Annotated in this window: 59 protein-coding genes and 1 tRNA gene (2 of these 60 cut by a window edge); 33 read left to right on the top strand and 27 right to left on the bottom strand. The window is 63.8% G+C overall.

The annotated features are described in order from the left end of the window. On the top strand, window positions 1-802 hold the 3' portion of the coding sequence (locus tag AAC071_RS03860) for a glycosyltransferase family 9 protein (protein WP_339830205.1). 170 nt of this gene lie to the left of the window's left edge; only the last 802 of its 972 coding nucleotides appear in the window; its start codon lies off the left edge, out of view; the stop codon is at window positions 800-802. Here AAC071_RS03860 and AAC071_RS03855 read toward each other — a convergent pair. Next, complete coding sequence (locus AAC071_RS03855; RefSeq protein WP_339830203.1) at window positions 784-1,194, bottom strand: DUF6165 family protein; 411 nt, start codon at window positions 1,192-1,194, stop codon at window positions 784-786. The genes AAC071_RS03860 and AAC071_RS03855 overlap by 19 nt on opposite strands. A 149-nt stretch (window positions 1,195-1,343) precedes the next feature. On the opposite strand from AAC071_RS03855, the gene AAC071_RS03850 reads away from it, so the two are divergent. Beyond that, window positions 1,344-1,685 (top strand): PilZ domain-containing protein, encoded by a 342-nt coding sequence (locus AAC071_RS03850; RefSeq protein WP_339830201.1) that lies wholly within the window; start codon window positions 1,344-1,346, stop codon window positions 1,683-1,685. Between the two features lie 98 nt (window positions 1,686-1,783). Next, window positions 1,784-2,596: an enoyl-CoA hydratase/isomerase family protein gene (locus AAC071_RS03845; RefSeq protein WP_339830199.1), complete on the top strand. Its 813-nt coding sequence runs from the start codon at window positions 1,784-1,786 to the stop codon at window positions 2,594-2,596. A gap of 59 nt (window positions 2,597-2,655) precedes the next feature. Here AAC071_RS03845 and AAC071_RS03840 read toward each other — a convergent pair whose 3' ends face one another. Both AAC071_RS03840 and AAC071_RS03835 read right to left on the bottom strand, forming a co-directional pair. Beyond that, on the bottom strand, window positions 2,656-3,159 hold the full coding sequence (locus AAC071_RS03840) for an outer membrane beta-barrel protein (RefSeq protein WP_339830197.1): 504 nt from the start codon (window positions 3,157-3,159) through the stop codon (window positions 2,656-2,658). Between the two features lie 214 nt (window positions 3,160-3,373). Beyond that, window positions 3,374-3,799 (bottom strand): PaaI family thioesterase, encoded by a 426-nt coding sequence (locus AAC071_RS03835; protein WP_339830195.1) that lies wholly within the window; start codon window positions 3,797-3,799, stop codon window positions 3,374-3,376. Between the two features lie 341 nt (window positions 3,800-4,140). Here AAC071_RS03835 and AAC071_RS03830 point away from each other — a divergent pair, with 341 nt between their 5' ends. Next, on the top strand, window positions 4,141-4,599 hold the full coding sequence (locus AAC071_RS03830) for a hypothetical protein (protein WP_339830193.1): 459 nt from the start codon (window positions 4,141-4,143) through the stop codon (window positions 4,597-4,599). 22 nt (window positions 4,600-4,621) lie between these two features. On the opposite strand, the gene AAC071_RS03825 is transcribed toward AAC071_RS03830, so the two are convergent. Together AAC071_RS03825 and AAC071_RS03820 are read right to left on the bottom strand one after the other, a co-directional pair. Further along, window positions 4,622-5,155, bottom strand: a complete 534-nt coding sequence (locus AAC071_RS03825) for a PAS domain-containing protein (protein WP_339830191.1) — start codon at window positions 5,153-5,155, stop codon at window positions 4,622-4,624. Between the two features lie 80 nt (window positions 5,156-5,235). Next, window positions 5,236-5,766 carry a PAS domain-containing protein gene (locus AAC071_RS03820; RefSeq protein WP_339830189.1) on the bottom strand — a complete coding sequence of 177 codons (531 nt, stop codon included), beginning with the start codon at window positions 5,764-5,766 and terminating at the stop codon, window positions 5,236-5,238. A 187-nt stretch (window positions 5,767-5,953) separates the two neighbouring features. Between AAC071_RS03820 and AAC071_RS03815 the strand changes: the two genes are divergently transcribed. Further along, the gene (locus AAC071_RS03815) at window positions 5,954-6,433 is read left to right on the top strand and encodes a PAS domain-containing protein (protein WP_339830187.1); all 480 of its coding nucleotides are present in this window, start codon (window positions 5,954-5,956) and stop codon (window positions 6,431-6,433) included. Window positions 6,434-6,454: 21 nt separating this feature from the next. Here AAC071_RS03815 and AAC071_RS03810 read toward each other — a convergent pair whose 3' ends face one another. Beyond that, window positions 6,455-7,042, bottom strand: a complete 588-nt coding sequence (locus AAC071_RS03810) for a PAS domain-containing protein (RefSeq protein WP_339830184.1) — start codon at window positions 7,040-7,042, stop codon at window positions 6,455-6,457. A gap of 386 nt (window positions 7,043-7,428) precedes the next feature. Here AAC071_RS03810 and AAC071_RS03805 point away from each other — a divergent pair, with 386 nt between their 5' ends. The 6 genes from AAC071_RS03805 to AAC071_RS03780 all read left to right on the top strand — a co-directional run bounded on the left by AAC071_RS03805 (window position 7,429) and on the right by AAC071_RS03780 (window position 14,259). After that, entirely contained in the window at window positions 7,429-7,743 is a 315-nt protein-coding gene (locus AAC071_RS03805; protein ID WP_339830182.1) for a helix-turn-helix transcriptional regulator, read from the top strand. A gap of 264 nt (window positions 7,744-8,007) precedes the next feature. Then, window positions 8,008-9,042: a ParA family protein gene (locus tag AAC071_RS03800; RefSeq protein WP_339830180.1), complete on the top strand. Its 1,035-nt coding sequence runs from the start codon at window positions 8,008-8,010 to the stop codon at window positions 9,040-9,042. Between the two features lie 15 nt (window positions 9,043-9,057). Then, window positions 9,058-9,660, top strand: a complete 603-nt coding sequence (locus AAC071_RS03795; protein ID WP_339830178.1) for a HEPN domain-containing protein — start codon at window positions 9,058-9,060, stop codon at window positions 9,658-9,660. A 760-nt stretch (window positions 9,661-10,420) separates the two neighbouring features. Further along, entirely contained in the window at window positions 10,421-12,271 is a 1,851-nt protein-coding gene (locus AAC071_RS03790; protein ID WP_339830175.1) for an acyl-CoA dehydrogenase C-terminal domain-containing protein, read from the top strand. A 627-nt stretch (window positions 12,272-12,898) separates the two neighbouring features. After that, window positions 12,899-13,357 (top strand): GNAT family N-acetyltransferase, encoded by a 459-nt coding sequence (locus AAC071_RS03785; protein ID WP_339830173.1) that lies wholly within the window; start codon window positions 12,899-12,901, stop codon window positions 13,355-13,357. 134 nt (window positions 13,358-13,491) lie between these two features. Beyond that, window positions 13,492-14,259, top strand: a complete 768-nt coding sequence (locus AAC071_RS03780) for an SDR family oxidoreductase (protein ID WP_339830171.1) — start codon at window positions 13,492-13,494, stop codon at window positions 14,257-14,259. A gap of 513 nt (window positions 14,260-14,772) precedes the next feature. On the opposite strand, the gene AAC071_RS03775 is transcribed toward AAC071_RS03780, so the two are convergent. Further along, window positions 14,773-15,678 carry an alpha/beta hydrolase gene (locus AAC071_RS03775; RefSeq protein ID WP_339830169.1) on the bottom strand — a complete coding sequence of 302 codons (906 nt, stop codon included), beginning with the start codon at window positions 15,676-15,678 and terminating at the stop codon, window positions 14,773-14,775. A 4-nt stretch (window positions 15,679-15,682) separates the two neighbouring features. Beyond that, window positions 15,683-16,594 carry an alpha/beta hydrolase gene (locus tag AAC071_RS03770; protein WP_339830167.1) on the bottom strand — a complete coding sequence of 304 codons (912 nt, stop codon included), beginning with the start codon at window positions 16,592-16,594 and terminating at the stop codon, window positions 15,683-15,685. 137 nt (window positions 16,595-16,731) lie between these two features. Here AAC071_RS03770 and AAC071_RS03765 point away from each other — a divergent pair, with 137 nt between their 5' ends. From AAC071_RS03765 to AAC071_RS03750, 4 genes are all read left to right on the top strand, one after another. Beyond that, on the top strand, window positions 16,732-17,382 hold the full coding sequence (locus AAC071_RS03765; protein ID WP_339830165.1) for a DsbA family protein: 651 nt from the start codon (window positions 16,732-16,734) through the stop codon (window positions 17,380-17,382). A gap of 79 nt (window positions 17,383-17,461) precedes the next feature. After that, window positions 17,462-19,162 carry a glycerol-3-phosphate dehydrogenase/oxidase gene (locus AAC071_RS03760; RefSeq protein WP_339830163.1) on the top strand — a complete coding sequence of 567 codons (1,701 nt, stop codon included), beginning with the start codon at window positions 17,462-17,464 and terminating at the stop codon, window positions 19,160-19,162. Next, complete coding sequence (locus AAC071_RS03755; RefSeq protein WP_339830161.1) at window positions 19,159-20,109, top strand: diacylglycerol kinase family protein; 951 nt, start codon at window positions 19,159-19,161, stop codon at window positions 20,107-20,109. The genes AAC071_RS03760 and AAC071_RS03755 overlap by 4 nt, the downstream gene beginning before the upstream one ends. Before the next feature lie 25 nt (window positions 20,110-20,134). After that, window positions 20,135-21,805 (top strand): FAD-binding oxidoreductase, encoded by a 1,671-nt coding sequence (locus AAC071_RS03750; protein ID WP_339830159.1) that lies wholly within the window; start codon window positions 20,135-20,137, stop codon window positions 21,803-21,805. Here AAC071_RS03750 and AAC071_RS03745 read toward each other — a convergent pair. Next, a complete protein-coding gene (locus AAC071_RS03745; protein ID WP_339830157.1) occupies window positions 21,802-23,505 on the bottom strand; it encodes a SulP family inorganic anion transporter in 1,704 nt (567 codons plus the stop codon). The two genes, AAC071_RS03750 and AAC071_RS03745, sit on opposite strands and share 4 nt — an antisense overlap. A 50-nt stretch (window positions 23,506-23,555) precedes the next feature. Next, entirely contained in the window at window positions 23,556-25,151 is a 1,596-nt protein-coding gene (locus AAC071_RS03740; RefSeq protein ID WP_339830155.1) for an AMP-binding protein, read from the bottom strand. A 106-nt stretch (window positions 25,152-25,257) separates the two neighbouring features. Between AAC071_RS03740 and AAC071_RS03735 the strand changes: the two genes are divergently transcribed. Further along, complete coding sequence (locus tag AAC071_RS03735) at window positions 25,258-26,031, top strand: TIGR01458 family HAD-type hydrolase (RefSeq protein WP_339830153.1); 774 nt, start codon at window positions 25,258-25,260, stop codon at window positions 26,029-26,031. On the opposite strand, the gene AAC071_RS03730 is transcribed toward AAC071_RS03735, so the two are convergent. From AAC071_RS03730 to AAC071_RS03720, 3 genes are all read right to left on the bottom strand, one after another. Continuing rightward, complete coding sequence (locus tag AAC071_RS03730) at window positions 26,028-26,969, bottom strand: alpha/beta hydrolase (RefSeq protein WP_339830151.1); 942 nt, start codon at window positions 26,967-26,969, stop codon at window positions 26,028-26,030. The two genes, AAC071_RS03735 and AAC071_RS03730, sit on opposite strands and share 4 nt — an antisense overlap. A gap of 75 nt (window positions 26,970-27,044) precedes the next feature. Then, a complete protein-coding gene (locus AAC071_RS03725; RefSeq protein ID WP_339830149.1) occupies window positions 27,045-27,251 on the bottom strand; it encodes a hypothetical protein in 207 nt (68 codons plus the stop codon). Between the two features lie 167 nt (window positions 27,252-27,418). Then, window positions 27,419-28,150 carry an SDR family NAD(P)-dependent oxidoreductase gene (locus AAC071_RS03720; protein WP_339830147.1) on the bottom strand — a complete coding sequence of 244 codons (732 nt, stop codon included), beginning with the start codon at window positions 28,148-28,150 and terminating at the stop codon, window positions 27,419-27,421. A 285-nt stretch (window positions 28,151-28,435) separates the two neighbouring features. Here AAC071_RS03720 and AAC071_RS03715 point away from each other — a divergent pair, with 285 nt between their 5' ends. Continuing rightward, complete coding sequence (locus AAC071_RS03715; RefSeq protein WP_339830145.1) at window positions 28,436-28,933, top strand: GNAT family N-acetyltransferase; 498 nt, start codon at window positions 28,436-28,438, stop codon at window positions 28,931-28,933. A gap of 5 nt (window positions 28,934-28,938) precedes the next feature. On the opposite strand, the gene AAC071_RS03710 is transcribed toward AAC071_RS03715, so the two are convergent. The 3 genes from AAC071_RS03710 to AAC071_RS03700 all read right to left on the bottom strand — a co-directional run bounded on the left by AAC071_RS03710 (window position 28,939) and on the right by AAC071_RS03700 (window position 33,011). After that, a complete protein-coding gene (locus AAC071_RS03710) occupies window positions 28,939-29,487 on the bottom strand; it encodes a DUF924 family protein (protein ID WP_339830143.1) in 549 nt (182 codons plus the stop codon). A gap of 3 nt (window positions 29,488-29,490) precedes the next feature. Then, window positions 29,491-31,347, bottom strand: a complete 1,857-nt coding sequence (locus tag AAC071_RS03705; protein ID WP_339830141.1) for an AMP-binding protein — start codon at window positions 31,345-31,347, stop codon at window positions 29,491-29,493. 92 nt (window positions 31,348-31,439) lie between these two features. Then, window positions 31,440-33,011 (bottom strand): fatty acid--CoA ligase, encoded by a 1,572-nt coding sequence (locus AAC071_RS03700; protein ID WP_339830139.1) that lies wholly within the window; start codon window positions 33,009-33,011, stop codon window positions 31,440-31,442. 209 nt (window positions 33,012-33,220) lie between these two features. On the opposite strand from AAC071_RS03700, the gene AAC071_RS03695 reads away from it, so the two are divergent. The 7 genes from AAC071_RS03695 to AAC071_RS03665 all read left to right on the top strand — a co-directional run bounded on the left by AAC071_RS03695 (window position 33,221) and on the right by AAC071_RS03665 (window position 39,071). Then, window positions 33,221-33,772, top strand: a complete 552-nt coding sequence (locus tag AAC071_RS03695) for a carboxymuconolactone decarboxylase family protein (protein WP_339830137.1) — start codon at window positions 33,221-33,223, stop codon at window positions 33,770-33,772. A gap of 2 nt (window positions 33,773-33,774) precedes the next feature. Further along, window positions 33,775-34,341, top strand: coding sequence for a carboxymuconolactone decarboxylase family protein (locus tag AAC071_RS03690; protein ID WP_339830135.1), 567 nt, complete (start codon window positions 33,775-33,777; stop codon window positions 34,339-34,341). Further along, window positions 34,334-35,170, top strand: coding sequence for an SDR family oxidoreductase (locus AAC071_RS03685; protein WP_339830132.1), 837 nt, complete (start codon window positions 34,334-34,336; stop codon window positions 35,168-35,170). The genes AAC071_RS03690 and AAC071_RS03685 overlap by 8 nt, the downstream gene beginning before the upstream one ends. 11 nt (window positions 35,171-35,181) lie before the next feature. Beyond that, a complete protein-coding gene (locus tag AAC071_RS03680; protein ID WP_339830130.1) occupies window positions 35,182-36,162 on the top strand; it encodes an MBL fold metallo-hydrolase in 981 nt (326 codons plus the stop codon). 112 nt (window positions 36,163-36,274) lie between these two features. Beyond that, the gene (locus tag AAC071_RS03675; protein WP_339830128.1) at window positions 36,275-37,060 is read left to right on the top strand and encodes a glutathione S-transferase family protein; all 786 of its coding nucleotides are present in this window, start codon (window positions 36,275-36,277) and stop codon (window positions 37,058-37,060) included. Window positions 37,061-37,069: 9 nt separating this feature from the next. Further along, on the top strand, window positions 37,070-38,002 hold the full coding sequence (locus AAC071_RS03670) for a glutathione S-transferase family protein (protein ID WP_339830126.1): 933 nt from the start codon (window positions 37,070-37,072) through the stop codon (window positions 38,000-38,002). A 1-nt stretch (window position 38,003) separates the two neighbouring features. Beyond that, entirely contained in the window at window positions 38,004-39,071 is a 1,068-nt protein-coding gene (locus tag AAC071_RS03665) for a beta-N-acetylglucosaminidase domain-containing protein (RefSeq protein ID WP_339830124.1), read from the top strand. Window positions 39,072-39,078: 7 nt separating this feature from the next. Here the strand turns inward: AAC071_RS03665 and AAC071_RS03660 are convergent, their stop codons facing one another. Further along, a complete protein-coding gene (locus AAC071_RS03660; RefSeq protein WP_339830122.1) occupies window positions 39,079-39,888 on the bottom strand; it encodes a glucose 1-dehydrogenase in 810 nt (269 codons plus the stop codon). A gap of 178 nt (window positions 39,889-40,066) precedes the next feature. On the opposite strand from AAC071_RS03660, the gene AAC071_RS03655 reads away from it, so the two are divergent. Beyond that, complete coding sequence (locus AAC071_RS03655; RefSeq protein WP_339830120.1) at window positions 40,067-40,693, top strand: TetR/AcrR family transcriptional regulator; 627 nt, start codon at window positions 40,067-40,069, stop codon at window positions 40,691-40,693. Between the two features lie 42 nt (window positions 40,694-40,735). Beyond that, window positions 40,736-41,953, top strand: coding sequence for an LLM class flavin-dependent oxidoreductase (locus AAC071_RS03650; protein WP_339830118.1), 1,218 nt, complete (start codon window positions 40,736-40,738; stop codon window positions 41,951-41,953). Window positions 41,954-42,025: 72 nt separating this feature from the next. Here the strand turns inward: AAC071_RS03650 and AAC071_RS03645 are convergent, their stop codons facing one another. Continuing rightward, window positions 42,026-43,828, bottom strand: coding sequence for a long-chain-acyl-CoA synthetase (locus AAC071_RS03645; protein ID WP_339830116.1), 1,803 nt, complete (start codon window positions 43,826-43,828; stop codon window positions 42,026-42,028). A 208-nt stretch (window positions 43,829-44,036) separates the two neighbouring features. On the opposite strand from AAC071_RS03645, the gene AAC071_RS03640 reads away from it, so the two are divergent. Then, window positions 44,037-44,336, top strand: a complete 300-nt coding sequence (locus tag AAC071_RS03640; protein ID WP_339830114.1) for a sulfurtransferase TusA family protein — start codon at window positions 44,037-44,039, stop codon at window positions 44,334-44,336. Here AAC071_RS03640 and AAC071_RS03635 read toward each other — a convergent pair. The 3 genes from AAC071_RS03635 to AAC071_RS03625 form a co-directional block, all read right to left on the bottom strand. Continuing rightward, window positions 44,333-44,917, bottom strand: coding sequence for a GNAT family protein (locus AAC071_RS03635; protein ID WP_339830112.1), 585 nt, complete (start codon window positions 44,915-44,917; stop codon window positions 44,333-44,335). The genes AAC071_RS03640 and AAC071_RS03635 overlap by 4 nt on opposite strands. Next, window positions 44,914-45,282, bottom strand: a complete 369-nt coding sequence (locus AAC071_RS03630) for an arsenate reductase (RefSeq protein ID WP_339830110.1) — start codon at window positions 45,280-45,282, stop codon at window positions 44,914-44,916. The genes AAC071_RS03635 and AAC071_RS03630 overlap by 4 nt, the downstream gene beginning before the upstream one ends. Window positions 45,283-45,379: 97 nt before the next feature. Further along, complete coding sequence (locus AAC071_RS03625; protein WP_339830108.1) at window positions 45,380-46,174, bottom strand: Coq4 family protein; 795 nt, start codon at window positions 46,172-46,174, stop codon at window positions 45,380-45,382. Between the two features lie 105 nt (window positions 46,175-46,279). On the opposite strand from AAC071_RS03625, the gene AAC071_RS03620 reads away from it, so the two are divergent. Together AAC071_RS03620 and AAC071_RS03615 are read left to right on the top strand one after the other, a co-directional pair. After that, entirely contained in the window at window positions 46,280-46,939 is a 660-nt protein-coding gene (locus AAC071_RS03620) for a helix-turn-helix domain-containing protein (protein WP_339830106.1), read from the top strand. 14 nt (window positions 46,940-46,953) lie between these two features. Then, window positions 46,954-47,448, top strand: a complete 495-nt coding sequence (locus AAC071_RS03615) for an N-acetyltransferase family protein (RefSeq protein WP_339830339.1) — start codon at window positions 46,954-46,956, stop codon at window positions 47,446-47,448. Between the two features lie 51 nt (window positions 47,449-47,499). Here AAC071_RS03615 and AAC071_RS03610 read toward each other — a convergent pair. Next, window positions 47,500-47,585, bottom strand: a tRNA-Leu gene (locus AAC071_RS03610). Between the two features lie 133 nt (window positions 47,586-47,718). Here AAC071_RS03610 and AAC071_RS03605 point away from each other — a divergent pair. Beyond that, window positions 47,719-48,240, top strand: coding sequence for a disulfide bond formation protein B (locus AAC071_RS03605; protein ID WP_339830104.1), 522 nt, complete (start codon window positions 47,719-47,721; stop codon window positions 48,238-48,240). After that, entirely contained in the window at window positions 48,240-48,839 is a 600-nt protein-coding gene (locus AAC071_RS03600; RefSeq protein ID WP_339830102.1) for a demethoxyubiquinone hydroxylase family protein, read from the top strand. Before AAC071_RS03605 ends, AAC071_RS03600 begins: the two co-directional genes overlap by 1 nt. A 7-nt stretch (window positions 48,840-48,846) precedes the next feature. Here the strand turns inward: AAC071_RS03600 and AAC071_RS03595 are convergent, their stop codons facing one another. Both AAC071_RS03595 and AAC071_RS03590 read right to left on the bottom strand, forming a co-directional pair. Further along, the gene (locus tag AAC071_RS03595; protein WP_339830100.1) at window positions 48,847-49,407 is read right to left on the bottom strand and encodes an HNH endonuclease; all 561 of its coding nucleotides are present in this window, start codon (window positions 49,405-49,407) and stop codon (window positions 48,847-48,849) included. Window positions 49,408-49,513: 106 nt separating this feature from the next. Further along, window positions 49,514-50,191 carry a dienelactone hydrolase family protein gene (locus AAC071_RS03590; RefSeq protein WP_339830098.1) on the bottom strand — a complete coding sequence of 226 codons (678 nt, stop codon included), beginning with the start codon at window positions 50,189-50,191 and terminating at the stop codon, window positions 49,514-49,516. Window positions 50,192-50,269: 78 nt separating this feature from the next. Here AAC071_RS03590 and gluQRS point away from each other — a divergent pair, with 78 nt between their 5' ends. Next, entirely contained in the window at window positions 50,270-51,172 is a 903-nt protein-coding gene (gene gluQRS, locus AAC071_RS03585) for a tRNA glutamyl-Q(34) synthetase GluQRS (RefSeq protein WP_339830096.1), read from the top strand. A gap of 116 nt (window positions 51,173-51,288) precedes the next feature. After that, window positions 51,289-52,341: an acyltransferase family protein gene (locus AAC071_RS03580; RefSeq protein WP_339830094.1), complete on the top strand. Its 1,053-nt coding sequence runs from the start codon at window positions 51,289-51,291 to the stop codon at window positions 52,339-52,341. On the opposite strand, the gene AAC071_RS03575 is transcribed toward AAC071_RS03580, so the two are convergent. The 3 genes from AAC071_RS03575 to AAC071_RS03565 all read right to left on the bottom strand — a co-directional run. Beyond that, entirely contained in the window at window positions 52,338-53,291 is a 954-nt protein-coding gene (locus AAC071_RS03575) for an AEC family transporter (protein WP_339830092.1), read from the bottom strand. The genes AAC071_RS03580 and AAC071_RS03575 overlap by 4 nt on opposite strands. 70 nt (window positions 53,292-53,361) lie before the next feature. Continuing rightward, window positions 53,362-54,042 carry a hypothetical protein gene (locus AAC071_RS03570; RefSeq protein ID WP_339830090.1) on the bottom strand — a complete coding sequence of 227 codons (681 nt, stop codon included), beginning with the start codon at window positions 54,040-54,042 and terminating at the stop codon, window positions 53,362-53,364. Window positions 54,043-54,047: 5 nt separating this feature from the next. After that, window positions 54,048-54,942, bottom strand: partial view of a hypothetical protein gene (locus AAC071_RS03565; RefSeq protein ID WP_339830088.1) — the 3' portion only. The gene runs 197 nt beyond the window's last position; 895 of the gene's 1,092 nt are visible here — the last part of the coding sequence; its start codon lies beyond the right edge, outside the window; its stop codon occupies window positions 54,048-54,050.

Here is a 54,942-nt window from a genome sequence, read left to right as displayed (position 1 = left end):
CTCGCCCTTCATCGACGAGGTGATCGTCGATCCGCGCGCGCCGCGCTGGCGCCTCGATGCGATGTGGCGCCTGCGGCGGCAGTTGCGCGCCCGGAACTTCGACATGATCTACGACCTGCAGAATTCCGCGCGCACCGCCTTCTATTATCGCTGGATGCTGAACGACCGCCGCTGGTCGGGAACAGCGAAGGGATGCAGCCATCCGCACCGCGCGAAGGACCCGAAGAAGATCCGCACCCTCGACCGGCTGGCCGGCCAACTCGCCGATGCCGGCCTGACGATCGAACACACACCGACACCCGATGTCTCGTGGCTGGCCGACGACGTGACGGCACTGCTCGAAAAGGCCGGCGCACGCAAACCCTATATCGTGCTGGTGCCGGGTTGTTCGGCGCGTCATCCCGAAAAGCGCTGGCCCCATTACGACAGGCTGGCCGAGGCGCTGATCGCCGACGGCCATCAGGTGGTGCTGGCACCGGGCCCCGACGAAATGGAACTGGCGAAGACCATTCCCGGCATCAAGCTGACCGACACGCATGGGCTGCTGAGCTGGTACGAACTGGCCGGCGTCTTCCGGAACGCCGCCTTCGTCGTCGGCAACGATACCGGTCCGAGCCATCTTGCTTCGCATATCGGCGCGCCGGGACTTGCCCTGTTCGGTTCCTATTCGCCGGCCGAGCGCACCGGCATCGCGCGCGCGAATTTCGGCGTCATCGAGGTCGGGGAGCTTGCGGCACTGCCCGTCGAACGCGTGCTCGCCGAAGTGAAGCGGGGCCTAAGCGCTCACTCGAATTCGGTATAGGATTTTTCCTCGACGATCGACGAGCCGGTCAGAAGGTTGATTTCCTTCTTCAGCGCCGCGCGCTTGTCGTTCTGCTTGTAGACCGAACGCGCCAACTCGATGAATGTCGCGCCGAAATCGCGATCGGCCTCGCATTGGCGGATGTCGTCCTCGATCACCCAGAGCGCCTCATTGACGGCCTTGAGATCGGCTTCGAGCCGCCTGAGTTCAGCGCTGTCGGCGAGATTTTCGCCCCGCGCCTTCTCCAGAACGTCGAGCTCGTGACGCACATTGGCGAGCTTGGCCGGATCGCTCATGCGTTCGGACTTGATTCGCAGAATGGTGATCTTGTCGATCAGTTCGCCGGGACCGACTTCGATCAGGACGGGTCTGGCATCTTGAGGCTGCGGCATGAATCGCTCCGGCAACGGTCGAACAAGGGTTCCGCTCCCTATAGCCCAAAGCGCTTGCCGCTGTCATCCGTTCGTCGCACCGCCGGCAGTTGCCAATGCGCCGCCACGCGCCCACAATGACTCGACTTCCTGCCAGGCGGCGATTCTCCATGTCTCTGATCTCGCGATTGCTCGACTATCTGCGCGGCGGCCTTGACGGGCCGGAGATGCGGCTTTCCGCGCGCATGGACGCGCCGATGCTGATGATCGAGATCGGCGGCTACGCGCACCGCACGCGCGACTGGTCGGCCGGCGGCGCCTGTATCGTGGGCTTTTCCGGCGAGGCCGAGGTCGGCGGCATCGTCAGCGGCTATCTGCACTGGGTGGGCGACACGCGCCGCCTCCCCTTCGCCGCCGAGGTGATGCGCATCGAAGGCAACGGCCTGATGGCGCTGCGCTGGCTCGATCTGCCGCTGGAGATCCAGCAGGAAATGGAAGCGCTGGTCGGCTGACCCTCCGTTTCCCGCGCGCGGCCCTTGCGTCAGTTGCACGTGCGATCAGCCCGTATAGGCTTCCCCCAAACGAAACGCCCGCCAAGGAGGAGAGGCCGATGACCGCCTACAGGACATTGATCGTCGAGAAGCAGGGAAGCGTCGACTGGGTGACGATGAACCGCCCGGACGCGCTGAACGCGATGAACCCGGCGCTGGTCGACGAACTGCAGGATTATTTCGGGCGTCTCTACACGGATCATTCGGTGCGCGTGGTCGTGCTCAAGGGCGCCGGCCGCGCCTTCTGCGCCGGCCTCGACCTCAAGGAACGTTCCAATCGTCCGGAAGCGGATGCCGCCAGCGGCAGCCCGCAGGCCGGCCTCGTCTCGCAACGGCGGATCAGCGAGATCGTGATGCGGATGCGGCGCTGCCCGCAGCCGATCATCTCGCTGGTGCATGGACCGGCCTGTGGCGGCGGCTTCGCGCTGGCGCTGGCTTCCGACATCCGCATCGCCGGCGAGAGCGCGCGCATGAACGCGGCCTTCATCCGCATCGGCCTGTCGGCCTGCGATATCGGCGTCAGCTACTTCCTGCCGCGCCTGGTCGGCGTGTCGGTGGCATCCGAACTGATGATGACCGGCCGCTTCATCAACGCCGCGCGCGCCGAACGCGTCGGCCTTGTCTCGGAAGTGGTGCCGGATGCGAAACTCGCCGAAGCGGCCGCGCCCTATATCGAGGAGATGCTGACGACCTCGCCGCTCGGCCTGCGCCTGACCAAGGAATGTCTCAACATGTCGGTCGATGCCGGCAGCCTCGAAGCGGCCGTCGCGATGGAGGATCGCAACCAGATCCTCTGTGCCCAGACCAATGATTTCCGCGAAGGCATCGCGGCCTTTCTCGGCAAGCGCCGGCCTGACTACACCAACAGCTGACGACAAGAAAGGCCGCCCCGCCGGAACGGGACGGCCCTTCTCCTCCCTGAACCGCGTTGTCAGAATCCGTAAACGACCTGCACGGTGAAGTCGTCGCTGTCGATCGGATCGAGATCGTAATGCGTCCACTCGCCGCGCAGCGACCAGCCTTCGCCAAGTCCCAGCTCGGCGCCGCCGCCGGCAAGCCAGCCCGTGTTGCGGCTGTTGATGTGATAGCGATGCACGCCGCCCTTGCCGTAAAGCGAAAGATCGGGCGCGACCGGGAAGGAAAGCAGGAGCTCGGCACCATAGGTGTCGATGCTCCGCTCACCGACAATGCCGGGCGCGCGATGATCGCCGAGATCCGCATAGAAGACCTGACCGGCGACATATTCGCTGAAGCGCCAGCCGGCAAGGCCCTTCAGGCTCCAGTCGTCGCTGTCGTCGGACCAGCCCCAGCCGAGACCGCCGCCGATATAGGGGCCCGTCGCCGTGGCGGTCTGCGCTTGCGCGCCGCCCGCCGCGAGGCCGAACGCGACCGCGCAGACGCTTGCCGCGCAAAGGGTTTTGACGATCGATTTCATTGAAACCTCGCTTTGTTGCAATAGCTGCCCCAAAGCCCCGACGCATATTCCGCCGCGTCGCGGTGCGGCTCAAGACAAACCGCACGCCGCCGGCACCGGATTTCGCCGCATGTGACTCATGCGCAACAAGACCTGGCGGATACGGGAAAGTTACGCGGACTTACGGGAAATACGCATACGGAATATTTTCCTATCGTCTGGCAATGCTGGCGACTCAGGCGTCGATGCGCGGCAGCAGACGCACGGTGGAGGAACCCTTGGCGAGAATTTCGCCGGCGGCGTCGCGCAGATCGCCTTCGAGGAACATGGTGGAACGGCCGCGCCGTTCGATCCAGCCGGTCGCGGTCAGCAGTCCGGGCGCGGCCGGACGGAAGAAGCTGATCTTGATTTCGAGCGACATCGGCGAGAACTTGAAATCGGTGGCGGCCATGGCGGCGCGCGCCATCGCCGCGTCGATCCAGCCGGTGACGAAACCGCCCTGCACGACGCCGCCCGAATGGCACATGCGCATCTGCGCCTCGCATTCGATGGCGGCGCGCCCCTTGCCGGCATCCATGTACAGGGTACGGACGATCCCGAGCGAGGCGCCCAGTTCGTCCTTGAAATCGGGCGCGGTGCGGTCGATGGCGGTGTCGGTCATGGGCGATACTCCGGCGGAAAGGCGATGCGAATGGCGCGCATCATAGGCGCTGACGCGGCCCCGGCCAGTACCGATTGCCGTTCGCGGGCGGGCCGGACCCTGTTCGCCGGTGAACCGTGACAGCGGTTTGTGACAGCGCAGACCCCCCTTCTGTCACGCAACTGTCACAAATCTGTCATAAACCCCCGCCGGCCCAAGATATTCCCCGGGGATAAGCTGCCTTGTCCCCGGGGGATAACCTGTCTGGCCCCGTTTCGCGGCACTGCGGCAGACAAAACGCCCCTGCCCGGCCTGTGGCGGGGCGGCAACGGGCGGCGGCGCGACGGGACCGAGGAGGGGCGATGCGACGGAGCGGCGCGGCGGCATTATTGTTCCTTGTACTGATGGTTCCGGCGGCCGGCGCGGCGCCGGCCGGGATCGGCGCGGCCGATTACGCGGACGCGATGGCCGGACTTGCGGACACCCGCGCCGCGATGACCGGGGCGCGGGCCGACTTCGCGGCCGGGCGGCATGACGGCGCGGCGGCCCGCGCCGCCGATCTGGCCGCGCGGCTCGAAGCGACGCGGGCGCTGATGAGGCGGGCCGTGCGTGCCGACCGCACCGCGCTGCCCTTCGCGAAGCTGACCCCGGCGCGCCAGCGCGCGCGCTGCCTGGTGCTGGCGGCCGGCCTGATCGACGAACCCTTGCGCGATCTCTGGACCGTCTGGTCGATGACCGCGCGCGGCGCGGCCGGCGCGGCGGATGTGCCGCTGGCGGCGGAAGGCGTGGAAGGCATGGGAAGGCCGCCGGGCTGCGGCTGAAGGCAGGACGACAGGAGAGGCGCTAGCGCGCCCGCGCCATCTCCGCCGGCACGAAATCGGCGACGCCGAGAATGCGCTCGACGCGGCTGCCGCTGTCGCCCATCGGCAGCAGCAGGAAGCTGTAATGCAGATAGGCACGGTCCTCGTAGATCCATTCGGCCGATGCCGTGTGCATGTGGAGGCAGGCTTCGGCGCAGACCTGACGATAGGGCGCCACCGCGAATTCGGGATTGGCGGTGAAGACCTCGTCGACCGTGCGGCCGGCGAGATTGCCGCCACCGAGAAACTCGCTCAGCGTCGAGCCGACGACACGGTAGCGGAAGCGGCCGCCGGGCACAGGCTCGACCAGACAGACGAACGGCAGCGCCGCACGCAGCACCATCGGATTGAAATCGCTATGGCGCGGAAAGCGCCGCCCGCCGCACAGATGCTCCCAATAGGCCAGGGCCGCGCGCCCCCACTGGCCGGCAACATGCGGCCGCAGCCGCTCCGGCCCGCCCGCATGCTGGGCGATGACGGCGGAGACTTCCGGCGCGGCGGACCGCAGGTCGAGCATGACGCTTCCCTTTTTGATGCCCAAGACACGTTACGCGTCCATGCTGCGCGCCGAAGATTAAAGGGCGGTATAGCGATCGCTCAGCGGGCGGCCACGCTTTCGGCGACGAATTCGACCGCGGCGAGGATCTTGTCGACGCGGGCCTCGCTGTCGCCCAGCGGCAGCAGCAGCACCTGGTAGTGGACGTAGGAGCGATTCTTGTAGAGCCAGACGGCCGAGGCGGTGTGGGTGTAGAGACAGCCCTCGGCACAGACCCGGCGATAGGGCGCCAGCGCGACCTCGGCCGTGTCGCCGAAGAGCTCCTGCGGCGTGCGGCCGACCGGACTGCCGGCGCCGAAGAATTCGGAAATCATCTCGCCGACCACGCGGTAGCGGTAACTGCCATCGGCCAGCGCATCCATCAGATAGATGACCGGCAGATGCTTGCGCACCGCCATCGGATCGAAATCGGCGCGCGCGGGAAAGCGGCGGCCGCCGCAAAGGCTTTCCCAGTAGTCGAGCACCTCGTGCAGCGCCGCGCCGGAAAGATGCGGACGGATATCGGCCGCCATGCCGGCATGTTCGGCGATGACGGCGGACAAGGCCTGCGTTGCCGGCAATGTGCCATGCATGATGCGTTCCTCCGCAGGGCGCGCGGCGGCACGCCCCCTGTCCGGCCAGTCTGACGGCCGTGCCTTAAGGCCACGTATACGCGCGGCGCCGCGGAAAACGGCGGGTTTTCCCCCTGCCTGCGACAATGGCGGGGCTTTGCGGCCCGCGCCGCAGGGGCCATAGTCGGTCAACCAGCAGGGGGGTGCCTTGTTCGACACGCTGACCGATTTCACGCCGCTGACCGACATGACGGCGCTGAAACCGCCGCTGCGCCGGCTGCACGACTACTGGCAGGAAAAGCGCCCGCCCGGCCGCCTGCCGGCGCGGCGCGACATCGACCCGGTCGAGATTCCGCAACTGATGCCGCAGATCGCGCTGGTCGACATCCTGCGCGAGCCGCTGGACTATCGCTACCGCCTGTTCGGCACGCGGCTGGTGGAGGTGATGGGCGCCGAACGCACCGGCAAGCGCATGCGCGAGGTGATGAACCCGCCGGCCGTGGCCGCGACCGAACGGCTGATCGCCGGCCTGATCGAGACGCGCGGACCGATCGCCTTTTCAGGCCGGCTGTTCTGGCTCGGCAAGGATTTCATCGGCTTCGAGACGCTGGCCCTGCCGCTGGCAGCCGATGGCGAGACGGTCGACATGGCCGTGATGGGGCTCGAATTCGAGCTGCCGCGCCTCTGAGCGGCCGGACAGCCGAAGGGATCAGGCGCGCGCGGCATCCTCGGCGCTGACGAATTCGGCACAGCACAGCACCTTCTCGACCGCCGCATCGCTGTCGCCCAGCGGCAGCACGACGACTTCGTAATAGACATAGTCGCGGTCGCGGTAATGCCATTGGGCAGACGCCGTGTGCATGTAGGGCGCGCGCTCGGCACTGCAGATGCGCATCGGCTTGAGCGCGACCTCGGCATTGGCGCCGAACACCTGTTCCGGTGTCAGGCCGACCGGGTTGCCGGCGCCGAAGAATTCGGAAATCACCGAGCCGACGACACGGTAGCGGAAGACGCCGCCGGGCAGCACGTCGAGCATGAAGATATTGGGGAGATGCTTGCGCACCGCCATCGGATCGAACTGCGCGCGGGCCGGAAAGCGGCGCGGGCCGCGCAGACTGTCCCAGTAGTCGAGCAGCGCCAGCGGCGCCCCGGCGGTGAGATGCGGCCGGATCGTTTCGGGGCCGCCCCAGTATTCGGCCTGGACGGCGGAAGACGGCGGCACGCGCGCCGCGTCTGCGTCGTCCGCGGCATCGGGCGCTTCCGGCGTCCCGGGCATCACTGTGTCGATATCGGCCATGGACCCTTCCGGTTCTCTCCGAACACGGATTTTGCGGGGTGGAGGTTTAAGGGAGGGTTTATGGATGGGCGTTTCTGGGGGTGCGGTTCGGGCGGGCGTGGGGCGCGGCTGGAGGCGCGGCAAACGCGGAGAACGGCTCCGTAAAGTGGGGCGATGAAGCGCCGACCGGGCAAGCCGCCAGCGATGTGCCGGAGGCTGACGAATGGAGATTTGCACGCGGAGACGCGGCCTGTCCTCCGAAGCTGCAAAGCAGCGCAGGAGGAAGGCGCGGAGACGAACCGCTACGGCTTCCCTGCCCGCACCCTCTCCATCGTCATGGCCCGATTTATTCGGGCCATCCACGTCTTTGCGATATATCCTGAACCGAGAATGCGCATGGGAATGCAATGAAAGCCAAACCCGACATCTGGCAGACGATCGCGAAGGACAAGGCGGAGGCCGAGACGATGCGCCTGCGCGCCGACCTCGCCATCGCGCTGCGCGACCGCGTGGCGGTGTGGGACCTTACGCAAGCCGAAGCAGCGAAGCGCCTCGGCATCTCGCAACCGCGCCTCAGCGAATTGCTGAAAGGACGTATCGGAAGTTTCCGCCTTGATAGGCTGACGCGGCTTGCGAGCAAGGCGGGGTGCGCAATGATTTGTGAGAAGCCCTACACGGCAAGGGCTACACATGCACGAAAGTTCCGACATTGCCGACCTTAATTGAGCACACAATGGTCAGCACAAAGGCAGTCAGATTTAGATTTCAGCATGAAGAAAAAGGCAAATTCACAAGGTCTTTACAAGCGGCCATTCAACAAAGCGCTAGACGCCGCTTCCCACAGTGAGAAAGTTCATGCATCCTCGCCTCGGAGCGACAGACCATGGCCTCCCTAGGCTACAACGCCGAATCTTAAACAAATTTAAGACCTTAATTGTTTGTACATTTTTAAATTCACGGACACTCCACATCGCGGGACACATCAAATGACGGCATATGCTTTTTGGAACAACAAAGGTGGCGTTGGAAAGAGCTTCTTATGTTTTGTAGCCGCTTGCGAGTACGCGCATCGTCATCCGGATGCCGACGTATACGTCATAGATATGTGCCCCCAAGCAAACGTATCCGAAACATTGCTGGGCGGCTTCAACGTGGGCGGGAAGGCGATGAACAAGCTGCTGGAGAGAACTCCGAGGGCATCGGTTGCCGGCTATATCGAGGAACGGCTTAGTTCGCCATTTCACATGATTCCGGAAATTGATTCCTATGTTTCCGCACCCCACCACCCCAATCCCGCAATACCGAGAAATGTTTATCTCATCTGCGGCGACAATTTGCTGGAGATAGTTGCTGAAGCAATTCGTCAAACCTCGCAACTTGCAATTCCGGTAACAGCGTGGAAGCTCGTCCAAGGATGGCTTAAAGACTTGGTCTTCGCTTTGAGAAATAGAAGCGGCAGTCGCGACAGTGCTTTTTTTATCGACTGCAATCCAAGTTTTGCGATCTACACACAATTGGCAGTTGTCGCTGCCGACTATGTAGTCGTTCCCTTCACCGCAGATGACAGTTCACGAAGAGCTGTCGAGAACATTGCCGCTCTTCTTTACGGAGTTGGTGATTCTCACATTTCGCAATACTCGCGCATAAATTTTGCGCAGCGCGCGGGCGATGAAGGCGTGGCCACCCCGACCCTTCATACATTTGTCAGCAACCGAGTGACCTACTATGAGGACAAACCGTCAAAAGCGTTCGAAGTAAGCAGCAGGCGGATCAAAGATACAGTCAAGAAAATCCATGAAATGCGGCGAAGCATTTTTGCGTCGCCGGGAAAACCACTAAGGCAGTCGTTCGTGGAAATTCCCGATTATCACAGCGCCAGCATTGTTGCAGCGACGACCGGCACTCCACTCCATATGCTTAAGCCAGGCCCAAAGAGCATGGGTGCCGAAAGAGTTCAAATCAACGTAGGACCGCTAAATCGATACAAGGTCGCACTGTCAAAGTTTGTCGACATGCTCTAATTCGAGGAAAGAGCAGTGCCGTCACCAGCATTTCAGAGCGCGGACCAGGCATTCGAAAATGCAAAGAGTTTGAGATTGTCTGCCGTCTCGGCCCGGACCGATGACCGGAATGCCGCCGCCCGCCAAGTTTACTATCATGCATCGCTGGCACTCTCCGTTGCTGCGTGGGATGCATATTTGAACAATATCGTCAGAAATTTTTACTCAGTAGTTGTAATTGCAGGCGATCAGAAGTTTCTGGCGATGAAGGCATTGGCTGAGGATTTCTCAGGGTTCAAACTTAATAAGTTCAATACAGCCAACTTTGAGAATTCCAGAGAGCTGATTGTTAAGTGTACGGGCTATGATCCTTACGGTGACTGGGGTTGGAAAAGGCGCCGCTTGACCGTGCTACAAGTGTCGCAATTGCTGAATCAAATTCTGAAAGTTAGACACAGCTTCGCACATGGCTTTCCTGTGCCAACCTACCCATGGACGCAAAGTCCGTCGGGTAAGGTTCGCCTGACAAATTCCGGTGTAAAGGACTCTGAGGATCTTCTGCGGCATTTGGTATCTGCGACTGATAGTGGTATCGCCTCGCATATCCAACACACCTATTCAATCGTTGTTCAATGGTAGCGCTGCGTGGAGCAAGGCACGACCCTGAGCCGCCCGCTGCAACATGCAAGAAATTCGTGGATGGCCCGCCTTCGGGGCCCATGACGTTTTGTGGTGAGTGCGAGTGCTAACGTTCGGCATCGCCCGTTTTCGGTGAGCACCGCCGTTTGTTGCGTCGTGCGCGGCGCGCGAGCTTCGCGTCTTCGCGCGAATTTTTCCTTGGCACCTGAACACGGCGAGAGGTCCATTGATTCCGGTGTTCCCGGCTTTCGCCGGGACAGGCGCCGGAATGACGGTTTTGGGTGTGTTTGCGCGGCACGCAAACCTCGTCTGTGTGCGTTGTGTTTCCCGCCCGAATCCTTGCGAAGCGAGACGCCGCCTGACGGCGGCTTCTGGATTGCCGGGTCACGGACCTTCGGTCCGGCCCGGCAATGACAATGGTGGGGATGTCGGGGGCCAACGCGGGTGCAGGCCGGCTTTCGCCGGGGTGACACCTGTGTGTGTGTTTGCTGTGGGTGTGTTTGCGCCGGGCGCGTTTGCGACATGCTTGCCGTGAATGCCTGTGCTCGAGGCGCACATGCCGGTCGACACCCCGTCTTGCGGAGTCGCACTCCGCGCCTTGCAGCGGCAGATCCGCGGGCGTTTTCCTTGCGTAGGCAGATTGCGGCGGGCGCGGGGCGGCGGCGCGCGGGCTGCCCTTGCGTCATGCTCGACAAATGCGCCGGGCTCGGCCATATTCCGCCGCGTCTGCTGACAATTCTGTAAACCGAAGGAGCCCCCGATGCCGAGCTACAAGGCCCCCGTGGAAGATTTCCTCTTCCTGTTCCACGAGCTGCTGGAAATCGACAAGCGCGGCGATGTGCCGGGCTTCGGCGAGCTGACGCCCGACATGACGTCGGCGATCCTCGAAGGCGGCGCGAAATTCTGCGAGGAGGTTCTGCAGCCGCTGAACCAGGTGGGCGACGAGCATGGCTGCGTGCTGGAGAACGGCGTCGTGCGCACGCCGCCCGGCTTCAAGGAAGCCTTCCAGAAATATTGCGAGGATGGCTGGAACCGCCTCGGCGCGCCGGAAGATGCCGGCGGCGCGGGGCTGCCCTCGGTCGTGACCTTCGCCTTCACCGAAATGGGCATGTCGGCGAACCAGGCCTTCGCGATGTATCCGGGCCTGACGACGGCGGCCTATTCGGCGCTCTGGGCGACCGGCGAGCCCTGGATGAAGGAACATGTGGCGAAGAAGATGATCTCGGGCGAATGGACCGGCACGATGTGCCTGACGGAACCGCATTGCGGCACCGACCTGAAGCTGATGAAGACCAAGGCCGTCGAACAGGAAGACGGCACCTACCGCATCACCGGCACCAAGATCTTCATCTCGGGCGGCGATCACGACATGACCGACAACATCATCCATATGGTGATCGCGAAAGTGCCGGACGCGGACGGCAAGCTCGCCAACGATCTCTCGACCGTCAATTTCTTCATGGTGCCGAAGATGCTGGTGGACAAGGAGACCGGCGCGATCAAGGGCCGCAACGGCGTGAGCTGCGGCTCGATCGAGAAGAAGATGGGCATCAAGGGCAACGCGACGGCCGTCTTGAATTTCGACGAGGCCGTCGCCTATCGCCTCGGCGGCCGGCCGCCGGAAAAGAAGACCGAGACCGGCGAAGTGAAAAAGTCGAAATCGGCCGGCATGGCCGGCATGTTCGGCATGATGAACGGCGCGCGCATGGGCGTCGGCATCCAGGGCATCGCGATCGGCGAAGTGGCGTACCAGAACGGCGTGGCTTACGCGAATGAGCGCCTGGCGGGCCGCGCGCTGACCGGCGCCAAGAACCCCGACCAGGCGGCCGACCCGATCATGGTGTTCCCGGATGTGCGGCGGCTCTTGATCTCGTCGCGTTCGTTCGTGGAAGGCGCCCGGGCGCTGGCCATGTATGTCTCGATGCTGTTCACGCTGCAGGTCTTCGGCAAGGACGAGAAGGAACGCGAGGAAGCGGCCGACCTCGCCCAGCTGATGACGCCGGTGATCAAGGCCTTCTTCACCGACCGCGGCTTCCAGGCGGCCAACGACTCGATGCAGGTGTTCGGCGGGCATGGCTATGTCCGCGACCACGGCATGGAACAGTTCGTGCGCGATGCGCGCATCAACCAGGTCTATGAAGGCGCCAACGGCATCCAGGCGCTCGATCTCGTCGGCCGCAAGATGACGGCCAAGGGCGGCCGCGCGACGATGACCTTCTTTGCCAAGATCGAGGAATTCATCAAGGAGAACGAAGGCGACGCCGCGATGAAGCCCTTCATCGAGCCCTTGCAGACCGGCTACAAGCGCCTCGGCGAGGCGGCCGGCTGGCTGATGGAGAACGCGCCGAAGAATTACGACAATGCGGGCGCTGCCTCCTACGACATGCTGAACATTTTCGGCACGGTGGCCTTGGGGTGGATGTGGGCGCGGATGGCCAAGATCGCGCAGGCCAAGCTCGCGGCCGGCGAAGGCAACAAGGCCTTCTACGAGCGCAAGCTGGTGCTGGCGCGCTACTGGATGGAACGCGAAATGCCGATGACCGCAAGCTGGCTCGAACGCGCCAAACAGGGCGCCGACGGCTACATGGCGCTCGACGCGGCCGCCTTCTGAGGCGGGTTGCAGGGGACAAGGAAAGGGCGCCTCACGGGGCGCCCTTTTTGTTTGAAGGAAGGAAGGAAGGAAGGATTTTTCACGCGGAGACGCGGAGCCGCGGAGGAGGAAGAGAGAAGGATTCACGCAGAGGCGCAGCCTGTCCTCCGTAGCTGCGAAGCAGCGCAGGAGGAAGACGCAGAGGGGCCGCATGTGTGGGTAAGGCTCTGCGTCGCCCCAACCAGATGCATAGGCGGAGCCGCAGCGACGAAAGAGAAGGCTTTTTGGCGCTACGCGCCGGGTGCCTGCCGTATCTGCCACGGAAAAACACCGCGTCATTGCGAGGCCTGAAAGGCCGAAGCAATCCAGATGCGGCAAACGCGGCGCTTGCGGCCTCTGGATTGCTTCGTCGCTTCGCTCCTCGCAATGACGACCTTTTTCCCTTCCTTCGCGCCGCAGGCGCAATCATTGAAATGGTGAAGGCACAGCCGACCTCACGGATGCAGCCCCTCTGCGTCTCTGCGCCTCTGCGTGCAAACCCTTACTTTCTTCCTTCTCCTCTTCTCCGCGGCTCCGCGTGCAAAATCCTTTCTTTCTCACATTTTTTCATTTGACCACGGAGGATCGCCGGGCCGATAAATTCCGGCCATGAGCGACGCCCTGACATTCGACCCCGTCACGCCGGCCGACCGCGCGGTGCTGGAAGCGCTGGTGCGCGACTATTACGCCTTTGACGGGCATGAATACGACGCGGCCGAGCAGGGCCCGGCGCTCGACCGCCTTTGCGCGGGCGAGCCCAATGCGCGGGCCTTCATCATCCGCGACGGCGACGCGATTGCCGGCTATCTGGTGCTGTCGCTCGGCTTCTCGGTCGAATATGGCGGCACCGACGGCTTCATCGACGAATTGCATCTGGTGGAGGCGTATCGCGGGCGCGGGCTGGGCCGTGCGGTGATGGATGTGGCCGAGCGGGCGGCGAAGGAAGCCGGCATCCGCTATCTGCATCTCGAGGTGGAACTCCACAACGCCCGGGCGCGGCGGCTCTATGACGGGCGCGGCTACGCGGATTCGGGCCGCACGCTGATGTCGAAACGGCTGGCGGAGTGAGGAGAAAAGATTTCGACTCCCCTTCCCACCCTCCCCCAGGGGAGGGTGGGAAGAAAAGAGCCTCCTCGTTTGCCGATTTCCCCTGCGTCAGCTAGCTTCCCGCCATTGAAAATCCGAACAGGGGGAACGCCTCAATGAAAAATCTCTTCAGCGTCGAAGGCAAGACCGTGCTGATCACCGGCGGGTCGCGCGGCATCGGCGAGATGATCGCGACCGGCTTTGTCGAAAACGGCGCGAAAGTCTATATCACCGCGCGCAAGGCGCAGGCCTGCAACGAGCTCGCCGAAGAACTGTCGAAGAAGGGCACCTGCATTTCGCTGCCCTTCGACCTCGGCACGCAGGAAGGCATTGCCGGCATCGCGGCCGAGTTGGCCAAACGCGAGCCGAAGCTCGACGTGCTGATCAACAATGCGGGCGCGGCCTGGGGCGAGCCGATCGACGAATATTCCGAAAGCGGCTGGGACAAGGTGCAGAACATCAACCTCAAGGGCGTGTTCTTCCTGACGCAGAAGATGCTGCCGCTGCTGCGCGCTTCCGCCAGCGCCGCAAGTCCGGCCCGTGTCATCAACACGGCCTCGGTCAACGGCATCACCCCGCCGGAACTCGAAACCTATGCCTATTCCTCGTCGAAGGCCGGCGTCATCATGCTGACGCGGCATCTCGCCAAGCGTCTCGCGCGCGAACACATCCTGGTCAACGCGATCGCGCCGGGGCCCTTCCCGAGCCAGATGATGAAGGCGACGCTCGAAAGCTTCGGCGACGCGATCAAGGCCGGCAATCCGCTGGGCCGCATCGGCACGCCCGAAGACGCCGCCGGCGTCGCGATCTTCCTCGCCTCGCGGGCAAGTGCCTATACGACCGGTGCGACCATTCCGGTGGATGGCGGTTCGGCGGAGGTTTGAAGGAAGAAAGGGTTTTCACGCGGAGCCGCGGAGGCGCGGAGAAGAAAAAAAGGTTTGGCACGCAGAGGTGCAGAGACGCAGAGGGGCTGTGCTTTTGAGACCGGCTGTGCCTGCATTATTTCAATGATTGCGCCTGCGGCGCGAAGAGTCTTCCGGCGATGTCGTGGGTCTGGCACGACCTCTCCCAACCCAACAGTGTCATCCCGGCGAAAGCCGGGATCCATTGGTTCCCTCAGCAAGCGTTTGGGGCACCGGTTCTTGCCACGCGATCGACGCCATCAACCGCTGCGGCAAGCGGCGCAGCGAGTGGACCCCGGCTTTCGCCGGGGTGACACTGTGTTTTTGGTTGATGCGAAAAATTACCGTCTTCCTTCGCGCCGCAGGCGCAATCATTGAAACGATAGAGGCACGGCCGGCCTCAAGGGCACGGCACCTCTGCGTCTCTGCGCCTCTGCGTGCAAAACCTTCCTTCTTCGCGTCTTCGCGCCTTCGCGTGAAAACCCTTGAAGCGCCCTACTCCGCCGCCTGTTTCGCTTCGGCCGCGCGGGCGTGACCCGTGATCAGCTCGACATATTGCGGGCAGAGCTCGACCGGGAGGTCGTGGCCCATGCCGTCGATCGAGACGAGCCTGGCACCCGGCACGGATTTCGCCGTGTCCGCGCCGCCGGCATGCGGCACCAGCGGGTCGGCCTTTCCGTGAATGACCAGGAACGGCACGCGGATTTTCTTCAGTGCCTCGACGCGGCTGCCGTCGCCCATGATCGCCGCATATTGGCGCTGCCCACCTTCGGGGTAATACATGTGGTCGTATTCGCGCGCGACGAGCGCGTAGAGGTCGTCCTCCGTTTTCGGCCAGGCGGGGCTCTGATAGACGCGCCGGCCCTTCATGCGATGGCGGATGACGTCTTCGCGTTCCTCCGATGGCGGCTGCGCCTGCAAGGCCTTCAGCGCTTCATCGCTGGCCCCCGGCAGATCGGGATTTCCGGTCGACGACATGATCGAGGTCACCGAGATCAGCCGTTCGGGGTGGTGGATCGCCATGCGCTGCACGATCATGCCGCCCATCGAAATGCCCATGACATGGGCGCGCTTCAGCCCAAGCGCGTCGAGCACGCCGATGCCGTCACCCGCCATGTCGGCGAGTGTGTAGGGGATGTCGGGCTTCTTGCCCTCGCGCACCGCCGCAACGACGTCGGAGATCTTCGGCAGGCCGGAGAACTTCGCCGACTTGCCGACATCGCGATTGTCGTAGCGGATGACGCGGAAGCCTTGCGCGCGCAAGCCTTCCATCAGCTCCTCGGGCCAGCTCAGCATTGTCGAGGTGTAGCCATTGACGAACAGGATCGGGGTGGCGTCGGCCGGCCCCCGGTCCTCCATGTTGATCGCGATACCGTTGGCCGTGACGATCTGCTGTGTCATGGGCTCAGTCCGCCGCGCGTGCGGCGCCGGCGGCGCGCCTGGCCGCCGCCTCGATGGCATCGGCAAAGACCGGCACCAGGCCGAGCGGGAAATCGTGGCCCATGCCGGGAATGACGCGAAGCTCCGCCCCCGGAATATTGTCGGCCGTGTCCTTGCCGCCGGCGACCGGCACCAGCGGATCGTCGGCGCCGTGCAGCACCACGGTGGGCGCCTTGATGTTCTTCAGTTTCGGCCGCCGGTCGCCATTGGCGACGATGGCCGCGAATTGCCGCGTGACGCCTTGCGGGTAGTAGCTGCGCTTCGCGTCGCGCATCACCCATTGGCGCAATTGCTGGTCGTCGGTCGGATAGCCGGGGCTGCCGATCACCTTCCAGGTGTTGATGCCGCGGGCGACGATCGCCTCGATATCGTCGGGCGCCGGCGCCGGGGCCATCAGCGCGCCCATGGCCTCGGGCGAGCCCTGGGGCAGATCGGGATTGCCGGTATTCGACATGATCGAGGTCAGCGAGAGCGTCTTTTCGGGGTGATTGGCGGCAACAAGCTGGGCGATCATGCCGCCCATCGAGGCGCCGACGATATGCGCCCTTTCGATCTTCAGCGCATCGAGCAGCCCGGCCGCATCGGCGGCCATGTCGTCGAGCGAATAGGGCGCCTCGACCGCGGCGCCGGTCATCAGCGCGCCGAAGAGTTTCTCCATGTCGGGCACGCCCTTCGCCTCGAGCTTGGCGGACAGGCCGACATCGCGATTGTCGTAGCGGATGACGCGGTAGCCGCGACTGACCAGCTCCTCGCAGAGCTCGGTCGGCCACATGGTCAGCTGGGCGCTGAAGCCCATGATCAGCAGAACCGCGTCGCGGTCTGCCGGGCCGAAGCTCTCATATTCGATCTCGATGCCGTTCGCCTTGACCTGCGGCATGGGGTGGTCCTCCCTGTCTTTTATGTTGGCGTTTGTTGCTTGTTGGCGCCAACTCTAGCAGCGGCCTTGCGCCCGATGCGAGCCAAACGCATATTAATGACAAACATTAGAAACAGCCCGCCCGGGAGGCAACCGCCATGACGCTTCAATTCGATCTCTTCTGGTCCTTCCGCTCGCCCTATTCCTATCTGGCGACGCCGCGGCTGTCGGCGCTGGCGCGCGATTACGACGTCGTCTGCAATGTCCGCCCGGTCTATCCGATCGCGGTGCGCATCGAAGGCTTCTTCAAGCAGGTCAATCCGATGTGGCCGCCCTATCTCTTGAAGGACACGGTCCGTGTCGCCGAGATGGAAGGCCTTCCTTACGCCTGGCCCTCGCCCGACCCGATCGTGATGGACATGAAATCGGGCGAGGTGCCGAAGGAGCAGCCTTACATCCACCGGCTGACCCGCGCCGGCGTGCTGGCGGCCGAACGGGGCCGGGGCCTCGCCTTCCTGCAGGAAGTCTCGACGCTGATCTTCGGCGGCACGAAGAACTGGCACGAGGGCAACCATCTGCGCGGCGCGGCCGCGCGGGCCGGCCTCGACATGGACGAACTCGACGCGGCGGCCGAAAAGGAGAAGGACCGCCTCGAAGCCGTCATCGCCGCAAACGAGGCGGCGCAGAAGGCGGCCGGCCATTGGGGCGTGCCGCTGATGGTCTTCGAGGGCGAACCCTTTTTCGGCCAGGACCGCATCGACCATCTGACATGGCGCATGAAACAGGCGGGGCTGAAGAAGCGCAGCTGACGCGGCGGCGATGCTGGACCCGTGGGCATCCTCCGGCTAGCCTCGCAGGCCCCGGGGCCAATCAACGGACAAGGACCAGATGCAGCGCGATCTTCACGCCATGAGTGCGACCGAATACGACCTCGTGGTGGTGGGCGGCGGCATCACCGGCGCCAGCGTGGCCTGGGACGCGGCCTTGCGCGGCCTCAAGGTGGCGCTGCTGGAGAAGGACGATTTCGCCCATGCGACGACGGCCGGCTCCTCGAAGCTGGTGCATGGCGGCCTGCGCTACCTGGTCAATGGCGAGTTGAAGCTGGTGCGCGAATCGCTTCGCGAGCGCCGCCTCTGGGAGAGCAATGCGCCGCATATGGTCCACCCCCTGCCCTTCATCCTGCCGACCTATGGCTGGGGCATGGCGGGACCGATCGTGATGGGGATCGGGCTGACGCTTTACGATCTGCTCTCCTTCGACCGCAACTGGCTGAACGACGACGACAAGAAGCTGCCGGGCTTCCGCCGCATCTCGAAAGCGAAAGCGCTCGACCTGGTGCCCTCGCTGCCGCGCGAGGGCCTGACCGGCGCGATGATCTATTACGATTGCCAGATGTTCGCGCCCGAACGCCTCTGCCTCGAATGCATCGAGGGCGCGGTCGAATATGGCGCCGACGCAGCCAATTATGCCGAGGTGACCGGCTTTGTCAGCGAAGCGGCGATGGGGAACGGCGTGCGCATCACCGGCGTCGAAGCGACGGACCGGCTGACGGGCGCCGCGCATACGATAAAAGGCAAGCTCGTCGTCAATGCGGCCGGCCCCTGGGCCGACCGGCTGATGGGCTTTGCCGACGAGACACCGGCGCGCCGCCTGATCCGCTCGAAGGGCATCCACATCATCACCCGCGCGCTCACCGGCGAGAACGCGGTGGCGATCAAGTCGAGGATCGGCGGGCATTTCTTCGTCATCCCATGGCGCGGCCACACCATCATCGGCACCACCGACACCGTGTTCGAGGAGGAGCCCGACGCAGCCGGCGTCACCGAGAAGGACATCGCCGATTTCCTGCGCGTGGTGAATGACGGTCTGCCGGGGCTCAATCTCAAGCGCGACGACGTGCTGCATTTCTATGTCGGACTTCGGCCGCTGGTCGACACGACGCCGCAAGTGGCGGACGGCGAAGAGGGAAAGAAGGACAGCTACAACGCCAGCCGCGCGGCGGAGGTTTACGACCATGCGCCGGAAGAGGCGATCGAGGGGCTGGTCTCGGCGATCGGCGGCAAATGGACGACCTCGCGCCATCTCGCCGAACAGGTGGTCGATCTGGCGCTGAAGAAGCTCGGCAAGGCGGCGGCCTGCGAGACCCATTGCACGCCGGTCCATGGCGGCGAGATCGGCCGCCTGAAAAGCTTCATCGCGCGGGCGAAGAAGCGCCACGCCCATCTGCCGGGCGATGTGGTCGAGAACCTGGTCAATTTCTACGGCAGCCGCATCGACGAGGTGCTGGCAACCGCAGCCGAGCGACAGGGCGAGAGCGAGGAATTGCTGCGCCGGTTGGGCCCCAACGTCGCCGAGATCGGCGCACAGGTGGTGCATGCGGTGCGCCACGAAATGGCGCTGCATCTGGCCGATGTCGTCTTCCGCCGCACCGGCCTCGGCACGCTGGGCCATCCGGGCGCCGAGGTGATCGGCCGCGTGGCTGAGCTGATGCGCCGCGAGCTTGGCTGGGACGAAACCGCGACGGCGCGCGAGATCGCCGAAACGACGCGCGCCTTCGAACCGCAGGCAGCAGGGGGAGAGGCCGCATGACGCCGCATATCGCCGCCATCGTCAATCCGCGTTCGGGCGGCGGCCGCACCGGCCGCGCCTGGCGCATCATCGCCGCCGCGCTCGAGAAGGAACTGGGGCCGGTGCGCGCGCATTTCACCGCCGGGCCCTCGACGCCGCATTTCCTGCCGGCCGCCGAACTGACGCGCCGCGCCCTGAAGGACGGCGCCCAGCTCGTCATCGCGGTGGGCGGCGACGGCACCATCAACGAGGCGGTCAACGGCTTTTTCGAGAACGGGCTGCCGATCAACCCGGAAGCGCATTTCGCGGTGCTGAATGCCGGTACCGGCGGCGATTTCCGCCGCACCTTCGACCTGCCGCAGGATGCCGAAGGCTGCGTTGCGCGCATCGCCGCCGGCACGACGCGCAAGATCGATATCGGCCGCCTGACCTTCATTGCCGAGGACGGTCAGGAGGCGGAGCGCTATTTCGACAATATCGCCAGCTTCGGCCTTTCGGGCGAAACGGTGCGCGCGGTCAATCGCGCCACCTGGCAGAAGGCCCTGGGCGGCAATTTCGCCTTCTTCTGGGCGACGCTGGCAACCGCGCTGCGCCACAAGACGCGGCCGGTACGCATCACCACCGACACCGGCTACGACCAGACGCTGAATATCGGCCTCGGCGCCGTCGCCAATGGGCGCTATTTCGGCAGCGGGCTGAAAATGGCGCCCGACGCCGAACCCGATGACGGGTTGTTCGATCTCGTCGTGATGCGCGATCTGACCTTCATGGATCTCCTGACCGGCACCGGCTCGATGAAGGAAGGCACGCATATCGACGGCGAGAAGGTTTCCCACACGCGCGCCAAATGGGTGATGGCGACACCGATGGGCGCCGAGCCGGTGCTGCTCGATGTCGACGGCGAGGGGCCGGGCCGCCTGCCGGCGCGTTTCGAGATCATGCCGCAGGCCCTGACCCTGCGCTGCTGACAACAAGAAAAGACGAGGAACGCTGATGACCATCGACCGACAGACGCTGCGCTGGAACGGCTGGGGCCCGGTGAAGCAACCGAACCCGCTGCCGCCGGATGCACCGCAATGGAGCTGGATCGAGCAGACGCTGGGCATGAGCCGGCTGCCGCTGACGCCGGCCGTGCCGCTGGCCGATATCCGGCTGCCGCGTGGCCGCATCGCCGAGGCCACACAGGAACGTCTGCGCGCCATTGTCGGCGACAACCAGTTCCGCACCGACGACTACGAACGCGCCTTCCATGCGCGCGGCAAGAGCTATCACGACCTGCTCTATGTCCGCGCCGGCAAGCTCGACATGGCGCCCGACGCCGTGATCTATCCGCGCGGACCCGAGGAGGTGCTGGCGATCGTCAAGCTCTGCGCCGAGGAAGGCATTGCGCTGATCCCCTATGGCGGCGGCTCGTCGGTGGTGGGCGGCATCAATGCGGTGTCGAAGACGCTGGGCGGCGCGGTGCTGACGCTCGACACGACGCTGATGACGCGCGTGATCCAGATCGACAAGGTGTCGATGACGGCGCGCATCGAGGCCGGTATCTATGGGCCCGCGCTCGAGGAACAGCTGCAGATGCATGGCGTGACGCTGGGCCATTATCCGCAGAGCTTCGAATATTCGACGCTGGGCGGCTGGATCGCGGCGCGCGGCGCCGGCCAGCAGTCGAACCGCTACGGCAAGGCCGAGAAATGGCTGGTCTCGGCAAAACTGGCGACACCGAAAGGCTTCTGGACGACCGAATCGACGCCCGCGTCCGCCGCCGGTCCCAATCTCAACCAGCTGGTCGCAGGCTCGGAAGGCACGCTCGGCGTGATCTGCGAAGCGACGGTGAAGATCCACGAGTTGCCGGAGCGCAAGGATTATCGCGGCTACCTGTTCAGGAACTTCGCCGCCGGCGTCGAAGCGGCGCGGCGCATCAACCATGCCGAGATCCCGGTGGCGATGGTGCGCCTGTCGGATGCGCCCGAAACGCATTTCTTCCAGACCTTCTCCTCGACCGGTTCGGGCGGGCTGAAAGCGCGGCTGCAACGCGCCTATCTGAAGATGAAGGGCTTCGACGACGCGCCCTGCCTGATGCTGATCGGCCATGAAGGCGAGAAGGAAACCGTGATCTGGGCGCAGGAACAGAGCGAAGGCATCTGCAAGCGTCTCGGCGCGCTGGCGCTGGGCACCGGTCCCGGCAAGCGCTGGTTCCATGGCCGCTTCAACGGGCCGGCGATCCGCGATCCGATGATGGACCGCGGCATCGGCGTCGACACGCTGGAAACCTCGACGCGCTGGTCGAACATCGCCAATCTGCACGACAAGGTCGCCGCCGCGATCGACGCGGCGATGAGCGCCCACATGCCCGAACAGAACGCCCGCGGCATCGTGATGGCGCATGTCAGCCATTCCTATCCCGACGGCTCGAGCCTCTATTTCACCTTCGTCTTTCCGCGCCAGCTCGACCGCGAAATCGCGCAGTGGCAGGCGATCAAGCGCGCGGCCTCCGACGCGATCCTGATGAATGGCGGCACGATCAGCCATCACCACGGCGTCGGCACCGACCATGCACCATGGCTGGCGGAGGAAAAGGGCGAGATCGGCTATGCGCTGCTGAAGGCGACCAAGCGCGAGATGGACCCCAAGGGCGTGATGAACCCGGGGAAGTTGCTCACCTAGTCGCCTGCAACGATTTCGCGCGCCAGCACCAGCGCTTCGTCGATACCGGGAACGAGCCTGACCAGCGGATCGGCGGTGACGCCCATCTTGCGCAGCACGAGACGCGGCTGCGTCTGCAGGCCGGTGATCAGCACCCGCGTGCCGTGACGGCGGCAGCGCGCGATCAGCGCGTCGATGGCCGACGCGCCCGAGGCATCGATCATCGGCACGGCGCGCATACGCAGGATCAGCACGCGCGGCGGCGCGCCGATGCGGTCGAGCGTCTCGCCGAGCCGCATCGCGACACCGAAGAAGAAGGGTCCCCGGATGACGCTGGAGACGACGCCGTCGGGCAGCTCATATTCCTCGATCGGGCGCAGCATATGCGGCGCATCGTCGGCGACATCCTCGTCGAGGATCTTCATATGTGCCTGCACCTCGACGGCTTCCGACATGCGGTGCATGAAGAGAACGGCGGCCAGCACGACGCCGACCTCGATGGCAACCGTCAGATCGACGGCAACGGTCAGGCCGAACGTGATCAGCAGGACCGCGCGGTCGCCGATCGGCGCCTTCATCAGATGCCGGAACTTGTCGATCTCGCTCATGTTCCAGGCGACGACGAGGAGAACGGCAGCCAGGGCCGCCAGCGGGATATAGGCCGTGACCGGCCAGGCCAGCAGCATGAAGCCGAGAATGAACACCGCATGCAGCATGCCGGCGACAGGCCCGCGCGCGCCGGCGCGGATATTGGTGGCGGTGCGCGCGATGGCGCCGGTCGCCGGCATGCCGCCGATGGCAGCCGAGGCGCAATTGGCGACACCCTGCGCCACCAGCTCGCAATTGGAACGGTGGCGCCGCCCGGTCATGCTGTCGGCAACCATGGCCGACAAGAGCGACTCGACGCCGGCAAGGAAGGCGATGGTGAAGGCGCTGGGGAAAAGCGCCACGACCCGTTCCATCGTCACATGCGGAAAATCCGGCAATGCGAAACTGGGTTCGAGGCCGGCGAAGCGGGTGCCGATCGTGTCGGTGTCGATGCCGAACAGCGCCACCACGGCGCCGGCCACAACCACCGCAATCAAAAAGCCGGGCCAGCCGGGCCGGTAGCGGCGCAGCAGAAGAATGAGAAGGAGCGCACCGGCGGCGACCAGAAAGGTCTGTGGCGCGAAACCTGGCAGCGCCGCTCCGAGCGCCATCACCTTTTCGAAAAATTCGGCAGGCTCGTGCTCGGGCGTCAGGCCGAGAAAATCCTTCACCTGGCTCACCGCGATGATGACCGCGATGCCGGCGGTGAAGCCGGTGACAACCGGCTGCGGGATGTACTTGATGAAAGTGCCGACACGCAACAGCCCGGCGCCGATCAGCATGACGCCGGCCATGGCGGTGGCGATGACGAGACCGTCATAGCCGTGAACCGCGATGACATTGAAGACGACGACGACAAAGGCCCCGGTCGGACCGCCGATCTGGTAGCGGCTGCCGCCCAGCGCCGAAATCAGGAAGCCCGCAACAACGGCGGTGATCAGCCCCTTGTCGGGCGTGGTGCCGCTGGCGATCGCCAGCGCCATGGCAAGCGGCAGGGCAACGATGGCGACCGTCAGCCCGGCAATGAAATCGGCGCGGAAGGCGGCAAAGCCATAGCCCTCGCGAAGCACGGTGACGAGCTTCGGGACCATCAGCGAGGATTGCGGCGCGGGCGCGCCCTCCGGTTGCGACATCGCGGTGCCTCCGGACCTTCGGCCCGGCGGCGGAAGTGTCCCGATGCGCGTCAGCTCTGGGGCGCGCCGTCGACCAGACGGCGGAGCTCGGCTTTCGCTATTTTCTCGAGCGTGGAACGCGGGAGTGAGTCGACGATCCGAATTTCGCGCGGGCGCTTGAAATCCGCAAGGCCTTTCTCGCATGCCGTCATGACCTGTGCCACGAGGTCGCGGGGCGCCGCCGCCTCGCCGCCCGGCACCAGCAGGAAGGCGACCGGTACTTCATCGAGCATCGGGTCGCGCTTGCCGACAACCGCGCATTCGTGAATGCCGGGCACCGTCATGATGACACGCTCGATTTCGGAGGCCGCGACATTCTCGCCGCCGACCTTCAGCATGTCCTTGTCGCGATCGGCGAAGGAAATGAAGCCATCCTCGCCCAGCGTCACGCGATCGCCGGTGATGAAGTAGCCCTGATCGTCGAAGCTTTTTGCGGTCGCTTCCGGATTGTTGAGATACTCGGCAAAGAGCGAGAGGCCCGGCACGCCGCGCACCAGAAGTTCGCCGGTCTCGCCAGGCGCGACCGGCGTTCCGTCTTCATGCAGAATCGCGATCTCGTACGACGTGGCCGGCTTGCCGATCGACATCGGCCGGTTCGGCAGCCAGGGATCGCCGACAATGCCATGCGTGATGGTTTCGGTCATGCCCCACCAGCCGATGGTCTTGACGCCGAAATGCGCATCGGTGGGCGGTGCCGAAATGCCGTTGCCCCAGAAACGGTAGCTGTGCGAGGCGGGTTTTTCCTGTCCCATCAATGCACGCACGCAGAACGGCACCATCGAGGTCCAGGTGCAGCCGTGCTTCGCCGACACGCTCCAGAAACGCGAGGCCGAAAAGCGCGGCTGCAGCACCACCGTGGCGCCGACCCAGAGCGCGGCCAGCACCGAATAGGACTGCGCATTGGTATGGAAGAGCGGCAGATAGGTGAGATGGACGTCCGAGGGACGGAGGTCCTCATGCATGGCACAGAGCTTGGCGCCCCACAGCGCATTGGCATGCGTCCAGACGACACCCTTGGGACGCGAGGTGGTGCCCGAGGTGTATTGCACGCCGACCGGCAGCATCGGGTTCGGCGCGCGCAGCGGCGCGTCGGCCGGATTGCCGTAAAGCGCGGCGAAGCTCTCCGATTTGGGCGGGCGGTTCGTCGCCTTCGGCGCCGCGCCATTGTCGGTCTCGGTGACGGCGAGCCACTTGATGTTCTTGCAGGAGGCGGCAACCAGACCGGCAAAGGCCGGCTGCGTGATCGCGCCGACGACCGCCGCATGCTCGCTGAAATAGATCAGATCGTCGGCGACCGAACGGGCATTTGTGGTGACGGCGACGGCGCCGAGATGGGCGCAGGCATACCAGGCGATCAGGCTTTCGGGACAATTGTCGAGATGGATCAGCACCCGTTCGCCGGTCTTGACGCCGCGCGCCCTGAGACCGGCGGCGACCGCCTGCACCTCATGCGCGAAACGCGCATAGCTCCAGGTCTTTGCCGCGCCTTCGAAGGGTTCCCAGATCAGGAACGGATGTTCCCCCCGCGCCGCGACATGCACCGCCAGCAGATGCGGCACGTCGAAACCGGAAAACGGATGAACCTCTGGTGCGCGCAATGCCGGCATGATGGCCTCCCTCTTGTTATCCGCCATATACCGCATGCTTGCCTTCACTTCCATGCCCGGACTAGGATTCTGACCGGGTGGGCAGTTCCGGCGCGAGGGACGCGCAATGACGCCAGTTCCCCTGAACGAAGTCTCAGGCCTGCTGCTGGATGTCGGCGGCGTGCTGTATCAGGGCGAGGAGGCCATTTCAGGTTCGGCATCCGCCTTCGCACGCCTCAAGGCATCCGGCCTGCCCTTTCGCCTGCTGACCAACACGACACGGACAACGCGGGCGGCATTGGCCGAGCGTCTGACCGCGCTCGGTTTCGAGGTCACGGCGGCCGAAATCGTGACGCCGGCCAGCGTTGCGGCCGCGATCCTCGATGCAGAAGGCGCGCGGCCGCATCTTCTCGTTCACCCCGATCTTCTGCCTGACTGTCCGCCCGAGGCGGAAATGCCGAACGCGGTTCTGATCGGCGACGCGGGCGAACACTTCACGTTCGAAAGCCTGAACCGCGCCTTTGAAATTCTGATCGAGGACGGGCGTCTCTATGCGCTCGGCCGCAATCGCTTCTTTCGCGGTGCAAACGGGCTTGAGCTCGACGCCGGGCCTTTCGTGGCAGCGCTCGAATATGCCAGCGGTATCGATGCAAGGCTGATCGGCAAGCCGGCGCCGGATTTCTTCCGCGCAGCGGCAGCGGCGCTCAACCTGCCGTCCGAACGCGTCCTGATGGTGGGGGACGATCTCGAGGCGGACGTCATCGGCGCGCGCGAGGCGGGACTTGCGGCCGTGCTGGTCTGCACCGGCAAGTATCGCAAGGGCGACGCCATGGCCGCAAAAAAAGGCGGCGCTGATGTCGCCGCCTCTTTCGCCGAACTGGTGGATGCGCTGCTCGACTAGGCCAGCGCTTCTTTCAGGGCCTTGGCCGCCGCCTTGACCGCGTCGCGTGCGACATCGAGCGCGCCCTGAAGGTTGAAGAAGCCGTGGATCATGCCTTCGTAATTGACATATTCGACGGCAACGCCTGCCTTCTTCAGCGCCTCGGCATAAGCCCGGCCTTCGTCGCGCAGCACATCGAAACCGGCCGTCACGACATAGGCCGGCGGCAAACCGGCAAGCGACGGCGCCCGCAACGGCGAGTGACGCGGATCGTCGGCATTGGCGCCGGCACCGGTCACATAATGATTCCAGAACCAGTCCATACCCTCGGCCTCGAGGAAATAGCCTTCGCCGAAATCTTTGTAGGATTGCGTTCGACGCGGCGCATCGGTCACCGGATAGATCAGAAGCTGGAAGGCGATGTGCGGGCTCTTGTCCGCCCTGGCCTGCAGCGCAACAGCCGCCGCAAGATTGCCGCCCGCGCTGTCGCCCGCCACCGCGATGCGGTTGGGATCGATGCCGATATCGGATGCGTTCTTCTCGACCCATTTCGTCGCCGCCAGACAATCGTCAAAGGCGGCCGGAAACGGATGCTCGGGCGCGAGGCGGTAATCGACGGCGATGACCTTGCAACCCGCCTCGTTGGCGAGCGTGCGGCACAGCGCATCATGCGTCTCGAGATCGCCGATTACCCAGCCGCCGCCATGGAAATAGACCAGTGCCGGCACCGTGCCGCCGGAAGCGACCGGCGTATAGATGCGAACAGGGATCTCCCCCTCGGGTCCGGGAACGGCACGGTCTTCGACCTTGCCGATCGCAACGCCCTGCAGATCCATCGCCTGCGCCATCGCGCGATACATCTCGCGGCCTTCGGCCGGCGGCAGATCGATCAGGCGCGGCGCGGTCGGATCGGCGGCCAGCGCATCGAGGATCGCTTTCGCCTGTGGATCGAGTGACATGGAAAAGGGCCCCCTGTTGAATTCAAGAGGCCCGTTTTAACCGGCCCGGCGTCCGCGCGCCAAGCGGCAAGTTTGTCAGTGCAGGATATGACCCTCGCGGCTCATCCGGCCCTCGACCATGTCTTCAACGACGCGACGTAGCGTCCGCCACGCATCCGCGCGCATCTTCTCGCCGATTTCCTCGAGTTCCGCGACGGCCGTGTCGGCATAGGCGAGCGCCTTGCGGCCATGTGTATCGACCATATAGGCGGCCAGCATGTTGATTTCGCGGTCGGTGATCATCGGCGCTCTCCGGTTGGGCTTGAAGCGATTGCCAAACGGATTGCAACCCATGGGCCAGCCGAAACCGTCCCGGATTTCCTTGTATTTCAAGGGGTTAGAAAAGGCGCGTCAGCAGCGTCCCGGCAGCCCTTGCCGTGCCGGTTAAGGAATCGGGAGGAATCTGCCGCCTACCACGGCTCGGCATGGGTGCGCAGGTCGATTTCGAAGCTCCAGGCAGCCGGCTTTTGGCCGTGGAGATAGACATAGGCATCGGCAATGCCTTCAAGTTCGATCAGGCGGCCTTCCTGCGCGCGCTGAGCAGCATATTGCGGTGCCAGGTTGTGAAGCTTCTCGCCGTCGATACCACCATCGACCACAACATGGCCAACATGGATGCCCTGCGGGCCGAGCTCCTTGGCCGCACTTTGCGCGAAGTTGCGAAGCCCGCCCTTGGCGGCGGTGAAGGCAGCGAAGCCCTCACGGCCCCGCATGCTGGCCGACGCGCCGGTGAAGAGCAGCGTGCCCTGCCCGCGCGGGCTCATGTGATCGGCCGCCTCGCGGGTGAAGAGAAAGGCGCCGAACAGGCAGACGCGCCAGCATCGCTCGAAATAGTCGGCTTCCATGCCCGAAATCTTGCCGATCATGTTGTTGCCGGCATTGTAGATCGCGAGATCGACCGGGCCCGTTTCTTCCGCCTGCCGGAACAGCGAAACGACATCGGCCTCCTGTGTCACGTCGCAGACGACGGGCGTCGCGTTTCCGCCGCCATCGCGGATCGTGCCGGCCACCGCCTCGAGTTTCTCCCTCGTTCGCCCGGCGACGAAGACATGAAGCCCTTCACCCGCCATGCGCCGCGACAAGACGGCACCGAGCCCCTGAAGCGGCCCGACGCCCGCAATGATTGCCGTCTTGATGGACATGATCTTTACTCCCGCCGGTTCAAAGCTGAAGGATATATAGTCAGTTCTAAATCGGAACCAAGGGGAAAACAATCGGCGGCACGTTGCTTCGTTGCCGGATGCAAGGCGGTGTAGTAGGGATATCAAATGATCGGGAAACGCCACATTCGCTCGGATTACTATACGCCGCTCACATAGGCGCGGCGTTGCTCGTTCATTTTCATTGACCAGTGCCGCCGCCAGCCGGCGGCATTGTTGTTTCACGATCGTCTCCGGCCCCGGTGTGCCACACCCGGAGACAGTCGAATGCCCTCAATTCCTTTTGCTGTTCGCGCGGCGACCGAAGCGGACTTCAAGCAGCTATGCGATCTCTTTGCCGAACTGGACGATCTACACCGCGAGGCTCGTCCCGATCTTTTTGTAAAACCCGAAGGATTGCCGCGCGAGCGCACCTATGTCGCCCGCCTGATCGCCGGGCCCGAGAGCACCATACTCGTCGCCTCCGCCAGGGACTCACGCTGCCTCTACGGGTTTGCAACGCTGATCGTCCGTAGTCTGCCCGCAAACCCCGTCAGGCCGGAACGCCGTCTTGTCGAGATCGACAACTTCAGCGTACGCAAGAGCGCGCGACGGCGTGGCATCGGCCGCGCCCTCATCGAACACGCGGATCGCTGGGCGGCGCGACGTGGCTTCTCCTCGGTCGAACTGGCGGTCCACGAATTCAACACCGGCGCCATCGAATTCTATCAGGCGACCGGTTTCTCCACATCTCTACGGCGCATGATCCGAAGTCCGGCACCGTAAGGACATCAGCCCTTGAAACCGCCCGCGTCGAGGAAACTCTGCTCCTCCGGCGTGGTGCGGCGGCCGAGGATCGCATTGCGATGCGGAAAGCGGCCGAAGCGGCGGATGATGTCGGCATGCTCGACGGCAAATTTCATCGTCTCCGGATCGTCGAGACGCCCGGCGAAATAGGCAAGGCCGCGCTCCTGCGCCGCGAGGTCTTCCGAATGCATGTAGGGCATGTAGAACCACTTGCGCGCGGTCTCGGGCGTCTCGACATCGAAGCGGCGCGCGACGGCCATGTCGGCCAGCGCCAGCGCCTTCGCATCCTGGGCGAAGGCGCGATGATCGTTCCGGTAGAGATTGCGCGAGAACTGGTCGAGCAGCAGGATCAGCGCCAGCGCACCGCGCGGTTCGTCGGCCCAGTTGTCATGCTTGCCGGAAGCCGCCTCGCCATGCAGCGTGCCGAACAGGCGGCGGATTTCGGCGTCGAAGGCATCGCTCTTCGCAAACCATTTTTCCGGGCCGGCGGCGAACCAGAAATCGAGCACATCGCGCGGGCAGATATCGGCCATCATTCACACCACGATCACGTCGCCGGCCGGCGGTTCCTGATAGAGTCGTTCGACAAGATCGGCGCGCCGCGCCGCGGTTGCCGCCTGGTTGACATAGCCCTTGTCGGTGATTTCATGGCCGTCGATCGAGGGCGGCTCGAGCATCAGATGAATGCGCACGATCCGCGTCGAGGATCCGCCGCCCGACTTGTTGTTCTTCTGCAACGCCGCACGCAGATGGGCGGCGACCTTCGGATGCGCAATCGCCTCCTGAGGCGCAGCGTCGTCGGCAAGCCCTGCAATCTTTCTTGCCGCCGCAATGTTGGGCCAGGCCAGCAATGCGATGTAGGGCTTGTCGAGACCGCAGACGACCGCATCCTGGATCAGCGGTGTGCAAGCGGCCACCGCGTCGGCACGCAGCGTTCCGGTCGAGACCCAGGTACCGGAAGAAAGCTTGAAATCCTCGGTGACGCGGCCGTCGAAAACGAGCCCGAGTTCGGGCTTACGCTCGTCGAGGAACCTTGCCGCATCGCCAAGGCTGTAGAAACCTTCCTCGTCGAAAACCTCGGCGGTCTTTTTCGGATCGTTGAGATAGCCGGGCGTGATCGTCGCGCCCTTGACACGCACTTCGAGCTTGGCGCCGTTCGGCACCAGCTTCAGCGTGATGCCGGGTACAGGCAGGCCGATCAGCCCGACGCGTTCGGTCACCCAATGCACCACCGTGACGCCCTGGGTTTCGGTCGCACCATACATGGTGGTCAGCGGAATGCGGTAACCCGTTTCGGCGACGGCCAGCGCCTGCATCCGGTCATAGATGTCGCTCGACAGCGTCGCACCGCCATAGCCCATATATTCGAGATTGCGGAAGAAGCTGGCGCGCAAGCTCGGATCGCGCTCCATCGCATCGGCCAGCATGGCAAAGGCGACCGGCGCCGAACCGAAAACGCGCGGGGAAACCTCGCGCAGATTGGCAATCGTCTGGTCGAACATGCCGGGAATGGGCTTGCCGGCGTCGAGATAGATCGTGCCGCCCGCACTCAGATTGGCATTGAAGCCGATATTGCCCGCCGAGATGTGGTTCCATGGCATCCATTCGAGACTTTGCGGGATTTCGTCGGGATCGGGTTCCTCGCTGCGGAGCGCCTCGCCGGCCGCCAGCTGCGCCATCATCATCCGATGCGTCTGGATGACGCCTTTCGGCATGCCGGTCGAGCCGGAGGTGAAGAGATATTTGGCCACCGTATCGTGGCCGATCTTCGTCATCGACGCGGCAACCGCATTGCTGACCGGCGTCGCGACGAGATCGGCGAAGGATGTCGCGCCCGCAACGCTGCCGGTGCAGGTGACGATCTCGGCGCCTTCGCCAACCGCTGCGATGGCCTTGCCGTAGAGATCGCCGTGATCGGCGAAGATCATCTGCGGCCGCGTCAGCCCGACAACATGGCGCAGCTTCGAGAAATCCGAACTCATCAGCGAATAGGGCACGCTGACCGGCGCCACTGGCACGCCGGCCTTCATCGCGCCCAGCGCCATCACCGCATGGGCGATCGAATTGCCGGAAAGAATCATCAGCGGCGTATCGGCATTCATGCCGCGCGCCAGTAGCGCGCTGGCCACCGCATCGGCCCTTGCATTGGCCTCACCATAGGTGACGAAGACCCATTGTCCGTCCGCGCCGCGCTCGCCGATGAAGCGGCGTTCGGGGTGCATCGCCGCACGCTCCTCAAGAAGATGAACCGTGCTGCGCTTGATCTCGCCCAGCGGATAGTCGGAGGCGACATAGACCGTGCCGTCGACCGCGCGGCGCACCGTGATCTTCGGCGGCTTCTGCTTCAGCGGCTTGAACGGCGCCACGACGCCCGTGTCCTCGGCAAGACTCATGCTCGCTCTCCCTCAAGATGCGGATATGTGTCGGGCCCGCGCCTTCGGCCGTGCACGGTTCCCGGATGGCAATTTCTGCGTCGTCGGCGCGGTCAGTTGACCATGCGCGCCCGGCCTTCCCAGTAAGGCAGCCGCAATTCGCGCCGCAGGATCTTGCCCGACGGATTGCGCGGCAGCGCCTCGATGAAATCGACCGATTTCGGCACCTTGTAGCTGGCGATGCGCGTCTTGGCGAAGGCGATGATCTCTTCCGGCGTGGCCTTCTCTCCCGGCTTCAGCACGACGATCGCCTTGACGGCCTCGCCCCATTTCTCGTCCGGTACGCCGATCACGGCGGCATCGGCAATCGCCGCATGGCCGAACAGCGCATTCTCGACTTCGGCCGGATAGATGTTCTCGCCGCCCGAAACGATCATGTCCTTGACCCGGTCATGAATGAAGAGATAGCCGTCCTTGTCGAAGAACCCGGCATCGCCCGTGTAGAACCAGCCGTCGCGGATCGCATCCTTCGTCGCATCGGCCCGGTTCCAGTAGCCTTTCATGATCGACCCGCCGCGAATGACGATTTCGCCAACGTCGCCGACGGGCACGCTTTCACCCTTGTCGTCGACGACGCGGACATCCATGCCGGGATTGGGAACGCCGCAGGAGCGCAGCTTGCCGCGCGCCGGGTCATGTGCCTCGGGCGGCAGGTTGGTCGCGCCGCCCGCCGTTTCGGTGAGGCCATAGACCTGCACGAAATCGGCTCCCTTGAAGGTTTCCTGCGCCTGACGCAGCACGTCCTCGGCAATCGGCGAAGCGCCATAGATGATCTGGCGCAGCGACGAGACATTGGTCGACTTGATGTTGGGCTGCTGCAGCAGGAACAGGATCACCGCCGGCACCATGAAAGCGATGTTGATCTTCTCGCCTTCGATCAGCTTCAGGATCGCCTGCGGGTCGACATCCTTGAGGATGATGTTCTTGCAGCCGTGAATGTTGCCGATCAGGCCGATATTGACGCCCGCCACATGGAACAGCGGCATGCAGACCAGCGCCACCTCGCCCTGCCCCCAATTGGCCCAGCCGGCCTTCTCGCCCTGATCGAAGATCGAGAGGTAGTTGGCATTGGTCAGCTGCACGCCCTTGGGATGGCCGGTCGTGCCGCTGGTATAGAGCTGGATCACATCGTCTTCCGGATGGGGCGGCAGCATCGGATCGGCGTCGCTCGCGGCCGCACGCCAGTCGTCGAATGCGGGCCAGTCGTTGCGCCCGCCGTCGAGCGCCACCACCTTGCGGACCGTCGGACATTCCGGCAGCACCTTCTCGACCATGTCGTAGAATTCGGCGCCGACGAACAGGATCTCGGTGCGGCTGTCATTGAGGACATAGACGACTTCCGGCGCCGCCAGCCGCCAGTTGACGCCGACGACCACGGCCTTGGCCTTGAAGGCGCCATAGAGCATTTCGAAATAGCGGTCCGAACCCTTGCCCATGAAGCCGATGCGCGCATCGGGCTTGCAGCCGTCGGCAATCAGCGCCTGCGCGACCTGGCTGGCGCGGCGGTCGAGCTCGCCATAGCTGGTCTCGCGCCCCTCGAAGACCTGCGCGATGCTGTCGGGCGCCTCCCTGGCCCAGACGCGGGTGATATCCGCAACCGAATGCACCTGTGCCATGTCCACCATGCCGAAACTCCTCCCATTGATCCCTTGCCGGCGCCCGCTCTGCTCCCGCCGGCTCTTGTTGGCGCGAGTTTACCTGCCCGTCCGAACGGGGCAAGCAGAGCCGGAACACCTTTTCGCGAAAGGCGAATGCTCTTGCCGCTGGACGCAGGGGCAGCGCCGGTTAGACTGACCGCAACAAGAAAAATGTCTTCAGGGAGGAACGACACGACATGGCCCGCATCCCCTATTTCGATCCGGCCAAGGCCGAAGGCCGCGCCAGGGCGGCCTACGAGAAACTGCCCAATCTCAACATTTTCCGGATGCTCGGCCATTCAGGCGACATGCTCGACAGCTTCATCAAGCTCGGCAATTCGATCCTGGTCTATGGCGATCTCGATCCGGTCCTGCGCGAAATCGCCATTGTCCGCACCGGCGTGCTGCGCGGCTCGAAATACGAGGTCTACCAGCACGAGGCGATCTCGCGAAAACTCGGCATGTCGGAGGAACTGATCAAGGGTATCCACGAAGGGCCCGATGCGAAGGTCTTCGACGACATGCAGCGCCTGGTCATGCGCTTCACCGACGATGTGGTGAAAAACACCCGCGCCGCCGACGCGACCTTCAATCCGCTGGCCGAGAAGCTCTCCTACAAGGAGATGCAGGAACTCGTCATCACCATCGGCTTCTACACGCTGGTCTCGAATTTTCTCGAAACCTTCGATGTCGATATCGAGGATCCGGACCACAAGTCGGGCGTCAAGCTGCCGGGCATGCAGGACTGATCATGGCGCGTATTCCCTATCCCGACCCCGATTTGTTGCCGTCGGAAGACCGCGCGCTTCGCGACGCGCTGCCGCCCCTCAACATCTTCCGCATGCTTTCGGGCAGCGGGGCGTCCTTCGCGCCCTTCATGGCGCTGATCAACGCCTATCTCAACAGCGGCCTGCTTGACGCCGAATTGCGCGAACTGGTGATCCTGCGCGTCGGCCATCTTTGCGGTTCGGTCTACGAGCAACACCAGCATCGCCGCGTCTCACGCATGCTGGGCATGTCGGACGCGCGCATCGATGCCGCGTCGGGGGCGCTCCCCGCGTCGGTATTCAGCGAAGCTGAAAATGCCGTGCTGGCCTTCACCGACGATCAGGTGGCGAACGTCAAGGCCGATCCCAGACTGTTCGCAGACGCGCATCGCGCACTCGGCGATGCCGCCATGCAGGAACTGGTCATCATCATCGGCATCTATCTGCTCGTCTGCCGTTACCTCGAAACCTTCGAGATCGAACTCGAGGAAAAGGACATCGAGACAAGCGGCCTCGACGAAATCAGACGGAGCATGAAGGGAAATGGCTGAGAGCGGTTTCGTGCAGGCGCTGCCGCCTGAATCGAAGGGCGAGGCGCCAGGCCGCGGCAGGCTCGGGGGACGGCGCATTCTGGTGGTCGGCGGCGGCCAGCGCGTACTCGACGCAGCGACCGATCCCGTCGGCAATGGCCGTGCCATGTCGATCCTCTTCGCGCGCGAGGGGGCAGATGTCGCCGTGGCGGATATCAACAGGATCTCGGCCGACGAGACGGTAGCAAAAATCGCCGCCGAAGGCGGCAGGGCCAGTGCCATTGAAGCCGATATTTCGAATCCCGGCGACATTGAACGCATGATCGGCGAGGCAGAAAAGGCACTGGGCGGGCTCGACGGCCTCGTACTCAATGTCGGCATCGGCGTCGGCGGCCTCGGCCTTGCAGGCGCAACGCCCGAAGACTGGGACAAGGTCCTGGCGGTGAATCTGCGCGGACCGATGCTCTGCTGCAAGGCGGCGCTGCCGCGGCTGGCCGATGGCTCGCCGATTGTCTTCATCTCCTCGATTGCCGGCCTTGTCGCCGGCTCGCGCCTGCCGGCCTATGACGCATCGAAAGCGGCGCTGGGCGGGTTGATGCGACATGTCGCGCTCGAAGGCGCGCGCCGGGGCATCCGCGCCAATATTGTGGCGCCGGGCCTGGTCGACACGCCGCTCGGCCGGCTGGCGACGCAAGGCCGCCCCTCGCGCGGCCGCACGCCCGTCCCCTTCGGACGTCAGGCCACCGGCTGGGAAATTGCCAATGCGGCCCTCTTTCTGGTTTCGAATGAAAGCATCTACATCACCGCGCAGATACTCGCCGTCGACAGCGGCATGACCGGCATATCCTGAGGAGGAAGATCATGGGACTCGGCCTCGGCAAGTTTCAGTACACCAAGGGCCTGCACGATCTCGGCAATGGCGGCTATGCCTGGCTGCAGCCCGATGGCGGCTGGGGCTGGTCGAACGCCGGCCTGATCGTCGACAGCGGCGAGTCCTTCCTGGTCGACACGCTGTTCGACGTGCCGCTGACCCGCGAGATGCTGGCAGCCATGCGCAAGGCCGAACCCAAGGCGGCGGCGACGATCGGAACCGTCGTCAACACCCATCACAATGGCGACCATTGCAATGGCAACGAATGTTGCAGCGGCGCCGAGATCATCGCCCACAAGCTCGCCGTCGAGGCCATGCGCCATGAACCGCCGGCCCTGCTGGCCGGCTTTCTCGACATGGCGCCGGGTCTCGGCGATCTCGGAAAATATGTAACGCAATGCTTCGGCGCCTTCGACTTCAAGGGCGTGACGCAGACACTGCCCACCACCACCTTCGAAACAGAATTGACCCGGCATGTCGGCGCCAAGGAGATTCGTATCATGCATGTCGGCCCCGCGCACACACCGGGCGACGCGCTGGTCTATGTGCCGGCCGACAAGACGGTCTTCACCGGCGACATCCTGTTCATCGAAGGTCACCCGATCATGTGGGAAGGCCCGGTCGGCAACTGGATCGATGCCTGCGATCGAATCCTGGCGATGGATGTCGAAACGGTCGTGCCGGGCCATGGTCCGATCACCGGCAAGAACGGTGTCAGGGCCGTGCGCGAGTATCTCGTCTATGTGCGCGATGAAGCGAAAAAGCGCCATGATGCCGGCCTCTCGGCACTCGACGCGGCACTGGACATCGACATGTCGGACTATGACAGCTGGGGCGACGGCGAACGCATCGTGGTCAATGTCGCAACGCTCTACAAGGAGTTCGACGGCGACCGCACGCCGAACGATGCGGCAACGCTATTCGGCCAGATGGCCGAAGTGGCCAAGAAGAAAGGCCTCTTGAGGGTTTGACCGGATATGGTGCTCTAACGTTGCGTCACGTCACGCAGCCGTGATCGCACCGACATGGACAGGGATGCCCGCCGCGCCGATGATCGCGACAAACGACATCGGAGGGGACCCCATGCCGACACTCTATGAACATCCACTCTCGCCCTATGCGCAGAAGGTCAAGATTTCCGCCCGCGAAAAGGGCGTCGACCTCGCGCTGAAAACCCCCGACGGCATCGGCGCGGGCACGAGCCGGGGCGAGTTCGCCGCCGCCAATCCGCGCGCCGAGGTGCCGGCGCTGATCGACGGCGATGTACAGATCTTCGATTCGACCATCATCCTCGAATATCTCGAGGACAAATACCCATCGCCGCCCCTGCTGCCCGCGTCGCCGGCCGCCCGCGCCAAAGTTCGGATGATCGAGGAGGTCTGCGACACGCATTACGAGGCGATCAACTGGGGCCTCGGCGAAATCGCCTGGTTCCGCCGCGCCACCGGCGCGAAGGCCGCCGAGATGCAGGCCCGCGCCGCGGAACAAACCGGCCGTATTCAGTCATGGCTGACGCGACAACTGGGATCAGCCGACTGGCTCAACGGCGAAAACTTCGGCTGGGGCGACCTCGCGGTCGTGCCCTATGTCAATGGCTCGGCCGGCTTCGGCAACGCCCCCGGCCAAGGCACAGCCCTGGGCCGCTGGCTCGCCCGCGTCAATGCGAGGCCCAGCGTCGCGCAGACGGCGAAGGAAGCACGCGACAGCATCGCCGGCATGACCCAGATCGCGAATGTGCTGGAACAAGGCCTCTTCAAGCGCGAATATCGCGATCACCGGCTTGAATGGATGATGAAGACCGGCGGCGTCGAGATCGTTCTCGACGGCCTCGCGAAAGACAATATCCGCTTCAGCCACGAATTCGAATAGGAGCGCTCCATGGCCGCCGACGCGCAATCGATCATCCTGCATCAATACGACATCTCGCCCTTTTCGGAGAAGGTGCGCGTGGTGCTCGGCATCAAGGGCCTCGACTGGTTCGCCTGCGACGAGCCCGTCATCATGCCAAAGCCGGAGCTGGTGGCGCTGACCGGCGGCTACCGGAAAATTCCGGTCATGCAGATCGGCGCCGATATCTATTGCGACACGCAGATCATCATCCGCGAACTTGAACGCCGTTTCCCGAAACCGTCGATTTTTGTCGGCGGCGACCGGGGCCTTGGCTGGGGCATGGGCTTGTGGACTGATCGCAGCTTCTTCATGGCCGCGGTCGCGGTCATTTTCGGTAATGCGCCCGACGCGATGGGCGAGGATTTCAAGGCCGACCGCACAAAGCTGATGGGCCGCCCCTTCGACACCGAAGCGATGAAGGCGGGCGCGCCCCTGATGGCCGAACAATTGCGCGCCAATCTCGGCTGGCTCGAGGAGCAGCTGGAGGACGGCCGCAGCTTCCTGATGGGCGAGGCACCGGGCATCGCCGATGCCAACGCCTATTACAATCTGGCCTTCATCCGCTGGATTGTGCCGGCCGCCATGAAGAGTGCCGAAGCCATGCCGCATCTCGCCGCCTGGGAAAACCGCGTGAAGGCCGTCGGCCATGGAAGCCGGCAGGAAATTTCGCGCGACGCCGCGCTCGACATCGCGAAGGCCGCGTCCTCGAGCGAAGCCGTGAAAGCCGATCCCGGCGAGCCCAACGGCTTGAAGCCCGGCGACAAGGTGACGGTCATGGCGGATGATTATGGCCGCGACCCGATTGCAGGGGAGCTCGTTTCCTCCTCAGCCCAGCATATCGCGCTGAAGCGCCGTGACCCGCGGGTCGGCGAAGTTGTCGTTCACTTCCCGCGTGCGGGGTTTCTCGTGATGCGCGGCTGACATGGCACCGGAACTCGGCACGATCGAAGGCTTCTATGGGCGGCCATGGACCGCCGACGAGCGTGCAGCGAATATTTCCTTTCTCGCCGGTCATGGCTACGGCTTCTATCTCTATGCCCCGAAGGCCGACACCTATCTGCGCCGCCGCTGGGCCGAGCCGCACCCGAAGGAGATGGCCGACGACCTCGCGCGCCTCGCCGCGCAATGCCGGACGGCCGGTGTCCGCTTCGGTGTAGGCCTGAGCCCGTATGAGCTCTATCTGAACTTCGACATAGCCGCCCGCGCAGCGCTGGCGGCGAAGCTTTCCTTCCTCAAGGAGATCGGTTGCGTCGACCTTGCGATTCTCTTCGACGACATGCGCGGCGATATCGAGGGGTTGGCGGACAAGCAGATCGAGATCGTCGACTGGATCGCCGAGCGCAGCGATGCCAACCGGATGATCGTCTGTCCCAGCTACTATACCGACGATCCGGTCCTCGACCGCGTCTTCGGCGCCCGGCCGCCCGGCTACCTTGAGACGCTAGGCACACGACTCGATCCGGCCGTCGAAATCATGTGGACGGGCCCCCGCGTCTGCTCGAAGGAACTCCCCGCGGACCATCTGGCGCGCACTGCTGAAACGCTGCGCCGCAAGCCCTTCATCTGGGACAATTATCCGGTGAACGACGGCCAGCGCATGTCGCCTTTCCTGCATCTGCGAGCCTTCACCGGCCGGACATGCGATGGCGGCGGCGAAATGGCGGCGCATGGTGTCAACCCGGCATCACAAGCCTGGCTGAGTCGCATCCCGATGCTGACCCTCGAAGCGCTCTACCGCGATGGCGCGTCATATGGGCCGGACGCCACTTTCCGCGCCGCCGCCGAAGAGGTTGCGGGGCCGGAGCTGGCGCAGATGATCGAAGAAGATCTGCCTGTTTTCCAGGACCGTGGGCGCAACCAGTTGGCAGACGAAGAAATGGCGGCGCTGCGGACCCGCTACGCCGCCATCGATCATCCATGCGCCCGCGAGATCGTGCTCTGGCTCGACGGCCACTGGCGCATCACCGACGAGATCGTCCAGACGCAATAACGCCGCGTCAGCGCGCCGTCATGCCGCCGTCGATGACGAGTTCCGAACCCGTCATATAGCGCGACTCGTCCGAGGCGAGGAACACGATCCCGGCCGCGATGTCGGACGGCAATCCGGCATAACCAAGCGGTGTCGCCACCGCAATCGCGTTCGGATCGATGGCATTGGCGCCTTCGGCGATCGGCAGCACGCTGGAGGCGAGCGCCTCCGTGCCGCCCGGCGTCATCTTCTGCCAGATCGCGGTGTCGATGATGCCGGGATGGACCGAATTGACGCGCACATTCATCTGCGCCTGCGCGCATTCGAGGGCGACCGCCTTGGTGAACAGACGCACTGCGCCCTTGGTCGCGCAATAGCCGGCAAGCCCCGGCGCGCCCTGAAGCCCGGCGACCGACGAAATATTGATGACCGATCCGCCACCCGAAGCCGCGATCAGCGGAACGGCGTGTTTGACGCCGAAAAACACGCCGTCGACATTGATGGCCTGCTGGCGCGACCAATCGGCATGCGACATTTCGAAGATCGAGGCACCGATCGCAATGCCGGCATTGTTGACGAGGATATGCAGGCCGCCGAATTCCGACTTCGCCGCCGCGACGATCTCCGCCCAGCGCGCTTCGCTGGTGACGTCGTGCTTGTGCGCCGACGCCGTGCCGCCGGCCTTGCCGATCAGCATCGCCGTTTCCTTGAGACCGGCCTCATCGACATCGGTGACGACCACTTTCGCCCCTTCTGCCGCCAACGCCAGCGCCGCCCCCCGACCGATCCCGCTTGCCGCGCCGGTCACCAGCGCCACCTTGCCGCTTACCCGTCCCATGTTTCGTCTCCCGGTTCTGCTTGTTTTGGCCGATGCTATTCCGGCATTTGGCTTATTGTTCTAGGGTATCCCCCCTAGCCCCGCAACGCCCCGCCCCATCCTCTGCTTGCAGAAAAATGTACTGCAGTCTATTTTCTGTGGCGCAAACGCCAGCCGAAACAACCAGAGGTACAAACCGTTGAAATCCGCCGAGATCGAGACGGAGACCCCGCCCCGCCGCGCCGGCAAGAAGGAGCGGACGCGGCAGGAGATCTACCGCACGGCCATGCGCCTGTTCGGCGCGCATGGCTATGACGGCGTCACCATCGAGGATATCTGCAACGGCGCCGGCATCGCCAAGGCGACCTTCTTTCTGCATTTCGCCAGCAAGGCAGCCCTGATCCATGCGTTCAACGATGAGATCACGGCAACGCTGTCCGAAAAGCTTGCGACACAGGATGGCACGGCCGAGGAGCAGCTTCACTTTCTGGCAGCTGCCTTCGAAGATGCTTGGCAGGCCAACGCGCCGGTCATGCGCAAGATGCTGAGCGAGTATATGGACCAGCCCGCCACGCATCTCGTAGCATCGGAACTGAATGCAAGCGTTCTCGATCTTGTGGCCGCCATTCTTCGGCGCGGTCAGAAGCGCGGCGAGTTCCGCCCTGGCTTCACGCCCGAGGTCGGCGCTGCGGCGATCGTCGCCACATGGAGCGCATTGACGGCCTGGTGGCACGCACATCCCGAAGCCGACACATCGGCCTTCAACCGTGAATTTCTCGATATTGCGCTGAACGGCCTGAAGGCCAGGACACCGACCGGAAACTAGAATTCGATAACAGGGAAACAATCAGGAAAAGGAACCGTTCAAATGGCCGGCACCAAGATGCGCTTCGGCGCTTTCATCGCCCCCTTCCACCCCCTCGACGAGAACCCGACACTGGCAATCGAGCGCGACATCGAGCTTGTCCAGTGGATGGACAAGCTCGGCTACGACGAAGCCTGGGTCGGCGAGCATCACTCGGCCGGCTATGAACTGATCGCGAGCCCGGAACTCTTCATCGCCACCCTGGCCGAGCGCACCAAGCACATTCGTCTCGGCACAGGCGTTTCCTCGCTTCCCTATCACCATCCGCTGATGCTGGCCGACCGCATCAATCAGCTCGACCACATCACGCGCGGTCGCGTGATGTTCGGTGTCGGCCCCGGTGCCCTGCCATCGGACGCCTTCATGATGGGCATCGAGGTTGCCAGGCAACGCGACATGATGGACGAGGCACTCGACGTGCTTGTACCACTGCTGCGCGGCGAGACGGTGACCGCAAAAACGAGCTGGTTCGAGCTCAACAACGCACGCCTGCAGATGACGCCCTATTCGCGCCCCGGGGTCGAGATCGCCGTTGCAAGCCAGGTCTCGCCGACAGGTGCGACAGCTGCAGGCAAGCACGGTCTGGGCCTGCTTTCGATCGGCGCGACATCGGCCGGCGGTTTCAATGCCCTCGCCACCAACTGGGCCATCTGCGAGGACACGGCAAAGGACAACAGTCAGACGGTCGACCGCAATGCATGGCGTCTCGTCGGTCCGGTCCATATCGCCGAAACGCGCGAACAGGCGCGCGCCAATGTGCGCTTCGGTCTCGAAAAATGGCTCTACTACTTCCGCGAAGTCGCGGCCCTGCCGCTGGCGCCGACAGACGGATCGGATCCGGTCGATGCACTGATAAATTCGGGCATGGCCGTCATCGGCACCCCGGACGACGCGATCGCGCAGATCGAGCGCCTGCAACAGCAGTCCGGCGGCTTCGGCTGTTTCATGCAGCTCGCGCATAACTGGGCGAACTGGGAGAACACCAAACACTCATACGAATTGATGGCGCGCTATGTCTTCCCGAAATTCCAGGAGACGAACGTAAACCGCGAGGCATCGCTCGACTGGGCACGCACCAACCGTGAAACCTTCATGGGACAGGCGATGATGGCGGTGGGTTCCCGCGTGGCCCAGCACATCGAGAAGAAAGGGACGGAGAACATCCGGCCCGAAATCCTCGAAGCCATGGGTCTCGGCAAGAAGACCGACGCTGCGCAGTAAGCGCCGTTCGATAGACATGCAAAAAGGGCGGCTCATGCGAGCCGCCCTTTTCCATTTGCAGCGGAGCGCCTGCTAGAGCCGGAACTCGCCGCCACAGATCTTGCCGTAAAGCGTCTGGTCGAGCGGCACATACTTCTTCTGCACCGGGCAGTTGAAATAGACCGGGTCCGGAACGACCGAGGGGTCGAACCCTTCCTTCACGAGTTCAACCTTGCGGTGCTTGAATGTACCGGTGATCTCGATTTCGGGCTGCAGGCGAACGAAGACCGGCACCGCATAATCCGGCAACTCCTTCAGCATCTGGTCGCGGAACCGGTCCAGATCGAGCGTACCGTTCTCGGCAACGATCGAGGCCATGCCCGCGCGGCCGTCGGCGCCCGGCACATGAACGCCATAGACATTGGCTTCCTTGACACCCGGGAAAACCGAGATCGCCTCGGCCACTTCCGAGGTCGCGACGTTTTCGCCTTTCCAGCGGAACGTATCGCCGATGCGGTCGACGAAATAGTAGTAGCCCTGCGCGTCCTGGCGAAGCAGGTCGCCGGTGCGGAACCATTCATCACCTTTCTCGAAGACGTCGCGCAGAATCTTCTTTTCGGTCTCTTCCTTCTTGGCGTAGCCGTCGAAACGGCCGGTCGGCTGGTCGGGATCGTTGCTGATCCGTCCCAGCGCTTCGCCGGCTTCGCCGGCTTCGGCGCGAACGCAGAACCCGTCGGGGCCCCGCACCGGCTTTTCGTTTTCGATATCGAACTTGACGATCTCGACATTGAACTTCTTCTTGGCCCAACCCGGCACACGACCGATCGCGCCCTGCGTGCCGTCAAAGTTCATCAACGCGACATTGCCTTCGGTCGCACCGTAGAATTCGAGCACACGGGGAATCTTGAATCGCTTCTGGAAGGCCGGCCAGATTTCCGGGCGAAGCCCGTTACCGATCACCATGCGCAGCTTGTGCTTGGTTTCCTTTGGATGTTTTTCGGTGTTGAGCAGATAGCGGCAGAGCTCGCCGATATACTGGAACAGCGTTGCCCCATATTTGTGCGCATCGTCCCAGAACTGCGTTGCCGAGAACTTCTGCCGGATGATGACTGAACCGCCGACTGTCAGCGTCGAGCCTACCGCACAAACGCCACCGGCCGAATGGTAGAGCGGCAGCACCACATACATGCGGTCCTTTTCGTTGGCATTGGCCGCCGCCGCAAAAGCCGCCATCATGGTCAGCAGCCGAACATGCGGGATGCGCGCTGCCTTGGGGTTGCCGGTCGTCCCGCTGGTATAGATATAGAGCGCGTCGTCTTCCGTCGTGACACCGGCGCGAAAATCACCAGGCAACGGCTCGCCGGATTGCTGTCCGAGCGCCGCATCGAGATCGTTGGCGCCCTGCACATTGCCACCCGTCGCCCATACCGTCATCGACCGCTCGAGCTGATCGGCTGCCGTCGAATAATTCTCGGCAAGCTCGGCCCCGAGAACCAGATGATTGGCATTCGAGATGTTGAGGCAATGGGCGAGCGGGCCCTTTGTCAGGTTGGTGTTGATGAGCGCCGCCGTCGCGCCTGCCTTGATGATGCCCAGCCAGGCCACCAGATATTCGGGCCGGTTTTCCATCATCAGTGCAATCACGTCGCCGCGTCCGAGTCCCTGGCCCTTTGCCCAACGCGCATAGCGATTGGCCGCTTCGTTGTATTCCCGGTAGGTGATCTTCCGGTCTTCGAAATAGATCGCGACGTTGTTTGGTCTGCTGCGCGCCAGCTCCTCGATCGTGTCGGCAAAGGTATGTGTCGTGTTCTCGCGAATTGCGGTCGCCTTTTTCAGCGTGCGGAGCGCCGCGCGCAGAAAGGTGATCTCGTTGCCGATCCTTTTGACCAGGCCCATCCCGATAGTCCTCCGATCCCGTGAAAACCCCGTGTTTCTTCTTCTTTTTCCTTTTATGCCTGTGCCCGCTTCCTACCGTCAAGAAAAGCCGGAGTTTCACCGGTAAAATCGGCGTCAACCGCAAGCCGCCCTCAAAACGGAGTGACAGCCCGGGATCGAGCCGTCATCATCCGGCCGCTTGTCGAAGCCATCGGAGCCCAGGCGGGAAATGGAAGAAAATCACGAGGAAGCGGGCGAAGTTCTGCTCGATGTGATCGGTCAACAATGCCCGCTGCCGGTACTGCGCGCCCGCAAGCGCCTGTTGCGTCTGGAACCGGGGCGGCTGTTGCGGGTCTTTGCCAGCGATCCGGTCGCCCGGATTGACATGCCTCATTTTTGCGCCGAGGCCGGGCATGATCTTCTGGAAACCCGCGACCGCGGGACGTGGATCGAATTCCTGATCCGTCGCGGTACGAATATCCATGAAGAAGATATGGATTTGGTGTCCAGGCCGGTCCGAAACCTCTAGCCGAAAAACTCCGCAGCCAGGATGGCGTAGAGATATTCATCCCGCCATTCGCCCTGGATGAACCGGCTCTGGCGCAGCGCCCCCTCGCGACGCATGCCCAGCCGCTCCATCACCCGCGCCGAGGCCTTGTTGCGCTGGTCGCAAGTCGCATAGATGCGCTGCAGGCCGAGTTCGCGAAAGCCGGCCTCCATCAGTGCCTGTGCCGCCTCCGCCGCATAGCCCTGGCCCCAGTAGTCGGGATGCAACGCGTAGCCCAGATCGCCAGTCCGGCGTTCCCAATCAGCAAACTTCAGACCGACACCGCCGATCACGCGCGGCCGCTTGCCGTCCCGCAGGACAATGGCAAGGTCGAAATTGACACGGGGCTTCTGCTTCTGGTCATCGAGAAAGCCGCGGATTGTCTCCCGGCTCTGCGCCAGCGTGTTCGGTCCCCAGATCAGATGACGCGTTACCTCTTCGAGCGAGGCATAGGCGTGAACCTCCTCGAGATCGCGGGCGATGAAGTCGCGCAGGATGAGACGCGGCGTCCCGATCGGCAACATGAGCGACGGCGTCGGTGCCGCCCGGCCGCCGAACCTCACTTTGGCCTCGCTTTGGCGAGCGCCTTAATCGAGACCTTTTGCGGATCGCGAAAGCCGACAACAATCGAACCCTTGCCGTCGTCAAAGACCGGACGCTTGATCAGGGTCGGATGCTCCGCCATCAACTTCAGCGCAGACGCCTCGGCGATATTCTCCGTGGTGTTTTTGGGCAGACTGCGCCAGGTCGTGCTCGCCTTGTTGAGCAATTTTTCCCAGCCTGCGGCCCCGGCGAAGCGCTTGACGTCTGCAGGCGCGATCCCGTCTGACCGAACGTCATGAAAGCGATGGGAAATGCCCTGGTCAGTCAGCCATTTCAACGCCTTGCGGCACGTGTCGCAATTCTTCAGACCGTAAACGGTCAGCACGGCTATGCCTCCCCTCGCTCGGCTCACTCAGGCAAGCATAACCGGGAAGCGGCAAAGGCCAAGCAGCCTTGTCGTAAAACTCGAAATTGGCCTGAATTCAGGCTGCTTTCTTTTGCGCCTGCCGTTCGATGAAAGCGCGCTCGCGTTCGCTGGTAATCGGTTCGACCGCGTTGTAGGCGGCGGGCGCTTCGATACCGAGCAAGGCTCTGACCTCGTCGAGCGGCCTCTCGAGCATGGCCTCCCAGTCGGTCGCAGGCAGCCATTTGGCTCGTTTTCCGTGTTGGAAACCCTCGCGAACAACCCGCCAGAGCTTCAGATCGGGGTTGCGCTTGCTGCTGATCCGGGCACCGACCAGCACGATGAAACCGATGCCGCGATTGCGTGTCTGTGCATAGGTGAATGACAGTAGAGCCAGCTCGCCCAGCCCGTCGCGGCCATAACCCGTCGTTACATGCCAGAGATCGTGCTGATCGCGTAGACGGTCGCCGAACAATTGTTCGTTCTCGTCTCTGGCATAGCGGCGCGGCGCCTCCTTGCTGGCTTCGACCAACCCGTCTGCCGTGAGATTTTCCTCGGCCATGAACGCGTAATAGCTGCGACCGAGCGTGCCCTCAGGCAGGCTCGACAACCATTCGCGCTTGTTGAGTGTAGCGATCAGGTCGCGCTTCTCGGCCGCGATCCGTTGCCCGGTTTCGGTTGCGATAAAATGCCTGAACTGGCGATCATTCGCACCGCCCGACAACGCATCGATGATCTTGAAGACCTGGCCCGTATCCTCCTTGTCGGCGATCAGGGCCCGGATTGCCCGCAGCGCCTTGAGGGGCTCGATGCGCTTGCGCTTCGGCTTCGATCGGCCGGAAGCTCCGAATTCGGCTGGACTGGCTGTCGTCATGGCGCTTATCCCGTTGCTAGGATGAGATATACATCGTCGACCTTGCTGTTACGTGTATCAAGTACTTACATTGTTGTCAATATAAACGTATCGAGGGAATCCGGCTTGCCAACCATCGCCAAATCCACAGCCAGTCCAAACCGACCGTCGGGGAAACGCGTCCGCCGCACGGCCGAGGAGGCACGGCGCCTGATTCTCGATGCCGCCGAAGAGCGCCTGGCGCGGCAAGGACCCGAAGGCCTGCGACTGCAGGACATCGCCCGGGATATCGGTATTTCACATCCGGCCATCCTGCATCATTTCGAAAGCCGCGAGGGGCTGGTCCGTGCACTGATCGCACGCGCCAACACGCAGTTGCGTGACACCATGCTGATGGCTCTGGGCAGCGGCCACGCCAATTCCGACGCCGCCGATCACATCGGACACGTGTTCGAGGCGCTGAGCGACCGGGGTACGGCACGCCTTCTCTCCTGGCTGCTGCTGACCGGCCGCGCGACGGAGAACTCCGCGACTCACAACATCATGGGCGAAATCGTCGACGCGCTTCAGGCGCGGCGCTCCGAATATGCGGAACTGAAAGGCAAGCCGACGCCCGACAGGGAAGACACGCTTTTCATGGCCATGCTGACCGCCAATGCGGCATTCGGCGAGGCAATCGTCGGCCGCCAGCTGGCGGAGGCGGTCGGGCTCGATCAGGACGGTATCAAGCGCTTCCGGAACTGGTTCGCACGGCTGCTGAACGAGCATTGGGACGGCGTGAAGTGAGCGAAGCGGCGAGGATCGTCGTACGGCCGGCAACCGAAGCCGATCTGCCGGGAATCCTCGCGATCTACAACGAGGCCGTCGCCAACACGACCGCGATCTGGAACGAAACTCCCACCGATATCGAGAACCGCCGCGTCTGGATCCGCGAACGGCTGGCACGTGGATTCCCCGTGCTGGTAGCCGTCGACAAGGACGGCGCCGTCGCCGGCTATTCCACCTTCGGCGACTTTCGACCGCATGAGGGCTATCGCTTCACGGTCGAAAACTCGGTCTATGTACGGAGCGACCGGCGCGGGCGCGGTATTGCCAGCATGCTGATGGCGCCACTGATCGAGGCCGCCACCAGCCTTGGCATGCATGCGATGGTTGCTGGCATCGAGGCCGGCAATCTTGCCTCGATCCGCCTGCATGAGCGTTTCGGCTTTCGCGAGGTGGCGCGCATGCCGCAAGTCGGCCGCAAGTTCGACCGCTGGCTCGACCTGGTGCTGATGCAGAAAATGCTCGGCTGAAGCCACGCACCTATGGCACGGCCTGCCAGCCGAAGCACAAAGTGCGAAGGCTGGTGCCCCTGGCCGGACTCGAACCAGCACGTTGTTGCCAACAACAGATTTTGAGTCTGCCGCGTCTACCATTCCGCCACAGGGGCTCCCGAAGCGCGGGGCGCATCATACTGGGCCGGGCCGGGCCTTCAATCGAAAAGAAATAGGGCAGCCGGTCCCTGTGTGCTGCGGCGACAAGGCACGCGACAGCCGGCCGCGCCTCGTGCTTGAATGACGATCATGATGGAGCGTATCCCCTCGACCGCCATCCCCTGGATTCTGGTTGCCGCCAGCATTGCGACGCTGGCCGGCGCCTATTTCTTCGAACATGTGCTGGGCTACATCCCCTGCTCGCTCTGCCTTCAGGGTCGTGCGCCCCATTATTTCGCCATCGGTGCGGCGCTGATTGCCGGCCTCCTGTCGCGCGAGGCGAATATCGGCATCGGCGTCCTGATCTTTCTCGGCCTCTGTGTTGCGGCCTATTTGGCCGGCGTCGGCATCTCGGCCTATCACATCGGCGTCGAACAGAAATGGTGGGAGGGACCTGTCGCCTGCGGCTCTGGCAACCTTGTGGCAGGCTCTCTCGAAGAACTGCAATCGGCGCTTCAGGGCCGCATCCACGCACCGCGTTGCGACGAAGCGGCCTGGTCGCTTTTCGGTGTTTCGCTGGCGGGGTTCAATCTGCTGATCTCGCTCGCGCTCGGCGCGCTGGCCGCGCTGCCGCTCTGGCGGTTTTACCGCGACAGCCGCGGAGAGGCTTGATGACCCACCGCCACCCGAGGCCCGAACCTGACAAGATGGCGCGCCTTTCGGCGCAGCCGGGTCAGGCGCGCGATGAAGCGATCGAGGAAATGATCCGGGTTGACCATGCAGGCGAATATGGCGCCGTGCGAATCTACCAGGGTCAGCTGGCCGTCCTTCGCAACCTGCCGCACAAGAAGGAGCTGGTCGAAAAGCTCGAACACATGGCGAAGGATGAGGAACTGCACCTCGCCCGCTTCAACGAGATCGTCAACGAACGCGGCGTCCGCCCGACGGCCTTCGCACCGGTCTGGCATGTCGCGGGCTTCGCCCTTGGCGCCGCAACCGCGCTGATGGGCGAAAAGGCAGCCCATGCCTGCACGGCCGCCGTCGAGGAAGTGATCGACGAACACTACAAGGCACAGGTCGACCGGCTTGACGGGCTGGGCAGCGCCGAAAGGCCGTTGCGCGACACGATCGAGGAATTCCGTCTGGAAGAGGTCCGCCACCGCGACGAGGCGATCGAAGCGGGCGCGAAGGAAGCCCCGGCCTACCCGCTGCTTTCGGGCGCCATCAAGGCCGCCTGCCGGCTGGCCATCCGGATTTCCGAGAAGGCCTGAACCCGGCCTACGGCTCCAGTTCGCTGTCCCAGTAAAGATAGTCCTGCCAGCTGTCATGCAGGTAGTTGGGCGGGAAAGCGCGGCCGTTGCGATGCAGATCGCCAACCGTCGGCCGGAACGGTGCATGCATCGGAAACATCTGCGCATCGGCCGGCATCTTGCCGCCCTTGCGGAGATTGCAGGGCGCGCAGGCCGTGATGACGTTTTCCCATGTCGTCTGCCCGCCGCGCGAGCGCGGGATCACATGATCGAAGGTCAGGTCTTGCCGCGCCGCGCAATACTGACAGGTGAAGCGGTCGCGCAGGAAAAGATTGAACCGGGTGAAGGCAGGAAACCGGGCGGGCTTCACATAGGATTTGAGCGACACGACGCTCGGCAGTTTCATTTCGAATGTCGGCGATCGCACCGCCGTGTCGTAGCAGGAGACGATATTGACGCGATCCAGAAACACCGCCTTGATCGTGTCCTGCCAGGACCAGAGCGAGAGAGGGTAATAGCTGAGCGGCCTGTAATCCGCATTCAGCACCAGCGCCGGGCAACTATCCGGAGTCGCAAAGGATCCGTGCACACCGTCCTCCTGAAGAGGCGCGCCTTTGCCATGGTCGCTCCCCGTAGCAGTCAGGCTACTATATCCGGCGCGACAGCTTTGTGAAGACCACGAGATTTCGTCGGGATCAGCCCGCTTCAGCCGCCCCGAGACGGCCGGCAAAGGCATCGGCGATGAAACACCCGCCCATCGTCAGCCCGGCCTCGTCGATGCTGTGACCAAGCCCTGTTGAGACATGCCATTGCACCGACAGTCCGGCCTCGCCCAGCGCCTGCACGGCCTGGTGCATCCGGGCGACTGGCAGCATGTCATCGCTGTGGCCATGGACCATCAGAACGGGCGGACGCCCCCGGAGTTCGGTCTTGAGCCGTTCGGGTCCGGCAAGCGCCCCCGAATAGCCGACGATGCAGGCCGGCGGCCGCAAGCGCCTGAGGCCGACATGCAACGACATCATGGTGCCCTGACTGAAGCCGACCAGCGCGAGCTGGCTGTCGTCGAGCCCGCGCAGCGCCAGCTGCACATCGATGAACCGGTCGAGTACCGGCGCCGCCATCTCGACGCCACGCAGGATTTCACCGGGATCGAGACGGGCGATCGGGAACCATTGATACCCGGCGGGATTGCCCGGACAGGGTTCGGGGGCGTTGGGCGCGACGAAATCGGCATCCGGCAGCAGGCGCTGCCAATAGGGGGCCAGACCGATCAGGTCCTGGCCGTCCGATCCATAGCCATGCGACAGGATGACAAGCTGCCGGGTCTTGCCACTGGCGGCAGCAATGCTCGGCCCGGTCAGTGTATTCGGCATTCGCTTCCCCTTCCGCACGGCGGCCGCGCGCGATAACAATGCGCTCACCCGAGACTAAGCGGCGGACCGGTCATTTCAATGCAGGAAAACGAGGGACGGATGGAGGTATTGCGCTTTGCGCCAAGCCCGAACGGCTGGCTGCATCTCGGCCATGCCTGTTCGGCGCTGTTTGCCTGGGAAACGGCCCGCGCCCTGAACGGCCGCTTTCTGCTGCGCATCGAGGATATCGATATCGGCCGTTGCCGGCCCGAATACGAAACGGCGATCTACGAGGATCTGGCCTGGCTCGGTCTCGACTGGGAACAGCCGGTGCGCCGCCAGTCGGAACATTTCGCCGACTACGAGGCCGCCTTGAAACGCCTGCGCGACATGGACCTCGTCTATCCCTGCTTCGCAACACGCAAGGAAATCGCTGACGCGATCGCCGCAACCGGGATCCCGCCCCGCAACTGGCCGGCCGATCCCGACGGCGCGCCGCTCTATCCGGGCCTCTACAAGGATATCTCGCCTGCCGAACGAAGCCGATTGATGTGGGAAGGCCGCAGCTATGCCTGGCGGCTTGATACCGCCAGGGCGCTGGCGAAGGCCGAGGAAATCGCCGGCGCACCGCTGACCTTCATCGAGGACGGCGAAGGGCCGAACGGCGAGACCGGACGATGCGCGGTCAGGCCCGCGCTATTCGGCGATGTCGTGATTGCCCGCAAGGATGTGCCGACGAGCTACCATCTGGCCGTGACCGTCGATGATGCCATCCAGGGCATCACGCTGGTCACGCGCGGCCAGGATCTTTTCCCGGCAACCTATATTCACCGCATGCTGCAGGTCCTGCTCGGATTGCACGAGCCCCGCTACTGCCACCACCGTCTGATTCGCGACACGACCGGCCGGCGACTGTCGAAAAGCGCCGGCGACATGGGCCTGCGCGAATTGCGCGCCGCCGGAAAGACACCGGCCGACATCCGCCGCATGGTCGGATTTTAACCATCCGCCGCCAGCCGGGCCGCATTGGCGCGAAAGCTGCTTCTCTGGCTTCAGACACCCGATCCGATCCCGAAAGAGGACGGAATCGGCATGGATGAACCGAAGGAGAGCCGAAATTGGCCAGCGCAACCGCTTCCGCCGTTTCGAAACAGCGCATCGACTGGGTCGACATGGCCAAGGGCCTGACGATCATCCTGGTGGTGATGGAACACACGACGGCCGGCGTCGGTGCAGCAATCGGTCATCTGCCGGTCATTTTCGGGGCGCTGGCCGAGTTCGCCAAACCGTTCCGCATGCCGCTCTTCTTCCTCGTTGCCGGTCTCTTCGCCTGGAAGGCGCTTTATGGTGACCTCCGCAAGTTCGTCGACGGCAAGATCGTCCACTTCGCCTATTTCTACCTGCTCTGGTCGGTCATCCAGATCGGCCTGAAGATCGCCATTCCCCATGAAAGCACCTGGCAGGTTACCTATGTCGACCTGCTGATGATTCCGATCCAGCCCTTCGCCGTGCTCTGGTTCATCTACGCGCTCGCCCTGTTCTTCGCGACCATGCGGCTGCTGCGCAGCGCCCGGCCGGCCTTCGTCTTCTTCTTCGCGCTTGCCCTCTATTTCGCCCGGATCGAAACCGGCTGGATGCTGATCGACGAATTCGCCTGGCGCTTCATCTGGTTCGTCACCGGCGTTTATGGCGCCAAGCAGATCTTCGAGCTTGCCGACTGGGCCCGCGCCTTGCCGCTGCGCGCCGCCGCGCTTGCCACGGTCATGCTGGCAAGTGTCGCACTGGTCGTCTTCTCGCACCTCATCGACATTCGCGGGCTCGAACTGCTGATGGGTGTTGCCGGCGCCGGCAGCGCCATCATTCTGGTGAGCCTGTTGGCTTCAGCAGGTCTCGGCGCGCCGCTCGCCTATGTCGGCAGCCACTCGCTCTTCATCTTCCTGTCGTTCTTCCTGCCCATGGCAACCATGCGCATCGGTCTTGTGCGTCTGGGTGTCGAGAATGGCGACCTCATCACACTCGTCTCGACGGCCGTCGCCGTGATCGCGCCGATCATTGGCTATCGCATCGTTTCGAGGACGCCGCTCGCCTTCTTCTTCATCCGGCCGGACATGTTCCGGTTGACGGCGCCGCGTCCGCACACGCCGAAGATCATGGTGGCGGCAGGCGACTAGGACGGGGCCAGAAAGAAACCCAGCAGCAGGGTCAGCGTGACAAGGCTTGCCGCGGTCGAAAGGACGACCGCGCTCGATGCGGCGCCGGGCGCGGCCTTGTAGCGATTGGCCAGGATCGATGAGTAGACGCCGGTCGGCATGCCGGCCAGAATCGTCGCCGCCGCGACCCAGAGCGGCTCCAGCCCGAAGACAAACTGCGCCAGCACGAACACGAGCGCCGGGTGCGCGACGAGCTTGAAGAAGCTTGTGACCGACGCAGCGCCGATGGAACGCCGGATGGCGTAGCGCGTCAGCATGCCGCCCAGCACGAAAAGTGCGCAAGGGATCGCCGATCGCGCCACCATGTCGAGCGATGCATCGACGACGGCCGGCAGCGGCACTCCGAGTTGCCCGTAGATGACGCCTCCCGCTATGCCGATGATTACGGGATTCTTCGCCGTGTTGAGCAGTCCTTCCTTGAGGATCGCGCGAAAGCGTGGCTGCGCTTCGCCCTCGCGCACACGCGTGAGCTCAAGCAGGAAGGTCGCGATCGTGAAGAGAATGATGCCGTGAAAGGCGAGGATCAGGAAAACCGGTGTACCCGCCTCCGGCCCGAAGCCGGTCAGGATGATCGGCAGGCCGAGCATGATCGTGTTCCCCTGCCCGCAGCCGAACCCCAGCATCACCGCATCTGAGGATGGTCGGCGCAGCAGGAAGAAGGCGACGAGCGAACCGGCCGCCCAGACGGCGAGCATCGCGCCGTAATAGGAAACCCACAGACCCCAGGGCAATGTCGCCGGAAATTCCGTATGCGCAAGATTGCGGAAGAGCAGCGCCGGCATGGCGAAGCTGAAGACATAGGTGTCGAGGCCGTCAATCGCCGCCGGACCGAGAAGCTTCGATCGCGCGGCCGCGTAGCCGAAGCCGATGACACCGAAGATCGGCAGAACAAGACCGAGGGCGACTTCCATGGCAAGGCCTGTGCGCGGGATAAAATCCGCGCGGACCCTATAGGGGCGGGGCTACCGCGTCAAAACCGCTTCACCAGTCGTAAAGGCCCGTGAAGCGCGTGAAACCCGCAGCATCCGACCATGTTTTCCATTGCTCGCGCGCCCGCTTGGTGACCGCCGGACTACCGCCGCCCTGGCCGACTCCCAGGATCATGAGTTCGCTGCAGCCACTGAAATAGGGCTCGGGCTTCGGCAGCGCAGCACCGCGCAGCATCCGGGCATCGCTCGAATCCTCGAAACCGTCGGTCAGCAGAATGATCCGCACATCGCTGGCCGCGCAATCGACCTGATGCGACATCGTTTCCATGAAGGAGACGATAAAGGTCCAGTCCTGCGCCTTGAGCTTGCCCTCGGCGACCAGTTGCGGCAGCGCCGCGACCAGAGCCGAAATGCCTTCCGCCACCGATTCGGGCCGTGCCCGTGCCGAAATGACTTCGTCGATCTTGAGCGGATTGGCGGAGGAATCATAGGCCCCGAAGCTCCGCACCATGACGCGCGAACGCACCGGCAACTTGTCGATTTCCGATGTCAGGCGAGATGCAACACGCGCGGCATAGGCTGCATCGTCGACCAGCGGATTGCTCTTGGAGAGATCGAGCCCGATGATGACTGTCTGTGGCCGCTGCGGCGCGTCGACCGCATCCGCCTTGACGGCGAGAAATGGTGTCGAAAGCAGGACGGCAGCAAGTCCGAATGTGACGGCAACCCGCATGACGGTCACTCGCCTGCGGGAAGGCGGCGCGACCCGCGCGGCGGCAGGATTTCGCCGAAAGGTTCGCGGACCGATTCCAGACGCGCCGGCCCCGCTTTCATCGCATTGCGCGAGCGGCGTTCCCACCAGTCGTCGAACAGCTTTTCATAGCGTCCGAGATGCCGTGATTCCTCGCAGGCCTTGACCCGGTCGACACCGCCCAGCCCGCTGGTAAGCGCCTTGTCCTTGCGCAATCCGAGGAAGCCGCGTCCGCTGCGCGGCAGCGCCGCAACGCCGTTGCGGCGCGCATCTTCGAGCCCCTGCTCATAGGACCGGCATTCGCGCATCAGACCCGTCCAGAGCAGATGGCGCCGGTTCTCCGGCCCCTCCATCTCCGCCAGCGCGTGACGATTGCTGTCATATTCGGCCTCGAGCGCGGCGAGCTGCTCCATCGCGACACGGCGATGCTTGAAGTCGCGCGCGTGGAAGACGCGGCGCAGCGCCACGACCGCATAATGAATGCAGAGGGCAGCAACCCCCGTCACCACGAGAAACACGATCCCGAGCGAGGCAAGCCAGGCCAGCGGCTGCCAGCCGCGCATCTGATCGACCTCGGAAGCGACCCGGCCGGTTTCCTGTGTCGCCGTCGAGGCGATACCGAGACCGGCAAGCGCATTGCTGAGCGAACCACCGACAACGCCATCGCTGGTCGCGGCAATGCCATTGGGCAGCGACATCAATGCCAGCAGCACACCGACGCCAAGCAGCATGGCCAGCGCCAGCACGAAGACGATGCGGACGAAAACGGCCTTGCCGAAAGCGCTGAGCTGTTCATAGAGAATATGCGCGGCGACGGTGGCGAACAGCACCTGCATCGATTTGAAGGCAACCGACGAACCGAGCGCGCCCGGCAGTTCGAGG

Source organism: uncultured Parvibaculum sp. (genome assembly GCF_963975745.1).
Classification (GTDB): domain Bacteria; phylum Pseudomonadota; class Alphaproteobacteria; order Parvibaculales; family Parvibaculaceae; genus Parvibaculum.
Note: the sequence above shows the minus strand (reverse complement) of the source record. Positions and strands in the feature narration are given on the sequence as shown.

What these genes read in the sequence shown, in the direction of transcription:
- AAC071_RS03855 (WP_339830203.1), bottom strand. Translation starts at nt 1,194, where the DNA reads ATGCCGCAGCCTCAAGATGCCAGACCCGTCCTGATCGAAGTCGGTCCC.
- AAC071_RS03850 (WP_339830201.1), top strand. Translation starts at nt 1,344, where the DNA reads ATGTCTCTGATCTCGCGATTGCTCGACTATCTGCGCGGCGGCCTTGAC.
- AAC071_RS03845 (WP_339830199.1), top strand. Translation starts at nt 1,784, where the DNA reads ATGACCGCCTACAGGACATTGATCGTCGAGAAGCAGGGAAGCGTCGAC.
- AAC071_RS03840 (WP_339830197.1), bottom strand. Translation starts at nt 3,159, where the DNA reads ATGAAATCGATCGTCAAAACCCTTTGCGCGGCAAGCGTCTGCGCGGTC.
- AAC071_RS03835 (WP_339830195.1), bottom strand. Translation starts at nt 3,799, where the DNA reads ATGACCGACACCGCCATCGACCGCACCGCGCCCGATTTCAAGGACGAA.
- AAC071_RS03830 (WP_339830193.1), top strand. Translation starts at nt 4,141, where the DNA reads ATGCGACGGAGCGGCGCGGCGGCATTATTGTTCCTTGTACTGATGGTT.
- AAC071_RS03825 (WP_339830191.1), bottom strand. Translation starts at nt 5,155, where the DNA reads ATGCTCGACCTGCGGTCCGCCGCGCCGGAAGTCTCCGCCGTCATCGCC.
- AAC071_RS03820 (WP_339830189.1), bottom strand. Translation starts at nt 5,766, where the DNA reads ATGCATGGCACATTGCCGGCAACGCAGGCCTTGTCCGCCGTCATCGCC.
- AAC071_RS03810 (WP_339830184.1), bottom strand. Translation starts at nt 7,042, where the DNA reads ATGGCCGATATCGACACAGTGATGCCCGGGACGCCGGAAGCGCCCGAT.
- AAC071_RS03805 (WP_339830182.1), top strand. Translation starts at nt 7,429, where the DNA reads ATGAAAGCCAAACCCGACATCTGGCAGACGATCGCGAAGGACAAGGCG.
- AAC071_RS03800 (WP_339830180.1), top strand. Translation starts at nt 8,008, where the DNA reads ATGACGGCATATGCTTTTTGGAACAACAAAGGTGGCGTTGGAAAGAGC.
- AAC071_RS03790 (WP_339830175.1), top strand. Translation starts at nt 10,421, where the DNA reads ATGCCGAGCTACAAGGCCCCCGTGGAAGATTTCCTCTTCCTGTTCCAC.
- AAC071_RS03785 (WP_339830173.1), top strand. Translation starts at nt 12,899, where the DNA reads ATGAGCGACGCCCTGACATTCGACCCCGTCACGCCGGCCGACCGCGCG.
- AAC071_RS03780 (WP_339830171.1), top strand. Translation starts at nt 13,492, where the DNA reads ATGAAAAATCTCTTCAGCGTCGAAGGCAAGACCGTGCTGATCACCGGC.
- AAC071_RS03775 (WP_339830169.1), bottom strand. Translation starts at nt 15,678, where the DNA reads ATGACACAGCAGATCGTCACGGCCAACGGTATCGCGATCAACATGGAG.
- AAC071_RS03770 (WP_339830167.1), bottom strand. Translation starts at nt 16,594, where the DNA reads ATGCCGCAGGTCAAGGCGAACGGCATCGAGATCGAATATGAGAGCTTC.
- AAC071_RS03765 (WP_339830165.1), top strand. Translation starts at nt 16,732, where the DNA reads ATGACGCTTCAATTCGATCTCTTCTGGTCCTTCCGCTCGCCCTATTCC.
- AAC071_RS03760 (WP_339830163.1), top strand. Translation starts at nt 17,462, where the DNA reads ATGCAGCGCGATCTTCACGCCATGAGTGCGACCGAATACGACCTCGTG.
- AAC071_RS03755 (WP_339830161.1), top strand. Translation starts at nt 19,159, where the DNA reads ATGACGCCGCATATCGCCGCCATCGTCAATCCGCGTTCGGGCGGCGGC.
- AAC071_RS03750 (WP_339830159.1), top strand. Translation starts at nt 20,135, where the DNA reads ATGACCATCGACCGACAGACGCTGCGCTGGAACGGCTGGGGCCCGGTG.
- AAC071_RS03745 (WP_339830157.1), bottom strand. Translation starts at nt 23,505, where the DNA reads ATGTCGCAACCGGAGGGCGCGCCCGCGCCGCAATCCTCGCTGATGGTC.
- AAC071_RS03740 (WP_339830155.1), bottom strand. Translation starts at nt 25,151, where the DNA reads ATGCCGGCATTGCGCGCACCAGAGGTTCATCCGTTTTCCGGTTTCGAC.
- AAC071_RS03735 (WP_339830153.1), top strand. Translation starts at nt 25,258, where the DNA reads ATGACGCCAGTTCCCCTGAACGAAGTCTCAGGCCTGCTGCTGGATGTC.
- AAC071_RS03730 (WP_339830151.1), bottom strand. Translation starts at nt 26,969, where the DNA reads ATGTCACTCGATCCACAGGCGAAAGCGATCCTCGATGCGCTGGCCGCC.
- AAC071_RS03725 (WP_339830149.1), bottom strand. Translation starts at nt 27,251, where the DNA reads ATGATCACCGACCGCGAAATCAACATGCTGGCCGCCTATATGGTCGAT.
- AAC071_RS03720 (WP_339830147.1), bottom strand. Translation starts at nt 28,150, where the DNA reads ATGTCCATCAAGACGGCAATCATTGCGGGCGTCGGGCCGCTTCAGGGG.
- AAC071_RS03715 (WP_339830145.1), top strand. Translation starts at nt 28,436, where the DNA reads ATGCCCTCAATTCCTTTTGCTGTTCGCGCGGCGACCGAAGCGGACTTC.
- AAC071_RS03710 (WP_339830143.1), bottom strand. Translation starts at nt 29,487, where the DNA reads ATGGCCGATATCTGCCCGCGCGATGTGCTCGATTTCTGGTTCGCCGCC.
- AAC071_RS03705 (WP_339830141.1), bottom strand. Translation starts at nt 31,347, where the DNA reads ATGAGTCTTGCCGAGGACACGGGCGTCGTGGCGCCGTTCAAGCCGCTG.
- AAC071_RS03700 (WP_339830139.1), bottom strand. Translation starts at nt 33,011, where the DNA reads ATGGTGGACATGGCACAGGTGCATTCGGTTGCGGATATCACCCGCGTC.
- AAC071_RS03695 (WP_339830137.1), top strand. Translation starts at nt 33,221, where the DNA reads ATGGCCCGCATCCCCTATTTCGATCCGGCCAAGGCCGAAGGCCGCGCC.
- AAC071_RS03690 (WP_339830135.1), top strand. Translation starts at nt 33,775, where the DNA reads ATGGCGCGTATTCCCTATCCCGACCCCGATTTGTTGCCGTCGGAAGAC.
- AAC071_RS03685 (WP_339830132.1), top strand. Translation starts at nt 34,334, where the DNA reads ATGGCTGAGAGCGGTTTCGTGCAGGCGCTGCCGCCTGAATCGAAGGGC.
- AAC071_RS03680 (WP_339830130.1), top strand. Translation starts at nt 35,182, where the DNA reads ATGGGACTCGGCCTCGGCAAGTTTCAGTACACCAAGGGCCTGCACGAT.
- AAC071_RS03675 (WP_339830128.1), top strand. Translation starts at nt 36,275, where the DNA reads ATGCCGACACTCTATGAACATCCACTCTCGCCCTATGCGCAGAAGGTC.
- AAC071_RS03670 (WP_339830126.1), top strand. Translation starts at nt 37,070, where the DNA reads ATGGCCGCCGACGCGCAATCGATCATCCTGCATCAATACGACATCTCG.
- AAC071_RS03665 (WP_339830124.1), top strand. Translation starts at nt 38,004, where the DNA reads ATGGCACCGGAACTCGGCACGATCGAAGGCTTCTATGGGCGGCCATGG.
- AAC071_RS03660 (WP_339830122.1), bottom strand. Translation starts at nt 39,888, where the DNA reads ATGGGACGGGTAAGCGGCAAGGTGGCGCTGGTGACCGGCGCGGCAAGC.
- AAC071_RS03650 (WP_339830118.1), top strand. Translation starts at nt 40,736, where the DNA reads ATGGCCGGCACCAAGATGCGCTTCGGCGCTTTCATCGCCCCCTTCCAC.
- AAC071_RS03645 (WP_339830116.1), bottom strand. Translation starts at nt 43,828, where the DNA reads ATGGGCCTGGTCAAAAGGATCGGCAACGAGATCACCTTTCTGCGCGCG.
- AAC071_RS03640 (WP_339830114.1), top strand. Translation starts at nt 44,037, where the DNA reads ATGGAAGAAAATCACGAGGAAGCGGGCGAAGTTCTGCTCGATGTGATC.
- AAC071_RS03625 (WP_339830108.1), bottom strand. Translation starts at nt 46,174, where the DNA reads ATGACGACAGCCAGTCCAGCCGAATTCGGAGCTTCCGGCCGATCGAAG.
- AAC071_RS03605 (WP_339830104.1), top strand. Translation starts at nt 47,719, where the DNA reads ATGATGGAGCGTATCCCCTCGACCGCCATCCCCTGGATTCTGGTTGCC.
- AAC071_RS03600 (WP_339830102.1), top strand. Translation starts at nt 48,240, where the DNA reads ATGACCCACCGCCACCCGAGGCCCGAACCTGACAAGATGGCGCGCCTT.
- AAC071_RS03590 (WP_339830098.1), bottom strand. Translation starts at nt 50,191, where the DNA reads ATGCCGAATACACTGACCGGGCCGAGCATTGCTGCCGCCAGTGGCAAG.
- gluQRS (WP_339830096.1), top strand. Translation starts at nt 50,270, where the DNA reads ATGCAGGAAAACGAGGGACGGATGGAGGTATTGCGCTTTGCGCCAAGC.
- AAC071_RS03575 (WP_339830092.1), bottom strand. Translation starts at nt 53,291, where the DNA reads ATGGAAGTCGCCCTCGGTCTTGTTCTGCCGATCTTCGGTGTCATCGGC.
- AAC071_RS03570 (WP_339830090.1), bottom strand. Translation starts at nt 54,042, where the DNA reads ATGCGGGTTGCCGTCACATTCGGACTTGCTGCCGTCCTGCTTTCGACA.